The 56,749-nt window shown below is 71.7% G+C and carries 51 protein-coding genes and 1 tRNA gene (2 of these 52 only partly in view); 32 read left to right on the plus strand and 20 right to left on the minus strand.

Features of this window, described 5'->3' with window-relative positions; genetic code table 11:
* Positions 1-198 carry the end of a MarP family serine protease gene (locus ABZ016_RS11055; protein WP_356916256.1) on the plus strand. 1,002 nt of this gene lie to the left of the window's left edge, so only the last 198 of its 1,200 coding nucleotides appear in the window; its start codon lies off the left edge, out of view; the stop codon is at positions 196-198.
* A gap of 50 nt (positions 199-248) precedes the next feature.
* Here ABZ016_RS11055 and ABZ016_RS11060 read toward each other — a convergent pair whose 3' ends face one another.
* The 5 genes from ABZ016_RS11060 to acs form a co-directional block, all read right to left on the minus strand.
* Positions 249-431 carry a hypothetical protein gene (locus ABZ016_RS11060; RefSeq protein ID WP_078506886.1) on the minus strand — a complete coding sequence of 61 codons (183 nt, stop codon included), beginning with the start codon at positions 429-431 and terminating at the stop codon, positions 249-251.
* 179 nt (positions 432-610) lie between these two features.
* On the minus strand, positions 611-1,549 hold the full coding sequence (locus tag ABZ016_RS11065; protein ID WP_356916257.1) for an alpha/beta hydrolase: 939 nt from the start codon (positions 1,547-1,549) through the stop codon (positions 611-613).
* Positions 1,546-2,034 (minus strand): phage holin family protein, encoded by a 489-nt coding sequence (locus tag ABZ016_RS11070; protein ID WP_356916258.1) that lies wholly within the window; start codon positions 2,032-2,034, stop codon positions 1,546-1,548. Before ABZ016_RS11070 ends, ABZ016_RS11065 begins: the two co-directional genes overlap by 4 nt.
* 134 nt (positions 2,035-2,168) lie before the next feature.
* Positions 2,169-3,605, minus strand: a complete 1,437-nt coding sequence (nhaA, locus tag ABZ016_RS11075; protein ID WP_356916259.1) for a Na+/H+ antiporter NhaA — start codon at positions 3,603-3,605, stop codon at positions 2,169-2,171.
* Between the two features lie 205 nt (positions 3,606-3,810).
* The gene (gene acs / locus ABZ016_RS11080; protein ID WP_356916260.1) at positions 3,811-5,766 is read right to left on the minus strand and encodes an acetate--CoA ligase; all 1,956 of its coding nucleotides are present in this window, start codon (positions 5,764-5,766) and stop codon (positions 3,811-3,813) included.
* Between the two features lie 257 nt (positions 5,767-6,023).
* Between acs and ABZ016_RS11085 the strand changes: the two genes are divergently transcribed.
* Positions 6,024-6,638 carry an RNA polymerase sigma factor gene (locus tag ABZ016_RS11085; protein ID WP_356916261.1) on the plus strand — a complete coding sequence of 205 codons (615 nt, stop codon included), beginning with the start codon at positions 6,024-6,026 and terminating at the stop codon, positions 6,636-6,638.
* Positions 6,635-7,261: a hypothetical protein gene (locus ABZ016_RS11090; RefSeq protein WP_356916262.1), complete on the plus strand. Its 627-nt coding sequence runs from the start codon at positions 6,635-6,637 to the stop codon at positions 7,259-7,261. The genes ABZ016_RS11085 and ABZ016_RS11090 overlap by 4 nt, the downstream gene beginning before the upstream one ends.
* A gap of 113 nt (positions 7,262-7,374) precedes the next feature.
* Here ABZ016_RS11090 and ABZ016_RS11095 read toward each other — a convergent pair whose 3' ends face one another.
* On the minus strand, positions 7,375-9,753 hold the full coding sequence (locus tag ABZ016_RS11095) for a SulP family inorganic anion transporter (RefSeq protein ID WP_356916263.1): 2,379 nt from the start codon (positions 9,751-9,753) through the stop codon (positions 7,375-7,377).
* Positions 9,754-10,047: 294 nt separating this feature from the next.
* Between ABZ016_RS11095 and ABZ016_RS11100 the strand changes: the two genes are divergently transcribed.
* The gene (locus ABZ016_RS11100) at positions 10,048-11,310 is read left to right on the plus strand and encodes a hypothetical protein (protein ID WP_356916264.1); all 1,263 of its coding nucleotides are present in this window, start codon (positions 10,048-10,050) and stop codon (positions 11,308-11,310) included.
* 86 nt (positions 11,311-11,396) lie between these two features.
* Entirely contained in the window at positions 11,397-12,221 is an 825-nt protein-coding gene (locus tag ABZ016_RS11105; RefSeq protein ID WP_356916265.1) for an oxidoreductase, read from the plus strand.
* Positions 12,222-12,562: 341 nt separating this feature from the next.
* Here the strand turns inward: ABZ016_RS11105 and ABZ016_RS11110 are convergent, their stop codons facing one another.
* Positions 12,563-13,396: an HAD-IB family hydrolase gene (locus tag ABZ016_RS11110; RefSeq protein WP_356916266.1), complete on the minus strand. Its 834-nt coding sequence runs from the start codon at positions 13,394-13,396 to the stop codon at positions 12,563-12,565.
* Positions 13,397-13,980: 584 nt separating this feature from the next.
* On the opposite strand from ABZ016_RS11110, the gene ssd reads away from it, so the two are divergent.
* The 7 genes from ssd (at position 13,981) to ABZ016_RS11145 (ending at position 19,116) form a co-directional block, all read left to right on the plus strand.
* Positions 13,981-15,084: a septum site-determining protein Ssd gene (ssd, locus tag ABZ016_RS11115; RefSeq protein WP_356916267.1), complete on the plus strand. Its 1,104-nt coding sequence runs from the start codon at positions 13,981-13,983 to the stop codon at positions 15,082-15,084.
* Entirely contained in the window at positions 15,081-16,376 is a 1,296-nt protein-coding gene (locus ABZ016_RS11120) for a TadA family conjugal transfer-associated ATPase (RefSeq protein ID WP_356916268.1), read from the plus strand. The genes ssd and ABZ016_RS11120 overlap by 4 nt, the downstream gene beginning before the upstream one ends.
* Positions 16,376-17,248, plus strand: a complete 873-nt coding sequence (locus tag ABZ016_RS11125; RefSeq protein ID WP_356916269.1) for a type II secretion system F family protein — start codon at positions 16,376-16,378, stop codon at positions 17,246-17,248. Before ABZ016_RS11120 ends, ABZ016_RS11125 begins: the two co-directional genes overlap by 1 nt.
* Positions 17,245-18,033, plus strand: coding sequence for a type II secretion system F family protein (locus tag ABZ016_RS11130; protein ID WP_356916270.1), 789 nt, complete (start codon positions 17,245-17,247; stop codon positions 18,031-18,033). Before ABZ016_RS11125 ends, ABZ016_RS11130 begins: the two co-directional genes overlap by 4 nt.
* A 108-nt stretch (positions 18,034-18,141) precedes the next feature.
* The gene (locus tag ABZ016_RS11135) at positions 18,142-18,351 is read left to right on the plus strand and encodes a DUF4244 domain-containing protein (RefSeq protein WP_356916271.1); all 210 of its coding nucleotides are present in this window, start codon (positions 18,142-18,144) and stop codon (positions 18,349-18,351) included.
* Positions 18,338-18,703 (plus strand): TadE family type IV pilus minor pilin, encoded by a 366-nt coding sequence (locus tag ABZ016_RS11140; protein ID WP_356916272.1) that lies wholly within the window; start codon positions 18,338-18,340, stop codon positions 18,701-18,703. The genes ABZ016_RS11135 and ABZ016_RS11140 overlap by 14 nt, the downstream gene beginning before the upstream one ends.
* On the plus strand, positions 18,700-19,116 hold the full coding sequence (locus tag ABZ016_RS11145) for an Rv3654c family TadE-like protein (RefSeq protein WP_356916273.1): 417 nt from the start codon (positions 18,700-18,702) through the stop codon (positions 19,114-19,116). The genes ABZ016_RS11140 and ABZ016_RS11145 overlap by 4 nt, the downstream gene beginning before the upstream one ends.
* Here the strand turns inward: ABZ016_RS11145 and ABZ016_RS11150 are convergent.
* Complete coding sequence (locus tag ABZ016_RS11150; protein WP_356916274.1) at positions 19,058-21,586, minus strand: DEAD/DEAH box helicase; 2,529 nt, start codon at positions 21,584-21,586, stop codon at positions 19,058-19,060. The two genes, ABZ016_RS11145 and ABZ016_RS11150, sit on opposite strands and share 59 nt — an antisense overlap.
* Before the next feature lie 79 nt (positions 21,587-21,665).
* On the opposite strand from ABZ016_RS11150, the gene bldG reads away from it, so the two are divergent.
* The 12 genes from bldG to ABZ016_RS11210 all read left to right on the plus strand — a co-directional run bounded on the left by bldG (position 21,666) and on the right by ABZ016_RS11210 (position 39,822).
* Positions 21,666-22,007, plus strand: a complete 342-nt coding sequence (gene bldG, locus ABZ016_RS11155; RefSeq protein WP_003991900.1) for an anti-sigma factor antagonist BldG — start codon at positions 21,666-21,668, stop codon at positions 22,005-22,007.
* A gap of 135 nt (positions 22,008-22,142) precedes the next feature.
* Entirely contained in the window at positions 22,143-22,580 is a 438-nt protein-coding gene (locus ABZ016_RS11160) for an ATP-binding protein (RefSeq protein ID WP_356916275.1), read from the plus strand.
* 273 nt (positions 22,581-22,853) lie between these two features.
* Positions 22,854-25,259 (plus strand): sodium-translocating pyrophosphatase, encoded by a 2,406-nt coding sequence (locus tag ABZ016_RS11165; protein WP_356916276.1) that lies wholly within the window; start codon positions 22,854-22,856, stop codon positions 25,257-25,259.
* Between the two features lie 194 nt (positions 25,260-25,453).
* Complete coding sequence (locus tag ABZ016_RS11170; protein ID WP_356916277.1) at positions 25,454-26,038, plus strand: small secreted protein; 585 nt, start codon at positions 25,454-25,456, stop codon at positions 26,036-26,038.
* A 312-nt stretch (positions 26,039-26,350) separates the two neighbouring features.
* Complete coding sequence (locus tag ABZ016_RS11175; protein WP_356916278.1) at positions 26,351-27,889, plus strand: class I SAM-dependent methyltransferase; 1,539 nt, start codon at positions 26,351-26,353, stop codon at positions 27,887-27,889.
* Positions 27,890-28,111: 222 nt separating this feature from the next.
* Positions 28,112-28,309, plus strand: coding sequence for a hypothetical protein (locus ABZ016_RS11180; protein WP_356916279.1), 198 nt, complete (start codon positions 28,112-28,114; stop codon positions 28,307-28,309).
* A gap of 245 nt (positions 28,310-28,554) precedes the next feature.
* Positions 28,555-31,407 (plus strand): type I DNA topoisomerase, encoded by a 2,853-nt coding sequence (gene topA, locus ABZ016_RS11185; RefSeq protein WP_356916280.1) that lies wholly within the window; start codon positions 28,555-28,557, stop codon positions 31,405-31,407.
* A 156-nt stretch (positions 31,408-31,563) separates the two neighbouring features.
* Positions 31,564-34,698, plus strand: a complete 3,135-nt coding sequence (tmk, locus tag ABZ016_RS11190; RefSeq protein WP_356916281.1) for a dTMP kinase — start codon at positions 31,564-31,566, stop codon at positions 34,696-34,698.
* 121 nt (positions 34,699-34,819) lie between these two features.
* A complete protein-coding gene (locus ABZ016_RS11195; RefSeq protein ID WP_356916282.1) occupies positions 34,820-36,025 on the plus strand; it encodes a DNA polymerase III subunit delta' in 1,206 nt (401 codons plus the stop codon).
* A 258-nt stretch (positions 36,026-36,283) separates the two neighbouring features.
* Positions 36,284-37,894: an IS200/IS605 family accessory protein TnpB-related protein gene (locus ABZ016_RS11200; protein WP_356916283.1), complete on the plus strand. Its 1,611-nt coding sequence runs from the start codon at positions 36,284-36,286 to the stop codon at positions 37,892-37,894.
* Positions 37,895-37,975: 81 nt separating this feature from the next.
* Positions 37,976-39,637 carry an alpha/beta hydrolase gene (locus ABZ016_RS11205; protein ID WP_356916284.1) on the plus strand — a complete coding sequence of 554 codons (1,662 nt, stop codon included), beginning with the start codon at positions 37,976-37,978 and terminating at the stop codon, positions 39,635-39,637.
* A gap of 108 nt (positions 39,638-39,745) precedes the next feature.
* A tRNA-Thr gene (locus tag ABZ016_RS11210) sits at positions 39,746-39,822 on the plus strand.
* Positions 39,823-40,057: 235 nt separating this feature from the next.
* On the opposite strand, the gene ABZ016_RS11215 is transcribed toward ABZ016_RS11210, so the two are convergent.
* The 4 genes from ABZ016_RS11215 to ABZ016_RS11230 form a co-directional block, all read right to left on the minus strand.
* Entirely contained in the window at positions 40,058-42,604 is a 2,547-nt protein-coding gene (locus ABZ016_RS11215) for a tetratricopeptide repeat protein (protein WP_356916285.1), read from the minus strand.
* Positions 42,605-42,621: 17 nt separating this feature from the next.
* Positions 42,622-43,056: a hypothetical protein gene (locus ABZ016_RS11220; protein WP_356916286.1), complete on the minus strand. Its 435-nt coding sequence runs from the start codon at positions 43,054-43,056 to the stop codon at positions 42,622-42,624.
* 235 nt (positions 43,057-43,291) lie between these two features.
* Complete coding sequence (locus ABZ016_RS11225; RefSeq protein ID WP_356916287.1) at positions 43,292-43,741, minus strand: hypothetical protein; 450 nt, start codon at positions 43,739-43,741, stop codon at positions 43,292-43,294.
* A 48-nt stretch (positions 43,742-43,789) separates the two neighbouring features.
* Positions 43,790-44,671, minus strand: a complete 882-nt coding sequence (locus ABZ016_RS11230) for an AraC family transcriptional regulator (RefSeq protein WP_356916288.1) — start codon at positions 44,669-44,671, stop codon at positions 43,790-43,792.
* 208 nt (positions 44,672-44,879) lie between these two features.
* On the opposite strand from ABZ016_RS11230, the gene ABZ016_RS11235 reads away from it, so the two are divergent.
* Positions 44,880-45,773 carry a glycosyltransferase gene (locus tag ABZ016_RS11235; RefSeq protein ID WP_356916289.1) on the plus strand — a complete coding sequence of 298 codons (894 nt, stop codon included), beginning with the start codon at positions 44,880-44,882 and terminating at the stop codon, positions 45,771-45,773.
* A 126-nt stretch (positions 45,774-45,899) separates the two neighbouring features.
* Here ABZ016_RS11235 and ABZ016_RS11240 read toward each other — a convergent pair whose 3' ends face one another.
* From ABZ016_RS11240 to ABZ016_RS11250, 3 genes are read right to left on the minus strand one after another with little or no spacing between them, the layout of a single operon-like run.
* A complete protein-coding gene (locus tag ABZ016_RS11240; protein ID WP_356916290.1) occupies positions 45,900-47,591 on the minus strand; it encodes a bifunctional 3'-5' exonuclease/DNA polymerase in 1,692 nt (563 codons plus the stop codon).
* Between the two features lie 59 nt (positions 47,592-47,650).
* Entirely contained in the window at positions 47,651-48,394 is a 744-nt protein-coding gene (locus ABZ016_RS11245) for a Clp protease N-terminal domain-containing protein (RefSeq protein ID WP_356916291.1), read from the minus strand.
* A 57-nt stretch (positions 48,395-48,451) separates the two neighbouring features.
* Positions 48,452-49,114 (minus strand): LysE family translocator, encoded by a 663-nt coding sequence (locus ABZ016_RS11250; RefSeq protein WP_356916292.1) that lies wholly within the window; start codon positions 49,112-49,114, stop codon positions 48,452-48,454.
* Positions 49,115-49,245: 131 nt separating this feature from the next.
* Between ABZ016_RS11250 and ABZ016_RS11255 the strand changes: the two genes are divergently transcribed.
* Positions 49,246-50,346, plus strand: coding sequence for a DUF2786 domain-containing protein (locus tag ABZ016_RS11255; RefSeq protein WP_356916293.1), 1,101 nt, complete (start codon positions 49,246-49,248; stop codon positions 50,344-50,346).
* Positions 50,347-50,353: 7 nt separating this feature from the next.
* On the opposite strand, the gene ABZ016_RS11260 is transcribed toward ABZ016_RS11255, so the two are convergent.
* The 4 genes from ABZ016_RS11260 to rpmB all read right to left on the minus strand — a co-directional run bounded on the left by ABZ016_RS11260 (position 50,354) and on the right by rpmB (position 52,558).
* On the minus strand, positions 50,354-50,896 hold the full coding sequence (locus tag ABZ016_RS11260) for a DUF4232 domain-containing protein (RefSeq protein ID WP_356916294.1): 543 nt from the start codon (positions 50,894-50,896) through the stop codon (positions 50,354-50,356).
* 213 nt (positions 50,897-51,109) lie between these two features.
* Positions 51,110-51,649, minus strand: coding sequence for a hypothetical protein (locus ABZ016_RS11265; protein ID WP_356916295.1), 540 nt, complete (start codon positions 51,647-51,649; stop codon positions 51,110-51,112).
* Between the two features lie 367 nt (positions 51,650-52,016).
* Positions 52,017-52,322 (minus strand): 30S ribosomal protein S14, encoded by a 306-nt coding sequence (gene rpsN / locus ABZ016_RS11270; protein ID WP_356916296.1) that lies wholly within the window; start codon positions 52,320-52,322, stop codon positions 52,017-52,019.
* The gene (gene rpmB, locus ABZ016_RS11275) at positions 52,322-52,558 is read right to left on the minus strand and encodes a 50S ribosomal protein L28 (RefSeq protein WP_356916297.1); all 237 of its coding nucleotides are present in this window, start codon (positions 52,556-52,558) and stop codon (positions 52,322-52,324) included. The genes rpsN and rpmB overlap by 1 nt, the downstream gene beginning before the upstream one ends.
* Positions 52,559-52,623: 65 nt before the next feature.
* On the opposite strand from rpmB, the gene rpmG reads away from it, so the two are divergent.
* The 5 genes from rpmG to ABZ016_RS11300 all read left to right on the plus strand — a co-directional run bounded on the left by rpmG (position 52,624) and on the right by ABZ016_RS11300 (position 55,378).
* The gene (gene rpmG, locus ABZ016_RS11280) at positions 52,624-52,788 is read left to right on the plus strand and encodes a 50S ribosomal protein L33 (RefSeq protein WP_356916298.1); all 165 of its coding nucleotides are present in this window, start codon (positions 52,624-52,626) and stop codon (positions 52,786-52,788) included.
* 2 nt (positions 52,789-52,790) lie between these two features.
* On the plus strand, positions 52,791-53,048 hold the full coding sequence (locus ABZ016_RS11285; RefSeq protein WP_193483084.1) for a type B 50S ribosomal protein L31: 258 nt from the start codon (positions 52,791-52,793) through the stop codon (positions 53,046-53,048).
* A gap of 16 nt (positions 53,049-53,064) precedes the next feature.
* Positions 53,065-54,312 (plus strand): GTP-binding protein, encoded by a 1,248-nt coding sequence (locus ABZ016_RS11290; protein ID WP_356916299.1) that lies wholly within the window; start codon positions 53,065-53,067, stop codon positions 54,310-54,312.
* A 6-nt stretch (positions 54,313-54,318) separates the two neighbouring features.
* Positions 54,319-54,552, plus strand: a complete 234-nt coding sequence (gene rpsR / locus ABZ016_RS11295; protein WP_356916300.1) for a 30S ribosomal protein S18 — start codon at positions 54,319-54,321, stop codon at positions 54,550-54,552.
* 583 nt (positions 54,553-55,135) lie between these two features.
* Positions 55,136-55,378, plus strand: coding sequence for a DUF397 domain-containing protein (locus ABZ016_RS11300; RefSeq protein WP_356916301.1), 243 nt, complete (start codon positions 55,136-55,138; stop codon positions 55,376-55,378).
* Positions 55,379-55,470: 92 nt separating this feature from the next.
* Here ABZ016_RS11300 and ABZ016_RS11305 read toward each other — a convergent pair whose 3' ends face one another.
* A complete protein-coding gene (locus ABZ016_RS11305) occupies positions 55,471-55,986 on the minus strand; it encodes an ATP-binding protein (protein WP_356916302.1) in 516 nt (171 codons plus the stop codon).
* Between the two features lie 341 nt (positions 55,987-56,327).
* Here ABZ016_RS11305 and ABZ016_RS11310 point away from each other — a divergent pair, with 341 nt between their 5' ends.
* Positions 56,328-56,749, plus strand: the 5' portion of a protein-coding gene (locus ABZ016_RS11310) for a helix-turn-helix transcriptional regulator (protein ID WP_356916338.1). Its footprint extends 403 nt past the window's final position; 422 of the gene's 825 nt are visible here — the first part of the coding sequence; its start codon is at positions 56,328-56,330; its stop codon lies off the right edge, out of view.

Below are 56,749 nucleotides of genomic sequence, written 5' to 3' on the forward strand. Positions count from 1 at the left end.
CTCTTCGCCAACGTCCGCCAGGGCAACTCCGGCGGCCCGCTGCTCACGCCCGACGGCAAGGTCTACGGCGTGGTGTTCGCCAAGTCCCTCGACGACGCCCAGACGGGCTACGCGCTCACCGCGGACGAGATCCAGAACGACATCACCAAGGGGCGCACCGCCAACCAGCAGGTGGACAGCGACAGCTGCGCCCTCTAGGAGAGGTCCTGGAGAAGGAGGGCAGGGGCGTCACTCACACGAGTGGCGCCTCAGTCGCGTGTGTGGCGCAGACGTACGGAGACCCAGCGGGCCCGGCGGCGGAGGATACGCGGAATCCCCACCCTGGGATCCGCGGTCACCATCTGCGGTGCGCCGCTTCGCTGGTGGGGGTTCGCACCGCCCGCCGAGCGGCGATTGCGGCTTGCGTCACTGTAGTCGTGCGTCCAGCCCATACCCCGACGTGTGCCCCCGCCCCATGGTCGATAACCGCTCGCGGCGCGGCCAATTGGCCTATGCGCCAGGCAATTGGCCATGCGTCGGACAAGCGTTCACTGGCGGACACCGAAGGCGCTCACTCGGTCACCGACCACTCGGTAACCGATCACTGAATCACCGCTTACCGATCATCCGGTCAGCGATCCGGTTCGGGGTCTTTCAGCCAGTTGATGAGCTCCGAGGAGAACGCGACCGGGTCCTCCTCGTGCGGGTAGTGACCGAGACCGTCGAACAGGCGCCAGCGGTAAGGGGCTTCGACGTACTCGCCGGAGCCCGCCGCGCTGCGGGTGCGCATCACGGGGTCGAGCGAGCCGTGCAGATGGAGCGTCGGCACGCGCACGGGCCGCTTCATCCGGCGGTTGAACTGGATGCCGTCCGGGCGGGCCAGCGAACGCACCATCCAGCGGTACGGCTCGACCGCGCAGTGCGCCGCGGAGGGGATGCACATGGCACGGCGGTAGGTGTCCAGGGCCTCGTCCTCCGGCGGGCGCGGCCCCGACCAGTCATGGATCAGCTCGGCCACGAGCGCCCCGTCGTCGGCGGTGAGCTGCCGCTCCGGGATCCAGGGCCGCTGGAACCCCCAGATGTGTGAGCCGGCGCGGGTCTGCTTGACGTCCCGCAGCATGGCCGAGCGCCAGCGCCGCGGGTGCGGCATGGACGCGACCGCCAGCCGCCGCACCAGCTTGGGGCGCATCGCCGCCGCCGTCCACGCGAGGTAGCCGCCCAGGTCGTGGCCGACCAGCGCGGCGTCCGGCTCGCCGAGCGAGCGGATGACGCCGGTGACGTCGAGCGCGAGGTTGGCGGGGTCGTAGCCGCGCGGCGTGCGGTCGCTGCCCCCGACGCCCCGCAGGTCCATGGCGACGGCCCGGAAGCCGGCCTCGGCGAGGGCCACCAGCTGGTGCCGCCAGGTCCACCAGAACTGCGGGAAGCCGTGCAGCAGCAGGACCAGCGGCCCGTCGCCCAGCTCGGCGATGTGGAAACGCGCGCCGTTGGCGGCGACGTCGCGGTGGCTCCAGGGTCCGTCCAGGAGTACGGCCGGGGCTGGTTGTGCCGGGGGAGTGGCGGGGTCCGTCATGACGACGAGCGTGCCACAGCCTCGATGGCCTCGGGGACGCGGTCCTCGGCGAGCTCCGGACGCGGGTGCGGCTTGGCCTTCTGCAGGACGCCCGCGGTCTCCTTCATCGAGGCGGCGACCTTCTGCGGGCCCTTGCTCTTCTTGGCCTTCTTCGCGAAGACCACGCCGATCAGCGCGAGCACGACGGCGACCAGCACGTTCGCCGCGAAGGACAGCAGGAAGCAGATCGCGAGGTTCCAGTCGCTCCAGGTCCGGATGCCGTACGCCAGCGCGAAGTTCAGCATCGGCAGGGAGAAGATCAGTACCGCGCCGGCCATCGAGAAGGCGCCGCCGCTGGTCGCGCCGCGTTTGACGTCCTGCTTGAGCTGCGCCTTGGCCAGCGCGATCTCGTCGTGCACCAGCGCCGACATTTCCGCCGTCGCCGAGGCGAACAGCTGGCCGATGGTGCGTTCGGCGCCGACCGGGCTGCCGTCGGGTGCGCTCATCGCGGTCTCCCTCTTCTGCTCTTCTGCTCTGCGTACGGTCCGATTTTTCGCGTTCTGTGTCCGGCCGGCCGCAGTCGTCCGACTGCGTACGGCCTGACTGCGTACGGTCCCGTCTTTTGTACCGTCTCGTCAGATCATGCCGGACGGTGGTGGTCCTCGCCTGCCCCGCCCGGTACTTCGGCAAGCCCGTGCCGCGTCGCTGCCTTCTCCTGGGCGATCCGGCGGTGTTCGGCGGCCTTGCGGTCGTAGAGGGCGGCCAGGCGCAGGTGGTACGCCGGGTCGTCCTCCTCGTAGACGTCCGGGATGCCGTCGAGGTCCTCGTCGCGCTCCTCGGCCTCCCACAGCCGGCGGTACTTGGCGTTCCGTATCTTCAGCAGCACGGTCGCGAGTGTCGCAGCGATGATCGAGCCCAGCAGGACGGCGGCCTTGACCTCGTCCGTCATGGTCTGGTCACCCTCGAAGGCGAGTTCGCCGATGAGCAGCGAGACGGTGAAGCCGATTCCGGCGAGGCTCGCCACCGCGAAGACGTCCGCCCAGGCGAGGTCGTCGCTGAGCGAGGCCCGGGTGAAGCGGGCCGTCAGCCAGGTCCCGCCGAAGATGCCGACGGCCTTGCCGACGACGAGCCCGAGCACGACGCCGAGGGTCTCGGGCTGGGTGAACACGTCGGTGAGCGCGCCGCCGGAGACGGTGACGCCCGCGCTGAACAGCGCGAACAGCGGTACGGCCAGACCTGCCGACAGGGGCCGTACGAGGTGCTCGATGTACTCGCCGGGCGAGCGGTCCTCGCCCTCGCGGCGGTGGCAGCGCAGCATCAGGCCCATGGCGACGCCCGCGATGGTGGCGTGGACGCCGCTGTTGTACATCAGCGCCCAGACGACCAGGGCGAGCGGCACGTACACGTACCAGCCGCGTACGCCCTTGCGCAGCAGCAGCCAGAAGACGACCAGGCCCGCCACGGCGCCGCCGAGCGCGGCGAAGTTCAGGTCGGCGGTGAAGAACACCGCGATGATCAGGATCGCGAAGAGGTCGTCGACGACGGCGAGGGTGAGCAGGAAGGCCCGCAGCGCGCTCGGCAGGGAGGTGCCGATGACCGCGAGCACGGCGAGGGCGAAGGCGATGTCGGTGGCGGTCGGCACGGCCCAGCCGGCCAGGGAGCCGCCGCCGGTGAGGCCGGTGACGGTGTAGACGAGCGCCGGTACGGCCATGCCGCAGAGGGCGGCGACGACCGGGAGCGCGGCGGCCTTGGGATCACGCAGGTCGCCCGCGACGAGCTCACGCTTGAGCTCGATCCCGGCGACGAAGAAGAAGAGCGCCAGCAGCCCGTCGGCTGCCCAGTGCGCCACCGACAGATCCAGGCCCAGGGCGGCGGGCCCCAGGTGGAAGTGAGAGACGCTCTCGTAGCTGTCCTGGAGCGCCGGGATGTTCGCCCAGAGCAGTGCGGTGACCGCCGCGGCGAGCAGCAGTACTCCGCCGACGGTCTCGGTGCGCAGCGCGTCCGCCACATAGGTCCGCTCCGGCAGTGACAGCCGGGCGAGGATCTTGCGGGGGGTGCTGGGGCGGGGCGCTGTCACGGGGAGGACCTCCGGTCGGTGGGCAGGGCTGAGCGCATGCCGACCAGACTTCCCGGCGCACCATGGAGCAGTTGTTTTGCTTAGTTTAGGTAAAGACAGGGCTGAGCGCACGTGACGATCACGCGCGCGGTCATCACCACGGACGCCACAAGGGCACCCGGCGTGCTGTCCGCCGGGTGCCCTTGGCCTGGTGCGCTATGCCTGATCAGTCCTCGCTGGGCGCGGCGGGCAGCTTGCTCTGGATGAGGTCCATGACGGTGGAGTCCGTCAGCGTGGTGACGTCACCGAGCTGGCGGTTCTCGGCGACGTCCCGCAGCAGTCGGCGCATGATCTTGCCGGAGCGGGTCTTGGGCAGCTCGGCCACCGGCAGGATCCGCTTGGGCTTGGCGATCGGGCCGAGGGTGTTGCCGACGTGCGTGCGCAGCTCGGAGACCAGGTCCTCGGTCTCGGCGGCCGTACCGCGCAGGATCACGAACGCGACGATCGCCTGCCCCGTCGTCTCGTCCGCCGCGCCGACCACGGCCGCCTCGGCGACCGAGGGGTGGGACACCAGCGCGGACTCGACCTCCGTGGTGGAGATGTTGTGCCCGGAGACGAGCATGACGTCGTCGACGCGGCCCAGCAGCCAGATGTCGCCGTCGTCGTCCTTCTTGGCGCCGTCACCCGCGAAGTACTTGCCCTCGAACCGCGACCAGTAGGTGTCGATGAACCGCTGGTCGTCGCCCCAGATGGTGCGCAGCATCGACGGCCACGGCTCGGTCAGCACCAGGTAGCCGCCCCCGCCGTTCGGCACCTCGTTGGCCTCGTCGTCGACGACCGTCGCGGAGATGCCGGGCAACGGCGTCTGCGCGGAGCCGGGCTTCGTCGCGGTCACGCCCGGCAGCGGGGTGATCATCATCGAGCCGGTCTCGGTCTGCCACCAGGTGTCGACGACCGGGGTGCGGTCGCCGCCGATGTTCTTGCGGTACCAGATCCACGCCTCGGGGTTGATCGGCTCGCCCACCGAGCCCAGCACCCGCAGGCTCGACAGGTCGAACTTGGCGGGGATGTCGTCGCCCCACTTCATGAACGTGCGGATCGCGGTCGGCGCGGTGTAGAGGATCGTCACGCCGTACTTCTGCACGATCTCCCAGAAGCGGCCCTGGTGCGGGGTGTCGGGCGTGCCCTCGTACATGACCTGCGTCGCGCCGTTGGCCAGCGGGCCGTAGACGATGTACGAGTGGCCGGTGACCCAGCCGACGTCGGCGGTGCACCAGTAGACGTCGGTCTCCGGCTTGAGGTCGAAGACGGCGTGGTGGGTGTAGGCGGTCTGGGTGAGGTAGCCGCCGGAGGTGTGCAGGATGCCCTTGGGCTTACCCGTGGTGCCCGAGGTGTACAGGATGAACAGCGGGTGCTCGGCGTTGAACGCCTGCGGGGTGTGCTCCACGGACTGGCGGTCGGTGATCTCGTGCCACCACACGTCGCGGCCCTCGGCGAAGGCGACCTCCTGGCCCGTGCGGCGCACGACCAGGACGTGCTCGACGATGCCCGCCTTCTCCACGGCCTCGTCCACGGCCGGCTTCAGCGCGGACGGCTTGCCGCGCCGGTAGCCGCCGTCGGAGGTGATGACCACGCGCGCGTCGGCGTCCTTGATGCGGGTGGCGAGCGCGTCGGAGGAGAAGCCGCCGAAGACGACCGAGTGCGCGGCGCCGATGCGGGCGCAGGCCAGCATCGCGATCGCCGTCTCGGGGATCATCGGCATGTAGACGGCGACCCGGTCACCGGCCTGAACTCCCAGCTCCAGCAGCGCGTTGGCCGCCCTGGAGACCTCGTCCTTGAGCTCGGCGTAGGTGATCGCGCGGCTGTCGCCGGGCTCGCCCTCGAAGTGGATGGCGACGCGATCGCCGTGCCCGGCCTCCACATGCCGGTCGACGCAGTTGTAGGCGACGTTGAGTTCGCCGTCCTTGAACCACTTGGCGAACGGCGGGTTCGACCAGTCGAGGGTCTCGGTGGGCTCCTTGGCCCAGGTCAGCCGACGGGCCTGCTCGGCCCAGAAGCCGAGCCTGTCAGCCTTGGCCTGTTCATACGCCTCCGCCGTGACGTTGGCGCTCGCGGCCAGGTCGGCGGGGGGTTCGAACCTGCGCTCTTCCTTCAAGAGGTTGGCCAGGCTTTCGTTGCTCACGACGTCTCCCGTTCTCAGGGTTGTCCGCTGTGTCCCAGGCCACAGCTCATCAGAACCGGCGGCCCGATAGCAAGGGCCGACGACATATTGGTTTAGACCTCTTTGCGGGGTGTTTACGCAGGCCTGCCGCCCGTGGCTCGCGGCGGCCCGGTCATCCGTACCCACGGACGCCGACCGGGCAGAGTTCAGCCTCTGTAACGCCTCTCACAGTCCGGCCCAAGTACAGGTGAAGCGCACCCGCGAGAAAGGACAGGCGAGTGGACGGCATACGGGGCGGGCCCGCAGCGGCGGCCCACGACCCCCAGCTCTTCGAAGAGTTCTACCGGCGCCACGTGGACGCCGTGATGTCTTTCGTGGCCCGGCGTGTCGCCGACGTCCACACGGTGGCGGACCTGACCGCCGAGGTCTTCCTCGCGGCCCTCGACTCCGCCCACACCTACCGCCCGGGCCGGGGCGACGAACGGGCCTGGCTCTACGGCATCGCGCGCAACATCGTCTCCTCCGAGCGCCGCCGGGTCGCCCGTGAGACGGCGCGGAACCTCCGTATCTCGGGGCGGCGGCTGCTGGAGCCCGACGACATCGCGCGGCTCGAGGACAAGCTCGACGCCGAGAGCCCGGGACGCCGGGCGCTGGCCGCGCTGGAGCGGCTGCCGGACGGCGAACGGGCCGTCGTCGAACTCGTGGCCGTGGACCAGCTCACGGTCACCGAGGCCGCCGCGGCACTCGGCATCCGCCAGGTCACGGCCCGGGTGCGGCTGCACCGGGCCCGCAAGGCCCTGCGGGCGGAGGCGGACCCGGCCACGGAGACCCCGCCCCGCCCGTCCCTGTCGTACGTCACCGGCGGAGCCGGAGGAACCGGAGGAGAGGCATGACCACGAAGACCACGTTCGAGGACCGGCTGCTGGCCGAGCTGCGGCACGAGATCGAGATGCGCGAGTCCGCCGCTCCCGCCCCGGCGGTCCCTCAGCGACGCTCCATGCTCGCGGGGGTGCTCACGGGGCGGAGGCTCGCCCTGGCCGCGGGTGCCTGTGCCGTGACCGGGCTGGTGCTGGCGCTCGTGCCGGGGTCACCGGCCGAATCCCCGGCGTACGCGGTGGAGCGGCACGGCGACGGCAGCGTCACGCTCACCCTCACGAAGATCGCGATAGGTGAGAAATCCCAGCGCCGACTGGCCGAACGCCTGCGCGCCGAGGGCATTCACGTGACCATCGACAAGCTCCCCTTCGGTCACGTATGCGCGCAGCCACGCGGCACGATGCCGGCGGGCAGCGTGACACGGGGGTACATCGGCAAGCCGCCGAAGGAAGGCTCCGTCCCCGTCGGCGGGCCCACCGACCCGGACTTCCACCGCAACTGGCAGGTCACCCTGCGCCCCGGCGACTCCCTGGGCATGGAGAACGCCGGCCGCAAGGACGGCAAACCCGGGCTCAGCTCCGAGTCGTTCTACGCGGTGAAGGGCAAGATCAAGCCCTGCGTGCCGGAGTCCCACGTCTGAGGCGGCCGGCGGGCGACGTACGGGGGTCGCCGCTCGCCTTCGCCCGACCTGGCCTGTCAGGGGCCGTTGGGCAGGGGCCCCGCCCGGCCGCTGCCGTGAGCGGGGCTCCTTGCTCACACCGGCTGTTCGGCCTCCCGTACGTGGTCGAACACCAGGTCCCCGTCCACTTCGGTGAGCAGATAGGCCTGGGCCTCGCCCACGTGGAAGTACATGCCGTGCAGCTCCAGCTCGCCCTCCCGCAGGGCGCGGGCGACCGAGTCGTGGGCGCGCAGGTGCTCCAACTGCTGGACCACGTTGGTCAGGCAGAGCTGCTCGACCGAGTCGGCGGGCGGGCGTCCGCCCAGCCGGGCCGGCGGCCGGTTGCCGTCGCCCATGTGCTCCAGGCTGGGCAGCCCGTGCCGCAGCCACCGCCTGAGCGGCGTCCGCGCACCGCCGGGATCGGAGCTGAGCAGCGCCTGCATGGCCCCGCACCCCGAGTGCCCGCACACCGTGATGGACCGCACCCGGAGCACGTCCACGGCGTACTCGATCGCGGCCGCCACCGAGTCGTCGCCGCTCTCCTCGCCCGGCAGCGGGACGAGGTTGCCCACGTTGCGCACCACGAACAGGTCACCCGGACCACTGGAGGTGATCATCGACGTGACCAGTCGGGAGTCGGCGCAGGTCAGGAAGAGCTGCGAAGGCTGCTGCCCCTCGCGAGCCAGCCGGGCCAGCTCGCTGCGCACCAGGGGCGCGGTGTTGCGCTGGAACGCGCTGATGCCACGCGCCAGTTCACGCCCGCTGGTTCCGTTGGTTCCGCCGGTGCCCGTCGGGTCCGGCTCGGAGCGGTCCGTCCTGCCCGGGGCGGTCCCGGACGCGGGAGTGGACCGGGGGCGTTCGCACTGGTGGTTGCGCCAGGGCGTCCAGGGCCGGCAACGGCAGCCGGTGGAGGCCTGGGGCTCGGAGATGCGCGTGCCGGGGTGCCGGCCGGTGATCTCGACCGTGCCTCCCTGTGCGGTGTGCGTCTTCTGCCAGTCCTGCAAGGTCTCGTACGCCGCGTGGTCCATGAACGAGCCGTCCAGCTCGACGACCGTGTCGGCGCCGTGGGGCACGAGATGCAGGGCCCGGCTCAGCCGTGGCACCGCGAGGAACGTCAACTGTCCTCTGGCGTGTACGTGGTGGACTCCTTCCCTCTCCTCGTGCGTGATGCGGGTGCGGGTGAGGCGGTGCAGGGCGACACCGACCGCCATGGCGATGCCGAGCGCCACGCCCTGGAGGACGCCGAGGAAGACGACTCCGAGGGTCGTGACGGCGTAGACCCACACTTCGCGGTGGCGCGTCACCGTGCGGATGTGGTGCAGGGACACCATCTGGATGCCGACGGCCATCACCAGGGCGGCGAGCGAGGCGAGCGGGATGAGCTCCAGGATCGGGACCATCAGCAGCGCGGCGATCACTACGAGAACGCCGTGCAGCATCGTGGAGTTCCGGCTGACCGCACCCGCGTTCACATTCGCCGAACTGCGCACGGCGACACCGGCGATGGGCAGTCCGCCGAGCGAGCCGGAGACGATGTTGGCGGCGCCCTGGCCCAGCAGTTCGCGGTCGAGGTCGGAGCGTCCGACGCGGGCGGACAGGCCCGGTCGGCCGGCCACCAGTTTGTCCACGGCGACCGCGCCGAGCAGCGACTGCACACTGCACACCAGCGTGATGGTCAGCACCGCGGCGACGAGGCCGAGCCCTGGGCCCTCGGGCAGCCCGGCCAGGGCGTGGTTGCTCCAGGACGGCAGGTCTACCTTGGGCAGGCGGAGGCCGGCGAGGGAGGCGGCCGCGGTGGCTCCGGCGACGGCCACGAGGGCCGCCGGAACCTTGCGGAGCAGTCGCCCGGCGGCGCCGGGCAGTCTCGGCCAGAGCAGCAGCAGCGCCATCGTCAGCAGGCTCACCGACACGGATGCCGGGCGCATGTGGGCCAACTGGGCGGGCAGGGCCCGCAGGTTGTCGGGCACGGAGCTCTGGGGTGTGCCGCCGAGCACGATGTGCAGCTGGGCGACGGCGATGGTGACGCCGATCCCGGCGAGCATGCCGTGCACGATGGCGGGGCTGACGGCGAGGGCGCCACGCGCCACGCGCAGGCAGCCCAGGCCGAGTTGGGCGAGGCCGGCGAGGACGGTGATGGCGCAGGTCGTCCGCCAGCCGTAGCGCTGGATGAGGTCGGCGGTGACGACGGTGAGTCCGGCGGCCGGCCCGCTCACCTGGAGCGCGGAGCCGCCGATCCGTCCGGCCACGAGCCCGCCCACCGCGGCGGCGACGAGGCCGGCCTGGAGGGGCGCGCCGGTGGCGAGGGCGATGCCCAGGGACAGGGGCAGAGCGATCAGGAAGACCGCGATCGAGGCCGACACGTCGGCACCCGCGATCCGGAATCGGCGGGGGCCGCTCGGCGGCGGGCTGTGGGGTGGATGGGTGCGCTCGGTCCGGTTCGGATCGGCGGCGCGTGTGGGGACGCAGGCTGACATGGTTTCCCGTCTCCTCCGGGGCTGCGCGGTCGCGTGACTGGGGGTCCCGCTCGGGGCGGGGGTTCGGTCGCGGCCGTGGGTCACGGCGTACATCGGCGGGATGAATCAACGTTCAGTAAACGGATCGTAATGCAGAGTAAAGGCCAAGCATAGACTTTACGGGCAAATGGGTGAATAAATCACCCCCAAGAGTGAAGTGGCTATTTCATCGGCTTGTCGTACTAATTCCTTCTTCGTCTCGTGCGAATTTGGCGGCGTTGTCGCACCCGAGAGAAGGAAGAAGGTGGGCGACACATGGCCACCCACAGGATCGCCGCGGGCTCGGTGATCGCCGCGGTCTGCGCCGCATCGCTCGCCGGTTGCGCGACCGGCACGCCCCGGCAGGAGGCCCCCGCCCCGCGGAAGCCGAAGCCGGCCCAGGCCCCGAAGAGCGTGGTCCGGCTGATCGGAGACGGCTCCACCGCCTACACCGGCGCCCAGCCCCACCTGCCCAGACCCGAGCGGCTGCGGCCCGGCCAGAAGCCGCCCCAGTTCGTCGTCTTCTCCTGGGACGGCGCCGGAGAGGACAGCCAGAAGCTGTTCTCGCACTTCCGCAAGGTCGCCAAGGAGAACCGCGCGACCATGACGTACTTCCTGAGCGGTGTGTACATGCTGCCTGAGGAGAAGCGCGACCTGTACCGGCCGCCACAGCACTCGCCGGGCCGCTCCGACATCGGCTTCAACGACCGCCGCGGCATCGCGGCCACCGTGAAGCAGTTGCGCCTGGCCTGGCTGGAGGGAAACGAGATCGGCACCCACTTCAACGGCCACTTCTGCGGCAGCGGCGGCGGGGTCGGCGAGTGGTCTGTGAAGGAGTGGAAGGACGAGATCAACCAGGCCAAGCAGTTCGTGAAGACCTGGAAGACCAACACCGGCATGAAGAATGCGTCACCGCTGCCCTTCGACTACGACAAGGAACTCATCGGCGCCCGAACCCCCTGCCTGGAGGGCCGGCGGAACTTCATCAGGGCGGCCGGCGACCTGGGCTTCCGCTACGACACCAGCGGCGTCAACGACCAGGTCTGGCCCGGCAGGAAGCGCGGCCTGTGGGACCTGTCGATGCAGCTCGTGCCGTTCCCCGGCCACTCCTACGAGCAGCTGAGCATGGACTACAACTTCATGGTCAACCAGTCGGGCACCGACACCCAGGGCAACCCCGCCAAGCGCGACTTCTGGGGTGACCAGATGCGCGAGGGCCTGCTGCGGGGCTTCCACCGGGCCTACAACGGCAACCGCGCGCCCCTGATCATCGGCAACCACTTCGAGTCCTGGAACGGCGGCGTCTACATGCGGGCCGTCGAGGAGGTCATCGAGACGGTGTGCACCAAGGAGGAGGTGCGCTGTGTGTCGTTCCGCCGGCTGGCGGACTGGCTGGACGCCCAGGACCCCCGGACGGTGGCGAGGCTGCGCACGCTGAAGGTCGGCGAGGCGCCGAAGCAGGGGTGGGCGTCCTTCCTCGCGGGCCGGCCCACTCCGGCTCCGAAGGGCGCGCCGGGGGCTCCGGCGGCGAAGGGGTAGTCCGGACGGGCCGTCTCCCCGGCGGCCCGAGTGAGGAAGGCCACTCCGGCGTGGGGCGGGGCCTCGGGCTGCGTAGGGTCGTACTCATGAGTACAGCAGGCGCGACCGCCGATCCTCTCGCGGCCCTGGGGGCGCTGCCCGGTGTGGCCGAGTCCGTGGAGTCCGTACGCAAGGCCGTGGACCGGGTCTACGGGCACCGCATCATGCGGCGGCGCAGCAACGAGATCACCTCGGAGGCGGCCCTGCGCGGCGCCCGCGGCTCGGCGGCGCTGTCCGGTGCGGACTGGGCCCTGGAGGAGGTGCGCCGGCGTACGGACTTCAGCGGGGACGACGAGGCACGCGTCGTGGGGGCCGCCCTGCGTCTCACCGCGGAGGCGGGCCAGCTGCTGTCGATCTGGCGGCAGTCGCCCCTGAGGGTGCTGGCCCGGCTGCACCTGGTCGCGGCGGCCGACAAGGCGGACCAGGTGGGGCGGCCCCGGCAGGAGGGCGAGCCGGTCGACGAGCCGCTCGTCGGGCTGCCGTTGCCGGGTGCGGCCGAGGCGCACGGCCGGCTGGAGGGGCTGGGCGGGCTGGTCGTCGCCGGTAGCTCCGCGCCGGCCCTGGTGACGGCTGCCGTGGTGCACGGCGAACTGCTCGCGCTGCGTCCTTTCACGTCCCACAACGGCCTGGTGGCGCGCACGGCCGGACGTATCGTCCTGGTCGGCAGCGGTCTGGACCCGAAGTCGGTCTGCCCGGCCGAGGTCGGCCACGCCGAGCTGGGCCGCGACGCCTACCTGGAGGCCCTGGACGGGTACGTCTCGGGTACGCCGGAGGGCATGGCCGCCTGGATCGCCCACTGCGGCAGGGCGGTCGAACTGGGGGCGCGTGAGTCGACAGCCGTGTGCGAGGCGCTGCAGCGCGGAGCGGCGTGACGTTATCGGGCCATGGGGCCACATAAATGCGGCGGTACGAGAACTCGTACCGCCGCTGGCATGAGCATCGGGTTACCAAGCGTCCTCGGTATATGCCCATCAGGTCGGGAACTTTGCCCGTCACCTGGTGCGGCTGGCCCGTAATCGACGGGTCGACGTCGCGTGGGTGCCCGGTGTTCATGCGCGGTCCGTGGGGCCGAATGCGTATTGAAGGTGATCCTCTCGGATGTCCTTGGTCTCGCGGGCCGTTGAGTCCTTTGTACTCCTGCCGTGCAGTAAGCGGAAGTCCACCCTGCGCTTCTTTACTTTTGGGTTCAATCAGGACTTCGGGTCGTCGCGGGTCAAGCGGCCGTCGTCCGGCGTCGGTTGGCGTACCAGACGAGGCCGGCGGTGGCCGCCGCGGCACCTATCGCGGCGACCGCGACGAGTGCCGGACGCGGCGGTACGGAGAACGAGGGAATGCGCTGCTTGAGCCGGACCGGCCGGTGGAAGTCCAGGATCGGCCACCCGCGCGTGAGTGCCTCGCGGCGCAGGGCACGGTCCGGGTTCACGGCGTGGGGGTGGCCGACGGTCTCCAGCATGGGCACGTCGGTCGCCGAGTCGCTGTAGGCGTAGCAGCGGCTGAGGTCGTACCCCTCGGACGCGGCCAGGTCCCTGATGGCCTCGGCCTTGGTCGGGCCGTACGCGTAGTACTCCACCTCGCCGGTGAAGCAGCCGTCGTCGCCCACGACCATGCGGGTCGCCACCACGCGGTCCGCGCCGAGCAGCTCGCCGATCGGCTCGACGACCTCCGCGCCCGACGTGGACACGATCACGACGTCGCGGCCGGCGGTGTGGTGCTCCTCGATGAGGGAGGCGGCCTCGTCGTAGATGATCGGGTCGATCAGGTCGTGCAGCGTCTCGGCGACGATCTCCTTGACCTGCTGCACGTTCCAGCCGCGGCACAGCGCGGACAGATACGAGCGCATGCGCTCCATCTGGTCGTGGTCGGCGCCGCCGGCGAGGAAGACGAACTGGGCATATGCGGTTCGCAAGACGGCCCTGCGGTTGATCAGACCGCCTTGGTAGAACGACTTGCTGAACGTGAGCGTGCTCGACTTCGCAATGACCGTCTTGTCCAGGTCAAAGAAGGCCGCTGTGCGGGGCAAGGAGTGGTTTTCCACGCCCCTGAGCATAGGGGCAGCCCATTCGGCGTAAGGTGGGGCGCGTGGGTTTGCCTGAGAGGGCTCTCGGGTACACCATGGAAGTCACGGATCGTTCGCGACCGTGCTAACCCGGCCCGACTCCTCCCCCCCCGAGTCGGCCGTGGGGACGACCCCCGCTCTCCCCCCCGGCGGGGGTCGTCGCATGTCCGGGTGGGTTTTCTTCTTCCTTCAGGCGCCCGAAGCGCTGATCCCGTGGGTGTTCCGAGGGCTTTTGTCATGCTCATGATTGTTGACTGTGTGTAGCTGTCGGGCTGCTCTGCGGGAGTCGCACAGAGGGGCTGCGGGGGTCACCGGTATGGGTGAAGGCGATATTCACAACCAGCGGAACGTCCACAGTTATCCACCAAGATCCACACGATTTCCGGGATCGCTGCACCGTGATTCCAGCGCACCCCGCTCGCGGCGAGTTCGTGGCCGGTTCCGATAGCCGGGGGCGTTCGGCCGGATTGTGTCGGCCGTTCATAGGGAGGCCGTCTTGTCGGCTCTTCCCACGTTTGGGAATCGCGGGGCCGCAAGGGCCGCGCGAGTCAGGCAGCGAAGGGGGATGGACGACCGTGGCCGGAACCGTGACACACGATCCGCCGCCGGCCGCCGGAGGGCGGCAGGGCGGACCGCTGATCGTCACCGAGGACAGCGAACTCCTCGACGATCTGCTGCGCCTGTGCGCGGCGGCGGGCGCGACACCCGAGGTGCACCACGGGGTGCCGGAGCGCAGAGGAAGCTGGGAGGCCGCGCCCCTGGTCCTCGTGGGCGACGACGCGGCACTGCGGGTACGCGGGGCCGCCCGCAGAAGAGGAGTCGTCCTCGTCGGCAAGGACCAGGACGACTCCGGGGTGTGGCGGCGAGCCGTCGAGATCGGCGCCGAGCACGTCCTGATGCTCCCCGACGGCGAGCAGTGGCTGGTCGACCGCATCGCCGACGTGGCCGAGGGCGTCGGCCGGCCCGCCCTCACCGTGGGCGTCATCGGCGGCCGGGGCGGGGCCGGAGCGTCCACGCTCGCCTGCGCGCTCGCCGTCACCTCCGCGCGGGAAGGACTGCGCACCCTCCTCGTGGACGCCGATCCGCTGGGTGGCGGACTGGACGTACTCCTCGGCGGGGAAACGGCCGACGGACTGCGCTGGCCCGCGTTCGCGTCCTCCCGCGGGCGGGTCGGCGGCGGGGCCCTGGAGGAGTCGCTGCCCGAGCTGCACTCGCTGCGGGTGCTCAGCTGGGACCGGGGCGACCGGATCGCCGTGCCGCCGCATGCGGTGCGCGCGGTGCTCGCGGCGGCCCGGCGCCGGGGCGGCACGGTCGTGGTCGACCTGCCGCGCCGCATCGACGACGGCGTCGCGGAGATCCTCACCCAGCTGGACATCGGCGTGCTCGTGGTGCCGGCCGAGCTGCGGGCCGTCGCGGCCGCCGGGAGGGTGGCGTCCGCCGTCGGCATGGTGCTGCGCGACCTGCGGGTGGCGGTCCGTGGGCCGTACCCGCCGGGGCTCGACGAACGCGAGGTGGCGCGGCTGCTGGGACTCCCCCTGGTCGGCGAAGTGCCCGTCGAGCCGGGGTTGTTGCGCCCGGACGAGGGCACGGCACCTCCCGGTGCCGTCCCGCGCGGACCGCTCGCCCGGTTCTGCAGGCAGTTCTGGGAGCGGGCGCTCGTCGAGGCGGGTGCCGCGTGAGCGCGGCGGCGGGCACGGCGGCCGGACCCGAGGGTGCCGGGCTGCTCGACGGGGTGCGGCGGTGGCTCGCCGAGAGCGGCGCCGAGCCGACACCCGCGCGTGTGGCACAGGCCCTGAGGGAGCAGGGCCGGGTGCTCGGGGACGCGGAAGTCCTGGGAGCGGCATCGCAGTTGCGGTCCGAGCTGATCGGCAGCGGACCGCTGGAGCCGCTGCTGGCCGACCCGTCGGTGACGGACGTGCTGGTCTCGGCCCCGGACCGGGTCTGGGTGGACCGGGGCGGAGGCCTGGAACTGACGTCGGTGCGCTTCACCGACGCGGCGGCCGTACGACGGCTCGCCCAGCGCCTCGCGGCGGTGGCCGGGCGCCGTCTCGACGACGCCCGCCCCTGGGCCGACGCCCGGCTGCCCGACGGGACGCGGCTGCACGCGGTGCTGCCGCCGGTGGCCGTGGACTGCGCCTGCCTCTCGCTGCGGGTCGTACGGCCACGGGCCTTCACGCTCGGCGAGCTGGTCGCGGCGGGCACGGTGCCGCCGGGCGGTGACCGGGTGCTGCGCGCGCTGCTCGACGCCCGGCTGTCCTTCCTCGTCAGCGGGGGCACGGGCACCGGCAAGACGACGCTCCTGAGCGCCCTGCTGGGGCTGGTCGGACCGGAGGAACGGATCGTGCTCGCCGAGGACTCGGCGGAACTGCGGCCCGACCATCCGCATGTCGTGCGGCTGGAGACCAGACCCGCCAATCAGGAGGGAGCGGGCCTCGTCACCCTTGAGGACCTGGTGCGCCAGGCGCTGCGGATGCGGCCCGACCGGCTGGTCGTGGGAGAGGTGCGCGGACCCGAAGTGGTGCATCTGCTGGCCGCGTTGAACACCGGCCACGAGGGCGGCTGCGGCACCGTGCACGCCAATGCCGCCGCCGACGTACCGGCCCGGCTGGAGGCGCTCGGCACGGCCGCCGGGCTCGACCGGGCCGCGCTGCACAGCCAGGCGGCGGCCGCCCTCTCCGTGGTGCTTCACCTCGTGCGCGACCGGGCCGGGCGGCGGCGGATCGCCGAGGTGCACGTGCTGGAGCGGGACCCGACGGGGCTGGTGCGGACGGTGCCGGCCCTGCGGTGGGGAGCGGAAGCCTTCGTACGGGAGCGGGGGTGGGAGCGGCTGCGGGGGCTGCTCCGCGACGAAGCGAGCCGGAGCGGGGCGGAGACCGGCGCCGTGCACCGGCCGGGTGGCGGCGACGGGGGGCGCTGGATGGCGGGGGCCGAGGGGCCGCGTGGCGGAGTGAACTGTGAGGGGGCCGAGTGATGGCGGGGATGGCTGAGGTGTCGGTGGGGGCGGCCGTGGTGTGCATGGGGACGGCGGCCTGGCTGCTGGGTGAGCGGAACTCGGTGGCCCGGCGGGCGCGCTTGCTGCTCGCGGGCGGCCAGACCGTCGGGAGCGGGCCGCCCGGGTGGTGGTGGACGACCGACGGGCTGCGGCGCGTCCGTGGACGGCTGCGGGCCGAGTGGTGGGCTCCGGTGGCCGGGCTGGTGCTCGCGGTGCTCGGGGCGTCGGTGCTGCCGGCCGTCCTGGGGGCGGCCGGGCTGCCGCTGGTGCGGAGGGCCCGGTTGGCCGGCCTGGCCCGCCGGACCCGGGAGCGCCGGGCCGATGCGGTGATCGCGCTGTGCGGGGCGCTCGCCGGGGAGGTGCGGGCCGGTCGCCAGCCGGGCGAGGCTCTGCTGCGGGCCACGCGGGACTGTGGCGGACTCGCGGACGCACAGGCGACGGTGCTGGCGGCGGCCCGGTTCGGCGGCGATGTGCCGGGCGCGCTCGCGACCGCCGCACGGCAACCGGGCGCGGAAGGGCTGCGGGGACTCGCGGCCTGCTGGCGGGTGGCCGTGGACCAAGGCGCGGGCCTCGCGGCCGGACTGGACCGGCTCACCACCGCCCTGCGTGCCGAACGGGACCAACGCTCGGACCTGCGCGCCCAGTTGGCGGGCGCCCGCACGACAGCGGTGATGCTCGCCGGGCTCCCGGCCCTGGGGCTCCTCATCGGCACGGCCCTGGGCGCCGACCCCCTTCATGTCCTGCTGCACACCACGGCGGGCCTGGGCTGCCTGGTGGCCGGCGGGGCGCTGGAGGGACTCGGCCTGTGGTGGGTGCTGCGGATCGTGCGGGGCGCGGAGGAGGTGGCATGAGCGGGGAAGTTGTCCACAGGCTGGGGGTGACCGTGGGGATGCTGCTGGGCCTCGGGTGGTCGGTGCGGTGGCTGATGGCGGCCCGACGTCGTAGGAGGCTGCGACGCAGGCTGGCCGGGCTGTCGGCCCGGGAAGCAGCCGCCCCCGTCCAGCGCCTCGCGTTACGGGGTGCGGCGCGCAGGTGGCTCCCTCCCGTCGGCGTGGCGTGCGCCGGCTGGGCGTTGGTCGGCGGGCCCGCCGGTGTCGCGGTGGGACTGGCCGGTGCGGTGGGGATGTGGCGGTGGCGACTGCGGCAGGAGGCTGCCGGCACGGACGCACGGGCACCCGACCTCGCCGAGGCGGCACGGCAACTGCCCCTGGCCGCCGACCTGCTGGCGGCCTGCGTCGCCGCCGGAGCCGACCCGGTGATCGCGGCGCGAGCGGTGGGTGAGGCCCTGGGCGGCCCCGTGGGCGAGGCGCTGGTCCATGGCGCGGCGGAGGTACGGCTGGGCGGCGAACCGGGGTCCGCCTGGCGGAGGCTGGCCGCCGTCCCGGGCGCCGACGGCCTGGCCCGGCTGCTCGAACGGGCCGGTGTGTCCGGACTGCCCGCCGCCACGCCGGTCGCACGGATCGCCGCCGAGGCCCGCGCCGACCGGTGCCGCGCCGCGACGGCCAGGGCACGCCGAGCGGGCGTCATGGTCAGCGCACCGGTCGGGCTGTGCTTCCTGCCGGCGTTCATCGCGGTCGGGGTGCTGCCCGTGGTGATCGGGCTCGCGGGCGGGGTGCTCGGAGGGGGTGGTGGCTGAGGGCGGACACGGGCCGACAAGGCGACGAGGCCGACGAGGCCGACGAGGCCGACGAGACAAGTCAACGACGACCAGCAGAAGTTCGAACTCTTTCCTACGGGGGTTGAGATGTATCAGGCGGTACGGGCACGGCTGTGTGCCCAGGTGTGCGGAATGCGTGCGACGCGGAGGGACGCGGGGATGGTCACCTCCGAGTACGCGGTGGGCATCGTCGCGGCGGTGGCGTTCGCCGTGGTGCTCTACAAGGTGGTCACGAGCGGTGCCGTCGGCGCGGAGCTGCAGGGCATCGTGCAGGAAGCCCTCAATGCGCGGATGTGAGCGGGGTGCGGACCGGGGGTTCGTCACCGCGGAGTCGGCGGTCGTACTGCCCGTCCTGGTGATGTTCGCGATGGCGCTGGTCTGGGGGCTGCTGGTCGTGGCCGCCCAGATCCAGTGCGTGGACGCGGCACGGACCGGCGCCCGCGCGGCGGCCCGCCAGGACCCACCCGGCGCGGTGGTACGGCTGACCCGCGAGGCGGCACCGCGCGGCGCGAAGGTCACCGTCAGCCGGGGCGCGGAACACGTCCGGGTGGTCGTCGTGGCCGAGCCGCCGGTGCTGCACGGGCTGCCGTTCTCCGTGCGCGAGGAGGCCGTGGCGTCGGTGGAGGAGGCGGTGGGGGTGGGCACATGAGTCGGCGCGCCGAGGTGCGGGACCGGGGCATACGACGCCGAGTCAGGAGGGGCGCCGCCTCCGACCAGGGGTCGGCCACCGTCTGGAGCGTCGGGGCGATCGCCGTGCTGTGCGTGGTGTTCGGCGTCGTCCTCGCGCTCGGGCAGGCCGTCGTGGTCCGGCACCGGGCGGCGGGCGGTGCGGATCTCGCGGCGCTCGCGGCGGCGGACCACTGGGCCGAGGGTGGTCCGGCGGCCTGTGCCCGGGCCGGCCGGGTGGCCTCGGCACAGGGCGTGCGGCTGGTGCGGTGCGAGGTCGTCGGTGAGATCTCGGACGTGACGGCGGCGTCGGGCCGGGGGCCCTTCACGGCGCAGGTCAGGGCACGGGCGGGGCCTCCGACGGACCGGCCGGGTCTCCCGTCGCCCGCTCGGTAGCCTCGTCGGCTGACTCCTTCTCCTCCGGCGCCCCTTCCAGCAGCACCGTGAGCAGCCGCACCGCCCCCCTCTTGTGCAGCGGGTCGTTGCCGTTGCCGCACTTGGGGGACTGGATGCAGGACGGGCAGCCGGCGTCGCACTCACAGGAGGCGATGGCCTCGCGAGTGGCGGTCAGCCAGGTGCGGGCGGTGTGGAAGGCGCGCTCCGCGAAGCCCGCGCCGCCCGGGTGGCCGTCGTAGACGAAGACCGTGGGCAGGAGCGTGTCGGGGTGGAGCGGGATCGACACGCCGCCGATGTCCCAGCGGTCACAGGTCGCGAAGAGGGGCAGCAGGCCGATCGACGCGTGCTCGGCGGCGTGCAGGGAGCCGCCGAGGATCTCCGGGCTGATCCGCGCCCGGTCCAGCTGGTCCTCGGTGACGGTCCACCACACCGCCCGGGTGCGCAGCGTACGAGGAGGGAGGTCGAGCTTCGACTCACCCAGCACTTCACCGGTGATGAGCCGTCGGCGCAGGAAGGAGACCACCTGGTTGGTGACCTCGACGGACCCGTAGCACAGGCGTCCGTCGCCCCAGGGGATCTCCACGTCCGTCTCCAGGACGGAGATCGACGTCGTGTCGCGGGCGACCGTGGAGTAGGGCGGGGCGGCCTCCTCGACGAGGGCGACGGAGTCCTCCAGGTCCAGGGACCGCACCAGGTACGTGCGGCCCTGGTGGAGGTGGACGGCCCCCTCGTGCACCGTCGAGTGCGCGGCGCCCGCGTCGACCGTGCCGAGCAGCCGGCCCGTGCCGGTCTCGACCACCTGGACCGGGCGTCCGCCCGCGCCCCGGATGTCGGCCAGGTCGGCGGCGCGCTCGCGGCGGGTCCAGTGCCACGCCCTGGTGCGGCGGCGCAGCAGCTTCGCGGCCTCCAGCTGGGGCAGCAGGTCCTCGCAGGCCGGGCCGAACAGGTCGAGGTCCTCGTCCGTCAGGGGCAGCTCCGCCGCGGCCGCGCACAGGTGCGGGGCCAGCACGTAGGGGTTGTCGGGGTCGAGGACGGTCGACTCGACGGGCTGGTCGAACAGGGCCTCGGGGTGATGGACGAGGAAGGTGTCCAGCGGGTCGTCGCGGGCGACCAGGACGGCGAGGGCGCCCTGCCCCGAGCGTCCGGCCCGGCCCGCCTGCTGCCACAGCGAGGCGCGCGTGCCCGGGTAGCCGGCGATGACGACCGCGTCGAGGCCGGAGATGTCGATGCCGAGTTCGAGGGCGTTCGTCGCGGCGAGGCCCAGCAGTTCACCCGAATGGAGGGCGCGTTCGAGCGCGCGGCGCTCCTCCGGGAGATATCCGCCCCGGTACGCCGCGACACGCCGGACCAGCGACCGGTCGACCTCGGCCAGGCGCTCCTGGGAGATGACGGAGATCAGCTCGGCTCCGCGCCGGGACCGTACGAAGGCGACCGAGCGCACGCCCTGCACCGTGAGGTCGGTCAGCAGGTCGGCGGCCTCGGCGGTGGCCGTGCGGCGGACGGGAGCGCCCTTCTCGCCGTGCAGCTCGGTCAGCGGCGGCTCCCACAGGGCGAACACCAGTTCACCGCGGGGGGAGGCGTCGTCGGCGACCTCCACCACCGGCACGCCGGTGAGGCGGCCGGCGGCCGTCGCGGGTTCGGCGGCGGTCGCGGAAGCCAGCAGGAACACGGGCGAGGAGCCGTAGCGGGCACACAGGCGGCGCAGCCGGCGCAGCACCTGGGCGACGTGCGATCCGAAGACGCCGCGGTAGGTGTGGCACTCGTCGATGACGACGTACCGCAGTGACTTCAGGAAGGAGGACCAGCGCGGATGGGACGGCAGGATGCCGCGGTGCAGCATGTCCGGGTTGGTCAGGACGTAGTTGGCGTACTGGCGGATCCACTCGCGTTCCTCGAACGCCGTGTCGCCGTCGTACACGGCCGCGCGCACCGAATGGCCCAACGGATGTGAAAATTCCTTCACGGAGCGGCACTGATCCGCCGCAAGGGCCTTGGTCGGGGCCAGGTAGAGGGCCGTCGCGCCCCGTCCGCTGGGGGCCTCGGCGCCCTCCAGAAGAGTGGACAGGACCGGCACGAGATAGGCGAGGGACTTGCCGGAGGCCGTGCCGGTGGCCACGACGACCGATTCGCCGTCCAGGGCGTGCTCGGCCGCGCGTGCCTGGTGGGCCCAGGGATCTTCGATTCCCGCGGACCGCACGGCGGCCACCACCTCGGCGCGGATCCGGTCCGGCCAGACGGCATGCCGACCCTCGCGCGGGGGCAAGTGCTCCGTATGAGTAATGCGCGAAGCCCTGCTCGGGCCGGATGCGAGCCGGTCCAGGACCGCGCCCGGCGCGGGTCGGGAGACGGGGTCCGCCGGGCGTCGATCGGATCGGTGATTCTTGGCCATCGGCACCGAGTGTGTCACTGGAGTGACGGACAATGGAGCCAAGGCGTCGTGCACGCCTGCCGGTAAGTGATTGAATGCCATCGCGGCTGGCGAAGCGTCCAAGGGCTGAAGCCGAGATGCCCCGAGGGCGACCGCTCGATAGCAAGGTGCTGGAGGATCCGTGGACCTGTCCCTGTCGACCGAAACCATGGGCGATCGCACGATCGTCAGGGTCGGTGGCGAAATCGACGTATATACCGCGCCCAAGCTGCGCGAGCAGTTGGTCGAGCTGGTGAACGACGGCAGTTTCCACCTTGTCGTCGACATGGAGGGCGTGGACTTCCTCGACTCCACCGGACTCGGCGTACTGGTCGGCGGCCTGAAGCGCGTGCGGGCCCATGAGGGCTCCCTGCGCCTGGTCTGCAACCAGGAGCGCATTCTGAAGATCTTCCGCATCACCGGCCTCACCAAGGTGTTCCCGATTCACACCTCGGTCGAGGAAGCGGTGGCGGCGACCGACTGACCACCGGACCCGGGCCCTCGCGCCCGGGTCGGCCGATGTGCGGCAAGAGTTCGGCAGAAGTGAAGACCGAGGGGGCCCGGGCTTTCGGCGGCCCGGAGCCCCTCGACAGCACGCCCGTAGTTGCGAGGGGGATGCATGGCCACCGTTGAGCTCCGCTTCAGCGCGCTGCCCGAGCACGTCAGGACCGCCCGGCTGGTGGCGGCAGCGGTGGCGCGCAGGGCCGGAGTGGACGAGGCCGTCCTCGACGAGGTCAGGCTCGCCGTCGGCGAGGCCTGCACCCGGGCCGTCGGACTGCATCAGACCGGCGGGATCTCGGCACCGGTGAAGGTGCTGCTGATCGAGGAGGAGAAGCAGTTCTCCATCGAGGTCGGCGACGAGGCGCCGCACGCGGTCCCGGGAGAGCGCGCCGACGGCGCCGGGCCCGGCGACCCCGACAGTGAAGCCGAGGAGGACGAGATGGGCCTCGCGGTCATCAGCGGGCTCGTCGACGACGTCGAGGTCAGTGCGGGAGAACACGGCGGTTCGATCAAGATGACCTGGCCGACCACACCGCCGCCGACCATCCTGGTCTGACCGGCCACCACCCACAGCGTTTCCGACGAAGGGCCCCACCCGTGGGGCCCTTCGTCATGTGCGGTTGTCGGTGCCCGCCTTTACAGTGGGTGCTGTGCTGTTCATCGCGTGAATTCGTTCACGATCATTCGTGTGCTCCACGGCCGATCGAGAATGCTTTCAGGGCATTACTTCAGCAGGCTAATTCCGTTTATCGCGCTCTGTTTTGATCAGGTTCCGGTACCTAGAATCCCGTCCACATCTTGAGCTCAGCCCAAGCGTCAAGGAGGACGAATGGCGGGGCTTTCCATCTCACAACAGTCGGGCCATCCCACAGACCTCGCAGCCGCCGTACTGACCGATGGCAACCGCGTACTCATCGCGGTCATCGCGGTCGTCGCCCTGGCGGCGCTCGTGGTCGCGGGCGTCCTGGTACGCCAGGTACTCGCGGCCGGCGAGGGCACCGACAGCATGAAGAAGATCGCGGCGGCGGTCCAGGAAGGCGCGAACGCCTATCTGGCACGTCAGCTGCGCACGCTCGGCGTATTCGCCGTGGTCGTCTTCTTCCTGCTCCTGCTGCTTCCCGCGGACGACTGGAATCAGCGGGCCGGACGTTCGGTGTTCTTCCTGATCGGAGCGGCGTTCTCGGCGGCCACGGGCTATATCGGCATGTGGCTCGCCGTACGCAGTAATGTGCGTGTCGCCGCGGCGGCGCGTGAAGCCACCCCGGCGGAAGGCGAGCCGGAAAAGGACCTGACCGCCGTCTCGCACAAAGCGATGAAGATCGCGTTTCGCACGGGCGGTGTGGTCGGCATGTTCACCGTGGGCCTCGGCCTGCTGGGTGCCTCCTGTGTGGTGCTGGTGTACGCGGCCGACGCGCCGAAGGTGCTCGAGGGCTTCGGCCTCGGAGCCGCGCTGATCGCGATGTTCATGCGTGTCGGCGGCGGCATCTTCACCAAGGCCGCCGACGTCGGCGCCGACCTGGTCGGCAAGGTCGAACAGGGCATTCCGGAGGACGATCCGCGCAATGCCGCGACCATCGCCGACAATGTGGGCGACAACGTCGGCGACTGCGCGGGCATGGCGGCCGACCTCTTCGAGTCCTACGCCGTGACCCTGGTCGCGGCGCTGATCCTGGGCTCGGCGGCCTTCGGCGACGCCGGGCTCGGCTTCCCGCTGCTCGTGCCGGCGATCGGTGTGATCACGGCGATGATCGGCATCTTCGCCGTGGCGCCCAGGTACACCGACCGCAGTGGCATGAGCGCCATCAACCGCGGGTTCTTCATCTCAGCGGCGATCTCGCTGGTGCTGGTGGCGGTGGCGGTCTTCGTCTACCTGCCGGGGAAGTACTCCGAGCTCGACGGTGTCACCGACGCCGCGATCCAGGGCAAGGACGGCGACCCGCGGATCCTCGCCCTCGTCGCGGTCGCCATCGGCATCGTGCTCGCCGCGTTGATCCAGCAACTGACCGGCTACTTCACCGAGACCACCCGACGGCCGGTCAGGGACATCGGCAAGACCTCGCTGACCGGTCCGGCCACCGTCGTCCTCGCCGGTATCTCCGTCGGCCTGGAATCCGCCGTCTACACCGCCCTGTTGATCGGCCTCGGCGTGTACGGGGCGTTCCTGCTCGGCGGTACGTCGATCATGCTGGCGCTGTTCGCGGTGGCACTGGCCGGCACCGGTCTGCTCACCACGGTCGGGGTGATCGTCGCGATGGACACCTTCGGGCCGGTCTCCGACAACGCGCAGGGCATCGCGGAGATGTCCGGCGACGTCCAGGGCGCGGGCGCGCAGGTGCTCACCAACCTGGACGCGGTCGGCAACACCACCAAGGCGATCACCAAGGGCATCGCGATCGCCACGGCCGTGCTCGCGGCGGCGGCGCTGTTCGGGTCGTACCGCGACGCGATCTTCACCGGCGCGCGGGACGTCGGCGAGAAGCTCAGCGGGGACGGTGCCCCGATGAGCCTGATGATGGACATCTCGCAGCCCAACAACCTCGTGGGCCTCGTCGCGGGCGCGGCGGTCGTCTTCCTCTTCTCGGGGCTGGCGATCAACGCCGTGTCGCGGTCCGCGGGTTCCGTGGTCTTCGAGGTGCGGCGGCAGTTCCGCGAGAAACCCGGGATCATGGACTACAGCGAGACCCCGGAGTACGGCAAGGTCGTCGACATCTGCACCAAGGACGCGTTGCGGGAGCTCGCCACGCCGGGTCTGCTCGCCGTGATGGCGCCCATCTTCATCGGGTTCACGCTCGGTGTCGGTCCGCTCGGCGCGTTCCTGGCGGGCGCGATCGGTGCGGGCACGCTGATGGCGGTGTTCCTGGCCAACTCCGGTGGCGCCTGGGACAACGCCAAGAAGCTCGTCGAGGACGGCCACCACGGAGGCAAGGGCAGTGAGGCCCACGCGGCGACCGTGATCGGCGACACCGTCGGCGACCCCTTCAAGGACACCGCCGGTCCCGCGATCAACCCGCTGCTGAAGGTCATGAACCTGGTGTCGCTGCTCATCGCGCCCGCGGTGATCAAGTTCTCCTACGGCGCCGACAAGAGCGTCGGGGTGCGGATCCTGATCGCGGCGCTCGCGTTCGTCGTGATCGCCGGCGCGGTGTACGTGTCAAAGCGGCGCGGAATCGCGATGGGTGACGAAGACAACGCCGAGTCGGAGCCCAAGTCGGCCGATCCGGCGGTGGTTTCGTAGGGAGGTCTCCGAGCCCCAGCTCAAGGTGCGGGCGGGCGGCGCGCGTTGGCGTGTCGCCCGCCCGCTCTGTGCCGTCACGCGATCAACACCGTGAGCCTTCTCTCGCTTGGTGCAAAAGGTTACGAAAAGGTCTTAATGGACTCCCGGCGTGGGGCTGTCGTGCATCTGGCGTGTATGTTCCGGGGCCGAGAGCCATGGAAGGGACCAAACCGGTGAACAAGAAGCTCGCGGCCGCACTGTCCGGCGGTGCGGTACTGGTACTGGCGCTGTCGGGGTGTGGCGGCGACGACAACGAGAAGCTGGACTCCTGGGCCAAGGAGGTCTGCGACGCGGTGCAGCCGCAGGCCAAGAAGATCGAGTCGGCCAATGCCTCGATCCAGAAGGAGACCTCGGACAACAGCAAGCCGGACGACGTCCAGAAGACCGACGCGAAGGCCTTCCAGGACATGTCCGACGCCTACAAGGCCATCGGGTCCGCGGTGACCAAGGCCGGGCCGCCGGACGTCGAGAACGGCGAGAAGAAGCAGCAGGACGCGGTCAAGGAACTCAACTCGATCTCCGCCGCGTACGCCTCCCTGAAGAAGCAGGTCGACGACCTCGACACCAAGGACCAGGGCAAGTTCGCCGACGGCCTCAAGGACATCGCCACCGAGCTCGACAAGCTGGGCAAGAGCGGGAACGACGCGCTCCGGACCCTGGAGGAGGGCGAGGTCGGCCAGGCGATGTCCCGCCAGTCCAGCTGCAAGGCGGCGACAGCTCCGGCCTCCACGCAGGGCTGAACGGGGGCGGCGGCCGCGCCGGCTCGGTGAAGGCCCGGCTGGTTTCGGCTGGTGCCGGCTGTGACTGCTGGGCTGTGGGGTTGCTGCTGTGGGTCGGGTTGCTGCCGTGAGCCGCAGGTAACTGCCGTGAGCCGCAGGCGCCTGTCTTGGGCCGAGGGCGGCCGCCGTGTGCCGAGTGCGGCCGCCGTGAGCCGGGAGTGGCCGCCGTGAGCCGCGAGTGGCGCTGTGAGTCGAGGTGGGCTGCTGGGCCCGGCAGGCAGGCGTGCACGCGACCGGGCACGGCCACGTGCGATACCCGCACCGGCGGCCACAATGGGGGGCGTGAGTAACGCCAGCCAGTCACCCCTGCCCCCGCTGCCCTCCTCCGACCGCCCCGAAGTCGCCGCCCGGCTGAGGGACGCCCTGCTCGGGGCCTCCTTCACCGCCGACGGACTGCTCGAACTGCTCGGCGCCCCCGCGTACGCGGCGCTGGCCCGGAGCGAGACCGTGCCCGCGCTCCGGGCGACCCGCGGGGACACTCCGCTGGAGCTGCTCGTCCGGCTGTTCCTCCTCCAGCAACCCGTGCCGCACGCACGCCTGGCGGACGTGCTGCCCGTCGACGCCTGCCTGGAGAGCGGCTGGCTGACGCGTGGCGGCGGGGACGATCTCGCCGCCACGGTCGACGTCCGGCCCTACGGCGGGCCCGACGGCGAGGACTGGTTCATCGTGTCCGACCTGGGCTGCGCGGTCGGCGGCGCCGGTGGGATCGGCCGACGGGACGAGGGAGTCGTCCTGGGAGTCGGCGGTGCCTCGACGACACTCGCCGGCATCACCGTCCGCAGGCCCGTCGCCGCCGCGCTCGACCTCGGCACCGGCTCCGGTGTCCAGGCGCTGCACGCCGCCCGGCACGCCACGCGCGTGACGGCCACCGACCTCAACCCGCGTGCGCTGCACATCACCGCCCTCACACTGGCGCTGTCCGGTGCCCCGGCCGCCGATCTGCGCGAGGGCTCCCTCTTCGATCCGGTCCGGGACGACGAGACGTACGACCTGATCGTCTCCAACCCGCCGTTCGTGATCTCGCCCGGTGCCCGGCTCACCTACCGCGACGGCGGCATGGGCGGGGACGATCTGTGCCGCACGCTCGTTCAGGAGGCGGGGGAGCGGCTGAACGAGGGCGGGTTCGCGCAGTTCCTCGCCAACTGGCAGCACGTGGAAGGGGAGGACTGGCAGGAGCGGCTCCGGTCATGGGTGCCGCGCGGCTGCGACGCCTGGATCGTGCAGCGCGAGGTGCAGGACATCAACCAGTACGCCGAGCTGTGGCTGCGCGACGCGGGTGACCACCGCGAGGACGCGGCGGAGTACCAGGCGCGGTACGACGCATGGCTCGACGAGTTCGAGGCGCGCAAGGTGAAGGCCGTCGGCTTCGGCTGGATCACCCTGCGCAGGACGGGCGCTGCCGTGCCCTCCGTCACGGTGGAGGAGTGGCCGCATCCGGTGGAGCAGCCGCTCGGCGACACCATCCGGGCCCACTTCGACCGGCTCGACTACCTGCGCGAGCACGACGACGCCGCCCTGCTCGCGGGACGCTTCCGGCTCGCCGCCGAGGTCGTGCAGGAGCAGGTCGGGCTGCCCGGCGCGGAGGACCCCGAGCATGTCGTGCTGCGCCAGAACCGGGGCATGCGCCGGGCCACCCGGGTGGACACCGTCGCCGCGGGCTTCGCGGGTGTGTGCGACGGCACCATGAGCGCCGGCGTCATCCTGGACGCCATCGCCCAGCTCGTCGGCGAGGACCCGGTCCTGCTGCGCGACCGCACACCGGCGCAGATCCGGCTTCTGGTCGAGCAGGGGTTCCTGGAGGCGGCCCGCTGAGGGGCTCATGAGGGGGCGGCCGGGGCGTCTCCGAGGAAGCTCGCCAACAAATTCGAGTCGATTTGAACACCTCGTCCAGAACGGTCCGTGAGGGGCCGGACGTCCCCGGTCCGCGATCGTGTCGCCCGGTCGTTCACCTCCGGTTCGCCTGCCCGCCGCCCGCACGTGGCAGCCTCCCGAAGCCGGGGAGACGCCCACGGCGGAAAAGGGGCACGGCGGGTCATGGAGAGCGAACCGGCGATCTTCGCAGGGACGGTGTTCTCCCTGTTCGGAGGCGGGCTGCTGGCGTGGACCGTGTCGTGCGTGCGCCGGCACCGGCCGGTCGCCGTGGGGGTCCGGCCCGTCGCTTCGGCGACCCTCGCGAGCGTCGCCGGAGTGCTCGCCCTGGCGGCCGCGACATGGTGCTTCACACGCCTCTGAAGCCCGCGTCGGCGACGTCCCGGCCGGTAACCGGGGGGTCGCGCTCCGCACAGGGCCGGGCCTGCTCCCGGTACTCCGGGCGGCAGGAATGGTGGTAGTCGGGTTACCGTTCGAGTGGCCGTTGCGGGCTTTTCCCGTTTGACACGGGGGCGGGCTGTACCGTCACACTCCGCAGCGTCACCACGACCCAGCCCCGGGACGAACCCCTGGGGAGGCCCCAGCGTCGACCGGAGAGAAGAGCGAAGTTGTCCCCGACCAGCGAGACCGCGAAGGGCGGCCGCCGACTCGTGATCGTCGAGTCGCCTGCCAAGGCGAAGACGATCAAGGGCTATCTCGGCCCCGGATACACCGTCGAGGCGAGCGTCGGGCACATCCGCGACCTTCCCAACGGCGCCGCCGAGGTGCCGGAGAAGTACACCGGCGAGGTACGCCGCCTCGGTGTGGACGTCGAACACGACTTCCAGCCGATCTATGTGGTGAACGCCGATAAGAAGGCCCAGGTCAAGAAGCTCAAGGACCTGCTGAAGGAATCCGACGAGCTCTTCCTCGCCACCGATGAGGACCGCGAGGGCGAGGCCATCGCCTGGCACCTCCAGGAGGTGCTCAAGCCCAAGGTCCCGGTCAAGCGGATGGTCTTCCACGAGATCACCGAGGCCGCGATCCAGGCCGCCGTGGCCAACCCGCGCCAGCTCAACCAGAAGCTCGTCGACGCCCAGGAGACCCGCCGCATCCTCGACCGCCTCTACGGCTACGAGGTCTCGCCGGTCCTGTGGAAGAAGGTCATGCCGCGGCTGTCCGCGGGCCGTGTCCAGTCGGTCGCCACACGTCTTGTCGTGGAGCGGGAACGCGAGCGCATCGCCTTTCGTTCGGCTGAGTACTGGGACCTGACGGGTACCTTCGCGACCGGCCGCGCGGGAGACCCGTCGGACCCGTCGTCGCTGGTCGCGCGCCTGCAGACCGTCGACGGCAGGCGGGTCGCGCAGGGGCGCGACTTCGACTCCCTGGGACAACTGAAGAGCGCGAACACCCTCCACCTCGACGAGGCGAACGCCCGTGCCCTGGCCGCCGCCCTGGAGCAGACGCGGTTCGCCGTCCGGTCCGTCGAGTCCAAGCCCTACCGCCGCTCGCCGTACGCCCCGTTCCGTACGACGACGCTGCAGCAGGAGGCCAGCCGCAAGCTCGGCTTCGGCGCGAAGGCCACGATGCAGATCGCGCAGAAGCTGTACGAGAACGGCTACATCACGTACATGCGTACGGACTCCACGACCCTGAGCGACACGGCGGTCGCCGCCGCCCGCGCCCAGGTCACGCAGCTGTACGGCGCCGACTACCTGCCGCCGCAGCCGAGGACGTACGCCGGGAAGGTCAAGAACGCGCAGGAGGCCCACGAGGCGATCCGCCCCTCGGGTGATCGTTTCCGCACTCCCGCCGAGACCGGACTGACCGGTGACCAGTTCAAGCTGTACGAGCTGATCTGGAAGCGGACCGTCGCCTCCCAGATGAAGGACGCGACCGGCAACAGCGTCACGGTGAAGATCGGCGGCACGGCGGCCGACGGCCGGGACGTCGAGTTCAGCGCGTCCGGCAAGACGATCACCTTCCACGGCTTCCTCAAGGCCTACGTCGAAGGCGCCGACGACCCGAACGCCGAGCTCGACGACCGCGAGCGCCGGCTGCCCCAGGTCTCCGAGGGCGACGCCCTGAGCGCCGAGGAGATCACGGTCGACGGGCACGCCACCAAGCCCCCGGCCCGCTACACCGAGGCCTCCCTGGTCAAGGAGCTGGAAGAGCGCGAGATCGGCCGCCCGTCGACGTACGCGTCGATCATCGGCACGATCCTCGACCGCGGCTACGTGTTCAAGAAGGGCACGGCCCTGGTGCCGTCCTTCCTGTCCTTCGCCGTGGTCAACCTCCTGGAGAAGCACTTCGGGCGGCTCGTCGACTACGACTTCACCGCCAAGATGGAGGACGACCTCGACCGCATCGCCCGCGGTGAGGCGCAGTCCGTGCCGTGGCTGAAGCGGTTCTACTTCGGCGAAACAGGGCCTGACAGCGGCTTCGCCGCGGGGGTCAGCAGCGCCGCGGCCGACGCCGGCAACGGCGACGGGGACCACCTCGGCGGCCTCAAGGAGCTGGTGACCGACCTGGGCGCGATCGACGCGCGTGAGGTGTCCTCGTTCCCGGTGGCCAACGACATCGTGCTGCGGGTCGGCCGCTACGGGCCGTACATCGAGCGCGGCGAGAAGGACACCGAGCAGCACCAGCGCGCCGACATCCCGGCCGACCTGGCGCCCGACGAGCTGACCGTCGACCTCGCGGAGGAACTGCTCGCCAAGCCGAGCGGCGACTACGAGCTGGGCACCGACCCCGCCACCGGCCACACCATCGTCGCCAAGGACGGCCGCTACGGCCCGTACGTGACGGAGGTCCTCCCCGAGGGCACCCCGAAGACGGGCAAGAACGCGGTCAAGCCGCGCACGGCGTCCCTCTTCAAGACCATGTCCCTGGACACGGTCACCCTCGACGACGCCCTGAAGCTGATGTCGCTGCCCCGTGTGGTCGGCGCCGACGCCGAGGGCCAGGAGATCACCGCGCAGAACGGCCGCTACGGCCCGTACCTGAAGAAGGGCACGGACTCGCGCTCCCTCCAGGCCGAGGAACAGCTCTTCACGATCACGCTGGAGGAGGCGCTGGCGATCTACGCCCAGCCCAAGCAGCGTGGCCGGGCCGCCGCCAAGCCGCCGCTGAAGGAGCTCGGCACCGACCCGGTGAGCGAGAAGCCGGTCGTCGTCAAGGACGGCCGCTTCGGGCCGTACGTCACCGACGGCGAGACCAACGCGACCCTGCGCTCCGGCGACAGCGTCGAGGAGATCACCCCGGAGCGCGGCTTCGAACTGCTCGCCGAGAAGCGGGCGAAGGGGCCGGCGAAGAAGACCGCGAAGAAGGCGGCCAAGAAGGCGCCCGCGAAGAAGACGACGGCCAAGAAGACCGCGGCGAAGAAGACCACCGCCGCGAAGAAGACGACCGCGAAGAAGACCACGACGGCGAAGAAGACGGCCGCCAAGACGGCGACCGCCTCGAAGTCGACGGAGGACTGAGGTCCGTTCAGAACCTGGTCGGAACCCGGGCCGCCAAGGCCCGGGTCTTCGCCCAGGGTTCGGAAAGCGAACGCCCCGGCAACACTTCGATGTCGGAGCGTGGACATGCCAGGCCGTGCTCCCCAGTGTGTCGGTGGCTCCCGATAGGCTGAATGCATGACGCGAGCCGAGCACCCTACGGCCCCTCAGCCGGCCCCCGACGACGCCCTGGTCGCGGACTCCCGCGAGCGTGCCGTCCGCGCCCTGCTGCGCCGTCCGCAGTTGAAGCGGTTGTGGAGCGCACAGCTCGTGGGCGGCGTGGGCGACACCCTGTCCCTTCTCGTGCTGGTCCTCCTCGCTCTCCAGGCGTCCGTCGCCGAGGGCTCCTTCGGGGGCGGCTACCGGGGCGTGGCATTCGCAGTGGCGACCGTTTTCGGAGTGCGCATCCTGGCGACGCTCCTCTTCGGCGCCGTGCTCCTCGGCCCGCTCACGGCGCTCACCTCGCAGGACGGCCCGCTCGACCGCCGCTGGACCATGGTCGGCGCGGACGGACTGCGCGCGGCGCTGCTGATCGTCGCGCCGCTGTGGATCGACTGGACGCCTGAGAACGCGCTGGCCGTCCTCCTCGTCACGGCCTTCGTCACCGGCGTCGCCGAGCGGTTCTGGACGGTGTGCCGCGAGAGCGCGGCCCCCGCCCTGCTGCCCGCTCCGCCGCCGGAGGGCGCGACGGTCCGGCCGCTGCCCGACCACATGGACGCCCTGCGCCGCCTGTCGCTGCGCACCGGCTTCGTCGCGATCCCGCTCGCGGCCGCCGTCCTCGTCATCGCCTCCCTGTTCAACAACCTCCTGGGCGCCGGCATCGACTGGTTCGGCCAGCACCAGGCGGCCCTCGCCTCGTACGTCGCCGCGGGACTGTTCGCCGCGTCCCTGTCCGTACTGACCTTCCTGGAACTGCCCGGCACGCGCACCCCGCGCGCCCGGTCGCCGCTCGAGGGACTGCGCCGCCCGAAGACCACCACCGGCGCCGAGAAGGGCCGCACCGGCGCGATGCCGCTGCTGGTGCTGGCGTGCGCGGCCGTCGCCGCGGCGGTGTCGGCCGCCGTCGCCGTGGCCGTGCTGCACGCCAAGGACCTGGGCGGTGGCCCGGTGCTGTACGGGCTGTTCGTGGGCGCGCTGACCGGCGGTGTCGTCATCGGCATCCGTACGGCGCCCGCCCTGCTGCCCGCCTTCTCGCGCCGCCGGCTGCTCGCGCTGACGATCGCCTTCACCGGCGTCGCGCTGCTGGCCGGCGGGCTCGTCCCGGACGTCACCACCGTGCTGCTGATCCTCGCGCTGGCCGGCGTCGGCGCGGGCACAGCCGCCAACATCGGGCACACCCTGCTCGACCAGGAGACCGAGGAGTACCGGCGGTCCCGTACGACCGAGCACCTGCACGCGGTCGTCCGGGTCAGCGTGGCGCTCGGCGCGGTGATCGCCCCGCTGGTCGCGGCGGGGATCGGGCCGCACCGGCTGGAGAGCGGCAAGTTCGTCTTCGCGCACGGCGGCGCGGCCTTCACGCTGATGCTGGCCGGCGCCCTGCTGCTGCCGGTGGCCGCACTGGTGCTGGCCAAGGTCGACGACCGTTCCGGCGTGCCGCTGCGCCAGGACCTGCGGGACGCGCTGCTGCGCGGCGACGACCCGGACCAGGCGCCCGCGAGCACCGGCTTCTTCATCGCCCTGGAGGGCGGCGACGGGGCCGGGAAGTCCACGCAGGCCGAGGCGCTCGCCGAGTGGATCCGCGGCAAGGGCCACGAGGTCGTGCTGACGCGCGAGCCGGGGGCCACACCGGTGGGCAAGCGACTGCGGTCGATCCTGCTGGACGTGTCGAGCGCGGGGCTGTCGCACCGCGCGGAGGCGCTGCTGTACGCGGCCGACCGGGCCGAGCACATCGACACCGTCGTACGGCCCGCCCTGGAGCGCGGCGCGGTCGTCATCTCCGACCGGTACATCGACTCGTCCGTCGCCTACCAGGGCGCGGGCCGTGACCTGTCGCCGACCGAGATCGCCCGCATCAACCGCTGGGCCACCAACGGGCTCGTGCCGCACCTGACCGTCCTGCTGGACGTCGCGCCGGAGACCGCGCGCGAACGGTTCACGGAGGCGCCGGACCGGCTGGAGTCGGAGCCCGCCGAGTTCCACGCGCGCGTCCGGGCCGGTTTCCTGACCCTGGCCGCGGCCGACGCCGGGCGGTACCTCGTGGTGGACGCCGGCCAGGAGCCCGAGGCCGTCACGACCGTCATCCGGCACCGGCTCGACCAGGTGCTGCCGCTCTCCGAGGCCGAGATCAAGGCCCAGGAAGAGGCGCGGAAGAAGGCCGAGGAGGAGGCCCGCCGCAAGGCCGAGGAAGAGGCCGCCCGCAAGGCCGAGGAGGAGCGCCTGGAGCGCGAGCGCCAGGAGCAGCTGGCGAAGCTGCGCGCCGAGGAGAAGGAGCGCAAGCGGCGCGAGCTGGAGGAGGCGCAGCGGCGCGAGGCCGAACGGCAGGCGGAGGAGGCCCGGCTGCGGGCCGAGGCCGAGGCGCTCCGCCTGGAGAAGCAGCGAAAGGCCGAGGACGCCCTGCTGCGGGCCGAGGAGGCGCGGCGTCTGGCGGAGGCGGCGGCCGCGGCGGCGGAGGCCGGGCCGAAGAGCACCACTCCGGAATCCGGTGCGCGGCGTTCGTCCCGCCCGTCGGCCACTCCGGACGCGGCGACCGTCCCGACACCGGTGGTGTCGCCGGAGGACGCCCCGGGCCGGTCCTCGGGCACCTCCGAGGCCGAGCGGACCGCCGAGCTGCCGAAGCCGCCGGTCCCGCCGGGTGCGGGGGAGGAGACGGCGGTTCTGCCGCCGGTCCGCCCTGACGCGGACGACGCGGGCGACGTGACCGATGCGGACGACAGGACCGAGGTGCTGCCCGCGTTTCCGCCCGGGGCGGCGGACGAGACGGCCGTGCTGCCTCCGGTCCGGCCGGGGGACGCCGAGGAAACGGCCGTCCTGCCGCCGGTGCGCGGGGGCGACGGCCGCGGGGACGAGGGCCGCGGTGACGAACCGGCGGACCGCTTCCCGCCCGGCTACTTCCGCGACGACGCCCCGGCCGCCCGCCCCGACGGGACCGAGGACCGGACGCGTGAGCTGCCCCAGGTGGACGCCGAGGGGAGGCCCCGCCGGCGGTCCGACTGGGCCGAGGAGACGCCGCTGGACGACCTGCCCTCCCTGGCGGACGAACTGCTCGGCCCGCACGAGGACGAGCCGGACGAGGGGCGTGGCCGCGGGGGCCGGGGCAGGGGCCGGGGCCGCTGAGGCCTCAGCGGCCCCGGCCCCCCGGCCACTGGCCCGATTGTCAGTGGTCGCCCCCACAATGGATCTCGCAGCGGCAGTGCGGTCCGCAAGACGCGGACCTGAGGAAAGGGCGGCGTGACCCATGACCGTGTGGGACGACCTCGTCGGGCAGGAGCGGGTGAGCGAGCAGCTGGACGCCGCCGCTCGGGACGCCGACGCCCTGGTCACCGCGGCCGCCGCCGACACCCCGCCGCCCGAGGCGTCGAAGATGACGCACGCGTGGCTGTTCACGGGCCCGCCCGGCGCCGGGCGGAACCAGGCGGCGCGGGCGTTCGCGGCGGCCCTGCAGTGCGTCAGCCCCGACCGGGCCCTCGGCGGGGCCCCGGGCTGCGGCTTCTGCGACGGCTGCCACACCGCCCTGGTCGGCACACACGCCGACGTCACCACCGTCGCCGCGGTCGGCACGCAGATCCTCGCCGACGACATGCGCGACACCGTCCGCAAGTCGTTCACCTCACCGGCGAACGGCCGCTGGCAGATCATCCTCGTCGAGGACGCCGAGCGGCTGAACGAGAAGTCGGCCAACGCCGTCCTCAAGGCCGTGGAGGAACCGGCCCCACGCACGGTCTGGCTGCTGTGCGCCCCCTCCATCGAGGACGTCCTGCCGACCATCCGCTCCCGCTGCCGCCACCTGAACCTGAGCACGCCGCGGGTCGACGCGGTCGCCGACATGCTCGTACGCCGTGAGGGCGTCGAGCCGGACGTCGCCGCCGCGGCGGCCCGCGCCACGCAGGGCCATGTCGACCGGGCACGCCGGCTGGCCACCGACCCGGCCGCGCGCGAGCGCCGCGCCGCCGTGCTGAGGCTGCCCCAGCGGGTCGGGGACATCGGCGGAGCGCTCAAGGCGGCCCAGGAGCTCGTCGACGCGGCCGCCGAGGACGCCAAGCAGCTCGCGGAGGAGACGGACGCCAAGGAGACCGAGGAGCTGAAGGCCGCCCTCGGCGCCGCCCAGGGCGGTCGCATGCCGCGCGGCACCGCAGGCGTGATGAAGGACCTGGAGGACAAGCAGAAGCGCCGCAGAACGCGCACGCAGCGCGACAGCCTCGACCTCGCCCTGACCGACCTCACCGCCTTCTACCGGGACGTCCTCGCCCTCCAGCTCGGCTCACGCGTGGCCATCGCCAACGCGGACGCCGAGGACGCCCTGGAGCGACTCGCCCGCGACAGCTCCCCGGAGGCCACCCTCCGCCGCATCGAGGCGATCGCCGCCTGCCGCGACGCCCTCGACCGCAATGTGGCACCGCTGCTGGCGGTGGAGGCGATGACCATGGCCCTCAGAGCGGGCTGAGGCGCCCCGATCCACCTCTGCGAGCCCCGTCCGACTGGCGCACAGGGGTTGTGAACTGCTGGCGGTTGGCTGCGCACATGTGTGTTCCAGCGCGTGTGAGTGAGTGTCCGTGTCTGCGGCACGCGTGGCTCCATGGATGTGAACGAAGGTTCCTTTGTCGAATGTGTGACCTTTGCTGGTGGTGGTCGTTGAGACGTGCTGAGGGATTGGTCGGCTGGCGCATGGCGAGCGGTGAGAGGATTGAGCGGGCTGCGGAAGATGGGGGCACCGTTCGTGGTGCCCGGTCCCTCCGGAGTCGCGGTCCGGGACCGGCTCAAGCACCTGACCGCCGAGGACGAACGAGTGCTGCGCCTGGTCGGTGACCATCTGGGCGCGCTCGCTTCCCGGTATCTGAAGGCGCGGTGCGCGGCCGGGCTAGCCCATGACGCTGAGCTGTGGGCCGGGCGTAAGCGGGCTCTGACGGTGGAGTCGTCCTCCCGCTGGGCCGGGTCGATCACCAAGGCCTCCCATGATCAGTGGGCGCTGGCCCGGCGTAGTCAGCTGGCGCACATCCAGAGCCTGGATGCCGGGGTGCGTACGATCGCGCACCGGTTGTCACTGCCGGTGGGTGAGGCGGGCAGCAAGCGGGCTCCGGGCGGTTACCGAAGCAAGCGGGAGTGGTTCGCCAAGACGCGCCGCCTGCACATGCTCACTGACCGGCTCCAGGCAGCGCGGGCGGACTGGGAAGCCGGGCGCGTGGGTGTAGTGCGCGGTGGGAAGCGGCTGCTGAACACCCGCCACCACCTTCATGCCGCCGGGCTCACACCGGAGCAGTGGCGTGTGCGGTGGCGGGCCGGGCGCCGGTTCCTCCAGGCCGACGGCGAGTCGGGTAAGCGGTTCGGCAACGAGACCATCCGCGTCTCCCCCGGCGGGGAGGTTTCGCTCAAGCTCCCCGCCCCGTTGGCGTATCTGGCGAACGCCCCGCACGGCCGGTATGTGCTCGCCGCGACGGTGGCGTTCTCGCACCGGGGTGAGCAGTGGGCCGACCGGGTCACCGCCAACCGGGCGGTCGCCTACCGCATCCACGAAGACACGAGCCGCGGGCGCTGGTACCTGACCGCGTCCTGGACGATCCCCCCGGTCAAGACCGTGCCCCTGGCCACGGTCCGCGCAGGAGGGCTGATGGGGGTGGACACCAACGCCGACCACCTGGCCGCCTGGCGCCTGGACACCCACGGCAACCCCGTCGGCGAGCCGATCCGCTTCGACTACGACCTCACGGGCACCGCACAGCACCGCGACGCCCAGATCCGCCACGCCCTGATCCGCCTGCTGCACTTCGCCCAGCGCCGCCACCTCGCCGTCGCTGTCGAAGACCTCGACTTCACTGCCGAGAAGACCCGCGAGAAGCACGGCCGCCGAAGGAAGTTCCGCAAGCTGATCTCCGGCATGCCGGTGGCCCGGCTGCGGGCCCGGCTGGTGTCGATGGCGGCCGAACTCGGCATCACCATCGTCGCCGTCGACCCCGCCTACACCTCCCGGTGGGGCGCACAGCACTGGCAGAAGCCCCTCACGAGCACCACCAGAAAACCCACTCGCCACGACGCAGCCGCCGTGGCGATCGGCAGACGCGCCCTGGGACACCCGGTCCGGCGACGGACGGCACCGCCCCCTGCTCACCGGAGTGATGAGCAGGGGCATCGGACCGTCCAGGCCGGAACGGAGGCCCCGGGGCGTGAGGAACCCCGCCCCCGCATCCCCGGACCACGGACACGATCCGTGCGCGCCGGACGCGGAGCGAAAGCGGGCAACCAGGACACCCAACACCGTTCGGGGCGTCCGGCTGAGCATGAGCCCTGGCACCAGGACTCACTCCCCCTCAGTCTCTAGGAATGGTTGACCTGGTAACCCGTACGAGGCGCGACACGCACGCAGGGCACCTAACCCATCGCTGAGAGTTACGCTCGCTGGATGGACACAAGGCGCACCCACAGCACCGCCTCCGGCGCGGTCCCCGGTCCCGTTCCCCGCCGCGTAGGCTCCGGCGGCGCCCACCGCAGGAACCGTGGCGGAGCCAGGACCGCGGCCGGCCTCCTCGCCACGGCCGCGGTGCTCGTCTCCGCGTGCTCCTCCGGGAGCCCGTCGACGTCCGCCACTGCGGCGGCCGCGGCGGAGGCGGCGGTACTGGTCGCGTTGCCGCCGTCCACACCGGCGGCGCTCAAGCCGTACTACAGCCAGAAGCCGGCCTGGCGCGGCTGCGGCGTCCCCGGCTTCGAGTGCACCACCGTCAAGGCACCGCTCGACTACACCAAGCCGTCCGCGGGCGACGTCCGGCTCGCCGTCGCCCGCAAGAAGGCCACCGGCCCCGGGAAGCGGCTGGGCTCGTTGCTGGTGAACCCCGGCGGGCCGGGCGGCTCGGCGATCGGCTACGTGCAGTCGTACGCCGGCATCGGCTACCCGGCCGAGGTCCGTGCCCGCTACGACATGGTGGCGGTCGACCCGCGCGGCGTGGCCGGCAGCGAGCCCGTCAAGTGTCTGGACGGTCCGGCCATGGACAGGTACACGCGGACGGACATCACGCCCGACAACGGGAAGGAGACCTCCGGGCTGGTCACGGCGTACCGGACGTTCGCGGAGGGCTGCGGCGCCGGCTCGCCCAGGCTGCTGCGCCATGTGTCCACGGTGGAAGCGGCCCGGGACATGGACATCGTGCGGGCGGCGCTCGGCGACCGGAAGCTGAACTACGTCGGGGCCTCCTACGGCACCTTCCTCGGGGCGACGTACGCCGGGCTCTTCCCGGGCCGGGCGGGCCGGCTGGTGCTGGACGGCGCGATGGACCCGTCACTGCCCGCGCGGCGGCTGAACCTCGAACAGACCGCGGGGTTCGACACGGCGTTCCGGTCGTTCGCGAAGGACTGCGTGCGGCGGACCGACTGCCCGCTGGGCAAGGCGGGCACCTCGCCCGAGCAGGTCGGCCGGAACCTCAAGGCGTTCTTCGGCAGGCTGGACGCACGGCCGGTGCGCACGGGCGACCCCGACGGCCGCCGCCTCACCGAGTCGCTCGCCACCACCGGCGTGATCGCGGCCATGTACGACGAGGACGCGTGGCAGCAGCTGCGCGCGGCGCTGGCCTCCGCGATGAAGGAGAACGACGGCTCCGGGCTTCTCGTCCTCTCGGACAGCTACTACGAGCGGGACGCCGACGGCCGCTACAGCAACCTCATGTTCGCCAACGCGGCGGTGAACTGCCTGGACCTGCCGGCCGCCTTCGACACCCCGGACGAGGTGCGCAGGGCGCTCCCCGCGTTCGAGAAGGCGTCCCCGGTCTTCGGTGAGGGTCTCGCCTGGGCCGCCCTGAACTGCGCGTACTGGCCCGTGCAGGCCACGGGTGAGCCGCACCGCATCGAGGCGAAGGGCGCGGCGCCCATCGTGGTGGTCGGCACCACCCGCGACCCTGCGACGCCGTACCGCTGGGCCCGGTCCCTGGCCGGCCAGCTCTCCTCGGCCCGCCTCCTCACCTACGAGGGCGACGGCCACACGGCGTACGGCCGCGGCAGCTCCTGCATCGACCGCACGATCAACGCCTACCTCCTCCGCGGCACCCCTCCCCAGGACGGAAAGCGCTGCTCATAGCCCCTGCTCCCAGCCCCGGAGGGCCCGCCTCCGGGGCTGGTACGGAGCACCCTTCGAAACTGTGTAGACTTACCGTCGTTGCTGATCGCACCATAGTGCGGACAGCGCGCCGCCTTAGCTCAGATGGCCAGAGCAACGCACTCGTAATGCGTAGGTCTCGGGTTCGAATCCCGAAGGCGGCTCCACTGAAGCTCAGCTCAGACATGGTCTGAGCTGAGCTTTTTCGTTCAGCGGATGCGGCGACGCGGCGGGCGCGTGCCGCGCGGCTGTCCGTGGTGTCCCTTCTGGTCTCAATAGCGGGTTACCCGTCTCGTGCCGCGCGCTGCGGTAGAGCCTGCCTCGACGCGGCGACGAGATCCCGCCCGCTCACGCTGATGTCCTCTCTGGGCACGGTGAATAGGTTCAGGCAGGCGCCTGTCGTCAGGTGCCTGGTGGTGGGTTCTCGGCATTCGCGCGCGATGTGGCTGCTGCTTCGTCGTCGCCGGCGCGGACGTACGCGGTGGCGGACTGTTCCCATGCCTTCGAAACTCGGGACGGTTCGGCACCGGATGCGTTCAGGGTGGCGGCCAACTCCGCCCATGCTTCTCCGGTACGCACCCAGTCTTCTTCTTGGGTCAGCATGGCAATCGCACTTTCCCCAGCTGCGATCGCCTCTGCGTATCGCTCCAGGCCTCGACAGGCGGTGCCGATGTTGTTCCAGGCGACGGCTTGGCCGTGGGTGTCGTCGGTCTGCTGGTGCAGGTCGAGTGCGGTTCGGTGTGCGTCGTGTGCTTCGGTGTAGCGCTGGAGCTCCTGGAGCGCGGTGCCGATGGCGTTCCAGGATCTGGCCTGGCGGTGGGTGTCGCCGGTCTGCTGGTAAAGGTCGAGTGCGGTTCGGTGTGCGTCGTGTGCTTCGGTGTAGCGCTGGAGCTCCTGGAGCGCGGTGCCGATGTTGTTCCACGCGCTTGCTTGGCCGTGGGTGTCGCCGGTCTGCTGAAACAGGTCGAGTGCGGTTCGGTAGGCGTCGTGTGCTTCGGTGTAGCGCTCTAGCTCCTTGTGCGCGGTGCCGATGTTGTTCCACGCGCTTGCTTGGCCGTGGGTGTCGCCGGTCTGCTGAAACAGGTCGAGTCCGGTTCGGTAGGCGTCGTGTGCTTCGGTGTAGCGCTGGAGCGCCTTGAGCGCAGAGCCGAGGTTGATCCAGGTGCCGGCTTGGCCGTGGGTGTCGCCGGCCTGCTGAAACAGGTCGAGTGCGGTTCGCTGTGCGTCGTGTGCTTCGGTGTAGCGCTTCAGCTCCTGGAGCGTGGAGCCGAGGTTGGTCCAGGTGCCGGCTTCGCCCTCGGTGTCGCCGGCCTGCTGAGACAGGTCGAGTGCGGTTCGGTAGGCGTCGTGCGATTCGCTGTAGCGCCGGAGGTCCTGAAGGGCGCCGCCAAGGTTGTTCCAGGCGCCAGCTAGATTCTTAGCGTCACCGAGTGCCTGGCAGGCTTCGAGTGCCTGGGAGCGGACGGTCACTAGATCCTGGAGTCGCCGTCGCCACTTCAGGTAGCGGCCGAGAGCGAACCCGAGGTCCAGGGCTGTCTGGGTGCGGGCGTAGGAGTGCGTGGTGGCGAGGAGGTTCTCGCGTTCGGCGTCGAACCACGCCAGCGCCTGATCCCGTCCGGCGAACAGCGTTGACACGGCGTCGCCGGGCGGCGCGAGGTTGGTGTCGGCTGCTTCGGCGTGACGGACGTAGTGGTCGGTGAGTCGGGTCCGGGCCTGTTCGTAACGTCGGCGGGGGGCACGGTCACGGTCCATGGTGGTGCGGGCCTGTTCCTGGGCGTGGACGCGCAGGAGGTCGTGCATGAACCAGCGGTCGCGTGCCTGGCTGTTCTGGGTGAGCAGGCGTGCTCGGACGAGCTGTCGCAGCACCGGGGTGATCTTGTCGGCGGGCTGGCCGGTGAGGGCTGCAACGGCGGGGGTGGAGATGTCCGGGCCGGGGTGGAGCCCCAGGAGGCGGTAGAGGTCGGCCTCCTGATGGGAGAGGCGGGTGAGGCATTCGTCGAAGACGGCGCGCAGGTTGCGTTCGCCGTCGTCGAGGCCCCCAAGGCGGGTGCCTGCGTCGGTGAGCAAGCGCACCCGCTCGGACAGCGGTTGGTCGGGGTCGTCGGCTAGGAGAGCGGCGGCGATCTGCAGCGCCAGGGGAAGGTAGCCGCAGAGCGCGGCGAGTTCCTCCGCGGCCGCGGGCTCGTCCTCCACCCGCCGGTCGTCGGGGTCGGCGACCTCCAGCCGCTGGTGCAGGAGGTCGACGGCGGCATCCGGCTGGAGAGGGTGGAGGTTGAACAGGCGGGCGCCGAGTCCGGGCAGGGTGTGCCGGGAGGTCACCAGCACTGCGTGGTGACTGGCCGGAAGCAGCGGGTGGATCTGGTTCGAGGTCGAGGCGTTGTCCGCCAGGATCAGAACTCGATCCTCCTCCCGCCTCACAGCATCGAGTTGGGACCGGTAGAGCCCTTCCCGCTCGTCCAGCGTGGGCGGAATGTGTTCCGCCGGGACACCAAGGGCTCGCAGCAGAGCCTCCAGTGCGTCCTCCGGTGGGACGGGGGTCGGGTCGTAGCCGCGCAAGTTCACCATCTGCACTTTGGTGAACCAGCCCTTGTCGAGCGCGGCATGTCCCACGGCATGGGCGAGGGTGGTCTTGCCCACACCCGGCAGCCCCGCTACCGACCCGACCGCCGCACCCGAACCGCTCCCCGGGTCGAGCATGGAAAGGATCTTGGCGATCTCGTCGTCGCGGCCGGTGAACTCCTGCGGCAACCCCGGCAGAGAGTTCAACGCCGTCGGCACCGCCGCATACGCGTGCACGTTGATTTTCGTGGTCTGCGTCCCGCTACCAAGCACCTGACTGCGCTCGAACGACGCCCCAGCAAAACTGCTACCGGTGCGTTGTCCCAGCCCGGGACGCTTGTTCTTCTTCCCGCCGCTCTTGCCCTTGCCGGACGATTTCCGTGCCCCCATGCCTGCCGCCCGTACCGCTAACGGTTGATCGTGTTGTTCTGCGTGCCACTGCCCAGAACTTGGCTGTCGGTAAACGTCGCGTTGCTGAAGTCGTTGTGTGTGCTCTGCACCGGTGACTGGGCGTGCGCCTGCTGGACCAGAGCCTGCAGCTCAGCTGCCACTTGGTGCCGCTCCTCCTCCGGGAGCTGTTCGAGGAGAATCTCCAGACGAGTCTGCCAGCGGGTCGCCAAGACGGTCTGCACCCGCTCCGACCCGCCTCCGTCGCCCGCCGACTGCAGCTCGGCGCGGGTCTGATCAAGTCGCTCCAGCTCGGCCTGCTCCCGCCCTGCCTCGCCACGACCGAGGATCCGCGCGACACCGCTGCGGATCCCGGCCCACGCATCCGTCCCCGCCGCCTGCACGATCGCCCCGCCACCAGCCGCCGCCACCGCGATCAGTCCCTCGACCAACACGACAACACCCCCACGCATCAATGGACAAGAAATTCAGCATAGGGAGGAACCCGTCAGTCAACGAGCCGAACCACCAACTCGCGCCCGCTTTCCCCTGCGTCGGCTGTCGAGGGACCACTGAGCCGCGCGGTGGTTCGAATCCCGAAGGCGGCTCACACTGGAGCCCCAGGTCAGAACAGTCTGACCTGGGGCTTTTCCAGAAGCCGCGTTCCAAGGCCGGTCGTTGTGCGGCTCCTCAGTCAGTACTGGGCCACATCTGGACGACCCAGACCTCAAGGGGATCCTCGTGCGGTCCTTCTGGAGGGAAGGGATCGAGAGCCAGCAGAGCCTCGACATGTTCTCGCCCTCGGCAGAGCAAGCGCAGGTGGTAGCGGCCCGGGCGCAGCTCGATCTCGCCGTAGCGGACGCCGTTCAAGTCGTACACCGCGAGGCGATCTGCCATCGGGGAATGGAAGGCCCGTTCGTACTCCCAAGATCCTGAGGGCCGGGGAGTGGGGCCGTCCCACACCTCCAGGCGGACCAGAGGGTAGAAATCGTTGTCGCTTGAGGTGAGGCTCCAGCCTTCTCCGGGGATCTGAACGATCTCGTCCTCCGCCGGTGGTTGCTCGAAGAGGATGGGGCCGATCTGGATGGTCCTGTAGTACACGCGCGGGCGGACATCAACAGCGTTGATCAGAGTGGTCACTTACTCTCCTCCCCCTCGAGCGAGCAGGCCTTCGGTCAGCTCGCCCGGTCAGCGACTCGTCTCGCGTTCCACCGGCAGCCACAGCTCCGCGTCCGCCTCGGACCCGTCCGCCGACAGGTCCGTCCTCAGGATCTCCGGGCCGGGGCGGCTGCGGTACGGGTTGGACGGGAACCACTCCGTGAAGACGTCCCGCCAGAGCTCCTGGACGGCCTGGGGAGCCGGGCCGGAGGTGGTGAAGACCGCCCAGGTGCCGGGTGGGACCGGGAGGGTCGTGGTGCCTTCGAGGTCCGGGGTGGGGGCGGGAGCTGAGGTGATCACGCCCTGGTAGTAGTCGAGTTCGGTGCCCTCCGTCCGGCTCGGGTCCAGGTCGTCGCAGACCGCGACGATGCCGTGCGGCTCCTGGTCGGACAGGTTCCTCAGGTGCTCCAGGGCCTGTTTGTCGAGCCCCCGGACGAAGTCGGTGATCGCCTGGTTCGGGCCTGAGTGGATCAGTGGGATCCGGGCCTTGAAGCCCGTGACGGTGAAAGCCGGGCGGTCCACCACTCGGTAGTGCATGCTGCTGCTCCCTTCGACGGTGAGGCGGAAGGTCAGCCGGGGCTGGGAGACGAGCGCGGCGCCGGTGCGCCGGGCCTCGCCCGGACCTACTCCGTGCATCGCGCGGAACGCCCGGGCGAACGCCTCGCCCGAGCCGTAGCCGTAGCGCACCGCGATCTCCAGCAGGGTCTCGTCCCCCGCGAGCACCTCCGCGCCCGCCACCGTCAACCGCCGGCGCCGGATGTACTCCGACAGGGGCATGCCTGCGAGGGCGGAGAACATGCGGCGCAGGTGGTACTCCGAGGTGCACGCCGTGCGGGCCAGGTCCGCCCCGTCGAGGGTTTCGTCGAGACGGCTTTCGATGTGCGCCATGGCCTGGTTGAGGCGATCCAGCACGTTCGGCCTTTCTTCCCGTTCGTGTCCGCACGCTAGGCGGCGCGTGCGCTCCCGCACCCGACATCCTGTGCCCGATCCGGTCGGGTGCCGCGTCCGCCGAACGGCGTAGGCGAACCGCCGTCCGCCAGGAGTACTTAAAGGGTTTTTAACGTGAACGGATAGCATCGCCCGTCAACCCGTCAGTTGCCGACCGGGACGAGGTGAGGACATGGGGGCGCCCAGGATCGCCGTCGCCGTGGTGACCATGGGCAACCGGCCGGAGGAGGTCGACGCCCTGCTGCGGTCCGTGGCCAAGCAGGACGTGGCGCCCGAGCGGATCGTGATCGTCGGCAACGGCTGCCCGCTGCCCGAGTTCGCCGAGCGGCTGTCCCTGCCCGGCGAGGTCACCCCGATCGAGCTCGACGAGAATCTGGGGTGCCCCGGCGGGCGCAACGCGGCCCTCGCGCGGCTGCGGGAGTTCGGCGACGTCGACGTCGTCGTCGATCTGGACGACGACGGTCTGCTCGTGGACGCCGATGTGCTGCGCCGCGTGCGCGAGCTGTACACCGCCGACGACCGGCTCGGCATCGTCGGCTTCCGCATCGCCGACGAGCTCGGCGAGACGCAGCAGCGGCACGTGCCACGGCTCGGCAAGTCGGACCCCCTGCGGGGCGGGTACGTCACCGGGTTCCTCGGCGGCGGGCACGCGCTGCGGATGGCGATGCTCGACGAAGTCGGCGACTGGCCCGCCGAGTTCTTCTTCGCGCACGAGGAGACCGACCTCGCGTGGCGCGCCGCGGATGCCGGGTGGCGCATCCTGTACGCGCCCGAACTGCTGCTCCAGCACCCGAAGACCTCGCCCGCCCGGCACGCCATCTACTTCCGCGTGAACGCCCGCAACCGGGTCTGGCTGGCACGCCGCCGGCTGCCGGTGGCGCTGGTGCCCGTCCACCTTGGTGTGTGGGTGCTGCTCACCCTCCTGCGGAACCGGTCGGGTGCCGGACTGCGGGCATGGTTCGGCGGGTTCGCGGAAGGGGTGCGGGAGCCGGCCGGGGAGCGGCGGCCCATGCGCTGGCGCACGGTGTGGCGGCTCACCCGGCTGGGGCGGCCGCCCGTCATCTGATCCGCCGCGGCGTCATCCGATCCGTCGCAGTGTCCGGTGATCCGTTGTGGCGACCAGTGACCAGCGACCGGCGTGCGGTGCTGCGTCCGGCGCTCGGGCAGTAACGAGGGTTCGGGGCAGCTCCCCTCATTTGGCGTCCGCGTAGCACTCCACCACCGCCGTCGTGAACGGGAACCGCACGGGCGTCTCTCCGAAGGTGAGCCGCCCCGCCAGGGCCGCCGCCTCGTGGATCGCCGTCACGACCGCTGCCGTCTCCTCCTCGGGGCAGTGCACGATCACCTCGTCGTGCTGGAAGAAGACCAGCTCGGCCGACAGCTCCGCGCAGGTCCTCCGCAGCGCGGCGAGCAGGAGCAGCGCCCAGTCCGCGGCGCTGCCCTGGACGACGAAGTTGCGGGCGAAGCGGCCCCGGGCGCGGGCGTTGGTGGAGGCGTACCCGGGCACCCATTGTTGAGCGTCCTGCCGAGTGTCGTCCTCCGAGAGCGGGATGCCCGCTTCCTCCGCGGCGTCGTCCGTCGCCCGGGCCGCGGGGGGACAGGTGCGCCCCAGCCAGGTCCGCACCAACCGCCCCTCCTCGCCGGCGCGGGCCGCCTCGTCGACGTACGCCACCGCCCTGGGGAAGCGGCGTCTGAGCGCGGCGAGGTTCTTCAGGCCGTCGCCGGAGGTCTGGCCGTAGACCGCGCCGAGCACGGCGAGTTTGGCCTGGGCGCGGTCGCCGGAGAAGGCGCGGTCGGAGACGGACTGGTACAGGTCGCTCTCCCGGCCGGCCACCTCCATCAGGCCGGGGTCGCGGGAGATCGCGGCGAGGACGCGTGGCTCCATCTGGTCGGCGTCGGCGACGACGAGCCGCCAGCCGGGGTCGGCGACGACGGCCCGCCGGATCACCTTGGGGATCTGGAGCCCGCCCCCGCCGTTGGTCACCCAGCGCCCGGTCACCGTCCCGCCCGCGAGGAACTCGGGCCGGAACCTCCCCTCGCGCACCCAGTCCTGGAGCCAGGACCAGCCGTGGGCGACCCAGATGCGGTACAGCTTCTTGTACTCGAGCAGCGGTTTCACGGCCGGGTGGTCGACGGACTCGATCTCCCACTTGCGGGTCGAGGAGACCTTGATGCCGGCCTGTGCGAAGGCCTTGACCACGTCGGCGGGCAGGTCGGGGCGGACCCGGCGGCCGAAGGCTGCGGACACCTCGTCGGCGAGTTCGGCCAGGCGGCGTGGCTCGCCACGGCCCGCGTACCGCTCGCCCAGCAGGTCGTGCAGCAGTGCGCGGTGCACCTCGGCGCGCCAGGGCAGGCCGGCCCGGTTCATCTCGGCGGCCACCAGCATGCCCGCCGACTCGGCGGCCGTCAGCAGGCGCATGCGGTCGGGGTGCTCGGCTCTCTCGTGCCGCCGCTGCTGCTCGGCGTAGACCGCGAGGAGGTCCGCCAGGGGGAGGTGGGCGCCCTGGGGTTCGAAGAGGGAGGACTGCGAGCCCGGTTCGGCGGACCGCTGCGGCGGATCGGGCGGTACGGGGCCGCCGCGCAGCCGGGCCAGGGCGGCCGCGGCCGAGCGGGGTTCCCCGTACCGGCCCTCGTGGCCGAGGAGGAGTGTCTCGGCGGCCTCGATGTCGTAGCACCGCTCGACCCGCACGCTCGTGGCGAGCAGGCGGGGGTAGACCTCGGCGGTGGACCGCCACACCCACCGCGTGACGCCGGGTCGGCTCCGCACGGCCTCGGCGGCATCCGTCTCCCGTGTCACCGGCCCGGCGGGCAGCCCGTCCGGGCCGAGGGGGGCGACGTCCACGCCACCGTCCTCGGCCGGGGCGAGCGCCCACCGGTCGGTCATGTCGCGAGTGTGGCAGGGGGGTCTGACAACGCCCCCCTGCCGGCGCCCACGTGGGGGAGTCAGGACTCGTCCAGCACGTCCTTCTGGGCCTGCGCGATCTTCTCCAGCACCTTGGCGAGGTACCGCTCGGTCTGCTCCTTGCCTACGCCCAGGCCGCTGAGCACGCCCTCGCCGTTCTCGTGCTCCAGCAGGGCGAGCAGGATGTGCTCGGTGCCGACGTAGTTGTGGCCGAGGCGCAGGGCCTCGCGGAACGTGAGTTCCAGGACCTTCTTGGCGGCCTGGCCGTAGGGCACGAGCTCCGGGGCGTCCTCGACGGCCGGCGGGAGTGCCGCCGTGGCCGCTTCGCGCACCGCGTCGAGGGAGACGCCCTGTTCGACGATCGCCTTCGCGGCGAGGCCCTCGGGTTCGGCCAGCAGACCGAGGACGAGGTGCTCGGGCAGGCCCTCGGCGTTGTGCGCGGCTTTGGCGGCGTTGTGCGAGGCCATCACCGTGTTGCGGGCGCGGGGTGTGTAGCGGTTGAAGCCCTGGCTCGGGTCGAGGTCGGCCGACTCCTTGGGCACGAAGCGCTTCTGAGCAGCCTGCCGGGTGACCCCCATGCTCTTGCCGATGTCCGTCCAGGAGGCGCCGGAGCGCCGGGCCTGGTCCACGAAGTGGCCGATCAGGTGGTCGGCCACCTCGCCGAGGTGATCGGCGGCGATCACCGCGTCCTGGAGCTGTTCGAGGGGCTCCTGGTGAACCTTCTTGATCGCCGCGATCAGGTCGTCGAGGCGTACGGATGACGTGATGTTGGGGTTCGTCGTCATGGTGTCAACCGTAGGTTGCGCCCTTGCGGGTGTCAACCGCGAGTTGACAGTTCCCGTCTACTTCGGCGAGGTCGCCACCAGACGCACCGCCAGCCCGGTGAAGACCGTCCCGGAGACGATGTTCAGCCAGCGGTTGACCCGCGCGCTGCGCCTGAGGAGCGAGGCCAGTCGCCCCGAGAGCAGACCGACGCTGCCGTCCCACAGGAAGCCCATCACCACGATCGTGGCGCCGAGCAGCAGCAACTGCCCCGGGACATGGCCGAGCGACGGGTCGACGAACTGCGGCAGGAACGCCACGTTGAAGAGGATCACCTTCGGGTTGAGCAGGTTGGTGATCGCGCCCTGCCAGAACGCCCGCCGCATCCTGGACCGCCCCTTCCCCGAATGCCGCTTCCCCGGCCCCTCGGCGTCCGCCCCGTCCTCGCCCGGCACCGACTTGTCGCGGAACGCCTTCACCGCCAGGTAGAGCAGATACGCCGCACCCGCCCAGCGCAGCACGTGATACAGCGTCGGCAGTGCCGTGAACAGGGCCGACAGGCCGAGGGCCGCCGCGATCGCGTGCACGAGCATCGCGCAGGCCACGCCGAACGCGGCCATCACCCCGGCGGTGGGTCCGCCCCGGCCGCCCATCGCCACGATGAACATCATGTCGGGGCCGGGCGTGATGCAGAGCGCGAAGGCGGCGACGAGGAACGCCGCGTACAGAGACATGTCCACCATGAGGGCCATGCTCGAATCCCCGCCGCGCCCGGACGACCCAATTCCGGGGAGTGAGACGGACGAGGTCACGGGCCCGGTGGGTGGTGGGCGGGACCCGGCGCGGCGGTGCGGCGGCGTGGCACCATCGGCCCGTGAGTACCTCCAGCGCCGTCGACCGCGCGTTCGAGGCGGCCCTGTACGAGACCGGCGAGACGGCCCTCGACGCCGGCGCGTCCCTGCTCGCGTCCGATCCGGCGGCGGACGCCGAACTCACCCGGCGCGGCGAGGAGTTCGTGGCCACCGCCTGGCGGCGTGGCTGGCAGCCGGCCGACCTCGTGCGGATCGTCCGGCGCGAGCTGGACGACGTCCACATACGCCTGGCGGCGGCGCTGATCCGCGCGCAGTCCGGGCACGACCGGCCCCGTGGCCGCCGCTGGAGCGCGCAACTCGTCGAACTCCCCGCCGACGCCCCGCCCCGCACCGACCGCTTCTCGTACGCCACCGCCGCACTGGAGCTCTACCGCCTGCTGCTGCGCCTGCCCACGCTCGAGGCCCTCGACGAGTCGCCCGGGGAACCGAGGACCGAGTCCCGCATGCTCACCCGCATCCGCGCGCTGCTCGCCAAGGCGGAGGCCACCGGGTTCCCGGAGGAGGCCGAGGCGCTCAGCGCCAAGGCGCAGGAGCTGATGGCACGGCACAGCGTCGACGAGGCCCTGCTCGCGTCCCGCGCACCGTCGCCCGGCACACCCGGCGCCTGCCGGGTCGGTGTCGAACCGCCCTACGAGCAGGCCAAGGCGGTGCTGCTGGACGCCGTCGCCACCGCCAACCACTGCCGGGCGGTGTGGAACGAGCCCCTCGGTTTCACCACGGTCGTCGGCTTCGAGACGGACCTGGAAGCGGTCGAGCTCCTCTACGCCTCACTCCTCGTGCAGGCCACGACGGCCATGACGAAGGCGGAGGCCGCGCAGCGCGCCGGCGGCCGCAAGCGCACCAAGACGTTCCGGCAGTCCTTCCTCGCGGCCTACGCCCACCGCATCGGCACGAGGCTGACCGAAGCCGCCGAGAGCCAGGTCTCCGACGACCTGCTGCCGGTTCTCGCCTCCCGCGACGTCGCCGTCACCGGCCGCCTGGACCGGATGTTCCCGGAGACGACCACCACCCGGCTGCGCGGCGTGCACGACGCGGCGGGCTGGACCGAGGGAGCGCAGGCGGCGGACCGCGCCCAGGTCGGGCACCGGCCGCCGCTGCGCTGACGTCCCGTCAGTCGCCCGAGGACTCGAAGCCGCTCACCGAGGCCTGTGCCGCGCCGCTCTCCCCGTCCCTCCGGGCGACCTCGCCGTACGACCACGTCAGGGTGTGCGCGTCCCTGGTGGCGCCGGGCAGGGTGAAGGACGCCTTCCGCACGGGGAGGCTCTTCGGGGAGTTCGCCTCGCCCCGGACATAGGTGATGGTGAAGGACGTGGTGCCGCCCTTCCCGAGCGTGAGCGACTGGGCCTTCGCGCCCTCGTCCGGAGACACGGACGTCGTGCTGTCGTCGGCCATAAGGTCCACGCCGGGGAAGCCCTTCAGCGTGCACTGCGCGCCCTTGTTGGTGAGCGTCACGGTGACGGTGCCGGTGTCCCCGGCGGCCGGGGCGGCGCCGGCCCCGACCTCCACGTCCATGTCGCCGATCGCGCACGCCGAGCCGGCCGGCCGGTCGGCGTTCTTGGTGTCGCCGCCGGCGGTCTTGCCGTCGTCGCAGGCGGTGAGCAGGAGCGTCGCGGTGAGGGCGGCGGCCAGCGTGAGGGGAGAAAGGGTGCGCATGGGGACCTCTGGTGCGTGATGGCGAAGAGCGGTTCCGATGCGTGGATCATCTCCGACGCGAGGGCCGTCACGCACCCGGGCAGGCCGAGACGCCCTGAACGTGAGGCTGCCCGCACGAACGCCCCGCACGAACGCCCCGCACGAACGCCCCGCACGAACGCCCCGCAGGGCGGCCCGCGGGGGCGGCTCGAAGGACGGCCTCGAAGGCGGGGCCTAGCCGAGGCCTCCCGTCGGCAGTCCGGTCGGCAGCTTGCCGCCCTCGGCCTTGGTGTAGGTCTCCTCGCCCCGGCCGCCTTCCCAGGTGACCTTCAGGGTGCTTCCGGTCACCGAGTCGACCATGCCGGTCGTCCGGTCCTTGCTGCCGTCGGTGCACTTCAGGCGGATCATCTGCATCCCGGACTGCTCGCCCGCGGTGCCGGTGCACACGCTGCCGCCGGTGGCGAAGAGCGCCGCCTGCTTGCCGGTGACGACCAGGGCGACGGCCTTGCCGTCGGTCGTCGCGAGCCAGCTGCCCGCGAGCTTGCCGGCGGCCGATCCGTCAGATCCGGAACCTGAGCCGGAGTCGGCCGAGCCGCCGCCGTTTGCGGCGGACGACGCGGCCGAGGGGGACGGACTGGCCGCCGTGTCGTCCCCGGAGCCGCCGTCGCCGCTGTCACCGCTGCACGCGGTCAGCGCGAGCGCGCCCGCGAGGCCGGCGGCCGCTGCCGCTACCCGCAGCCGCCGACGGGCTCCCGGGCGGTGCGAGAAGATCACCGAAGTCACTGCAAGCCCCCAAGCTGTAGCCGGCCGACCGGCCCGGATCGGACCCACCGACCCTTGCCGGAACGATCGCAGCAAGCTACCAGGACCGGTCAAGGCCCCCTGGGGGCGAGGTCCCCGGGGGGCCTCCGCCCGGGGACCTCGCCCCCGGCGTCACCGAGCCCGCAGGGGATCAGCCCCGGCTTCCCACCGACGTGACCGGCTTGCCGCGGCGGCCACGGGACGGCCGGCTCTCAAGGGGCAGCCTCGGTCCCTCCACCGGAGGGGAACGATTCCCCTCCGCTCAGCACCGAGGCGCCGCCCCGCAGCAGATCAACCCCGGCTTCCCATCAGGACGCCCGGGGCAATCACCCAAGCCCCCTCACCAGGACGCCTTCCGCACCCCGGGCAGATACCCCGCATGCGCCTGCCCCCGCAGACCCACCCGGGACAGTCCGAACGCCCGGAAGTACCCCCGCGGTCGGCCGTCCACCTGGTCCCGGTTGCGTACGCGCGTGGCGCTCGCGTCGCGCGGTTGCCTGCGTAGTTCGGTTTGGGCGGCGAGCCGCTCCGCCTCCGTCGAGGACGGCCGCCGGACGATCTCCTTCAGCTCGGCCCGCCGGGCGGCGTACCGGGCGACGATCTCCTGCCGCTTCTCGTTCTTCGCGATCTTGCTCTTCTTCGCCATCAGATCCTCACTCCCCGGGCGCGGATCCGGGCGACGGCCGCCTCGACCCCGATCGCGTCGACGGTCTTGACCCCCCTGGCACTCAGCCGGAGGCGTACGTACCGGCCCTCGCTCGGCAGCCAGTAGCGCTTGGACTGGATGTTGGGGTCGAACCGGCGGGACGTGCGCCGGTGGGAGTGGGAGACGCGGTTGCCGAAGCCCGGCCGGGTGCCGGTCAGCATGCAGTGCGCGGACATGGGTGGTGACGTACCTCTCTGCCTCAGGTGATGTAAATGGAATTCATTTTCAGTAGCATAGCGGCATGGCACGCAACGAACTCCGGCCGGTCATCAAGCTCCGGTCCACCGCCGGGACCGGCTTCACCTACGTGACCCGCAAGAACCGCCGCAACGACCCGGACCGACTGACCCTGCGCAGGTTCGACCCGGTCGCCGGCCGCCACGTCGACTTCCGAGAGGAGCGCTGACCATGCGCGAGGGAATCCACCCGGAGTACGGCCCCGTCGTCTTCCGCGACCGTGCCGCGGACTACGCCTTCCTCACCCGCTCGACTCTGTCGGCCACGACGAGCGAGAAGACGATCGAGTGGGAGGACGGCCACACCTACCCCGTCGTCGACGTCGAGATCTCCGACGTCAGCCACCCCTTCTACACCGGCACCGCCCGCGTCCTGGACACCGCGGGCCGCGTGGAGCGCTTCGAGCGCCGGTACGGAAAGAAGGGCTGACCCCGTGGCTGACCCCATGGCTGCCCCTCCTGGGCTCCCCGTCGTGATCGTCGGCGGGCTGCACGCCGACGCCCGCCGGACGGCCGTGGCGCGGCTCCTCGCCGACGTGCCCGGCAGCGTCGTGCTCCACCACGACCTGGCCACCGCCGCGGCTGGCACCGTCGTACGGACCGTCCAGGACGCCACCGGCGTCCTGGACGCGGATGAGGCGCCGCTCGTCAACGACTGTGCCTGCTGTGCCCTGCGCGAGGACCTGGTGCCGGAGCTGGAGCGGCTCGCGGGGGCCGGGCGGACGCCGCTGGCCGTCGTCGAGCTGTGGGACTCCGTCGAGCCCAAGGCCATGGCCGAGGTCGTCACGGCCGGCGGGTTCACCGTCACCGGGGTGATCACCGCCGTCGACCCGGCCCTGGTACTGCCGTACCTCGGCAACGGCGACGATCTCGCCGACGGCGGTCTCGCCGCCGCCGCCACCGACCAGCGCACGGTCGCCGACACCTTCGCCCGCCAGCTGGAGTACGCCCCCGTCCTCGCGGTCGCCGAGTCCCCGGAGGCCGACGACGAGGACCGCGCACTCCTCGCACAGCTCCACCCGACGGCCCGCCAGGTCCCGATCGGCCCCGACGGCCCGGCGGGCGCGGAGGGCGCGGCGGACGTGCCCGGCGTGTCCGACGCGGTGGAAGCGGCGGCCGACGGCCTGACCGTGCCGCCCCCTCGCCGGCGTCGGCTCCCGCCCCTCGCGCAAGCGGCCCTGGCCGGCTTCGACGTCGAGGCGGCCGCCGCCGCCCAGCACCCGGCCTGCGCCCTGCTGCCCGTGGAGGCCGACGCGCACGGGGTCTCGACGCTGGTCTGGCAGCGGCGCCGCCCCTTCCACCCGGAACGGCTCTACGCCGCCCTGGAGGACCTGACCTGCGCGGCGGCCCGCAGCCGGGGCCGGTTCTGGCTCGCCGACAAGTCCGACACGCTGTTCCACTGGGACGCGGCGGGCGGTGCCCTGTGCGTGGAGAGCGCGGGGCCCTGGCTGGCCTCCCTGCCGGACGCGGCCTGGGAGATGGTCCCGCCGGTGCGCCGCGCCGCCGCCGCGCTGGACTGGCACCCCGAGCACGGGGACCGCGGCCAGCACCTGGTCTTCACCTCGCCCGGCCTCGACCGGGACGGCCTGGAACGGCTGCTGGAGTCCTGCCTGCTGACCGACGCCGAGTACGCCGCCGGGCCGGACGCCTGGCAGCGCCTGCCGCACGCCTTCGACACCCTCCTGGAGGTCTGACCCGCCATGCCCCGCAAGCCCGACCGCAAGCCCGCCAAGGACCGGCCCAACCCCCTGGACCAGGCCGGGATCACCTACGTCGACTACAAGGACACCGACCTGCTGCGGAAGTTCATCTCCGACCGGGGCAAGATCCGCAGCCGCCGTGTCACCCGGGTGTCGTCCCAGCAGCAGCGGCAGCTGGCCCGGGCGATCAAGAACGCGCGCGAGATGGCGCTGCTGCCGTACGCCGCCCGTTGAGCGCGCCTCGTCCGGGTGAGGTTCCCCACGCTTGACGGGTGGGGAACCTCATGCGCGTCGTCCGGTCGGCCGAAGGGCCCTGCCGACCTGCCGTTCAGTCGAGTTGACGGCCCGTCAGGGGCGGGACGGCCGACCCGCCGTCGGGTGATGGTGCGACCCGGGTCCCGTACTCGGGGACGACCTGGCCCTCCACCCTCTGCACCATTTCTCCCTGCTCCCGCCCGTCGCCGCGAGCTTCCGTATAGGTGCAGGCCGGCCCGGCAGCGGACCCGCACCGGCCCACCCTCAGCTCCCGCTTCTCCGGCGCGCTCACCCGCCGTCGCCGCCTTGCGGATGCTCCGCCTCCATCGGACCTCCCCCGAACCCGCCGACTTCGGCGCCGCGCCCCGGGAACGCGAGGCGGCACGGCTCCGTCAAACAGGCAAGAGCTTCGGTAAAGCGGTCGTCAAAGCTGTAACCGCAGGACCACCCCGCGTGCACGTGCATCTGCCCATGCATCTGCACATGAACAGGGCTATGATCCGGGTCAGTTGACCACTGCATCAATGGCCACACCAGCCAGTGCACCACCGGGGAGCGACCTGTGGACCACGACGCGTACAACGGGATGGCTGCCACCAGGCTGCACGATGTGGCCTGGCAGAAGAGCCGGCACAGCAACTCGCAGGGCTCGTGCGTGGAGTTCGCCCGGCTGCCGGGCGGGGACGTGGCCGTACGCAACTCGCGCTTCCCCGACGGCCCCGCGCTGGTCTACACCCGTGCGGAGATCGAGGCCATGCTGCTGGGGGTGAAGGACGGCGAGTTCGACCACCTGGTGGGTGGCTGAAGGCCCGGAGATCCCCGGACAACCGGGGCAATCAGGGACTCAACGTGCTGTAACGCGCGTAGAACCGCGACGCGAGGAAGCGTCGCGGTTTCTCATTCCGCGTGCGGGTCCGAGCCGGTCCGCGGCAGCCGGAACAGCGCCCAGACCACCTTGCCGCTCAGCGCGCCGGCGAGCGGATGCCAGCCCCAGCTGTCGCTGAAGGAGTCGACGAGGAACAGCCCGCGGCCCGACTCGGAGGAGAAGTCGTCGGTCTCCCGGGCGACGGGACTGTCGTGACTGGGATCGCGCACCGCACACACCAGTCGCTCGGTCCACCGCATCAGATGCAGCCGCACGGCGGGCTCGTGACCGTTGCCACCCGGAGCGCTGCCCGGCAGACCGTGCCGCAGGGCGTTGGTGACGAGTTCCGAGACCACGAGGCAGACGTCGTCGAAGCTGTCGCCCATGTCCCACTGGTCGAGGGTTCCGCGGGTGAACCGCCGCGCCTCGCGCACCGCTTCGTAGCGGGCGGGCAGGGCGCAGGAGGCGGCGTCGGACACGGCCGCGGGATCCAGCGGCGGAAGGCCCTGCCGTAACGGCTCGAGCATGGTCGATCCATTCGTCCCCATGCGAGGCACTCCCGGGAATTCGCGGTCGGTGCGATGCGGCGGTGGTGCGAGACCATGGTTTCGGATGCGTACAGCAGATGCAAGGGCAGATGCACGTGCACGTGACCGGAATGAGATGTCCCGTACCGCTTGTTGGCCAATTTTTCCCCGTCTTCGCGCTCAACTCCGGCCGTTTGCCCGCCCCTTTCTTCCTTCCGCGCGCGAGCGTCCGCGGGCCCGATTCCGTTTCCGTAACCGGACGAGTACTGCTCGGAGTGATTTAGTGGCAGACTTCGGCCCCTAAGACGTTGGGGAGGCTGGCGAACGTGAGCGCGGGAGAGCCGGGATCGGTGGTGCGGCGCATGCTGCTCGGATCACAACTCAGGCGTCTGCGTGAGGCGCGGGGCATCACGCGCGAGGCGGCGGGCTACTCGATCCGCGCCTCCGAGTCGAAGATCAGCCGGATGGAGTTGGGCCGGGTGAGCTTCAAGACCAGGGACGTCGAGGATCTGCTGACGCTGTACGGCATCACGGACGAGCAGGAGCGCGCCTCCCTGCTGTCGCTGGCCAAGGAGGCCAACGTCGCGGGCTGGTGGCACAGTTACTCCGACGTGCTGCCCAGCTGGTTCCCGACCTACGTCGGCCTGGAGGGCGCCGCCTCGCTGATCCGGGCCTACGAGGTGCAGTTCGTGCACGGCCTGCTGCAGACCGAGGCGTACGCCCACGCGGTGGTCCGGCGGGGCATGCAGGGCGCGAGCGAGGCCGACGTCGAACGGCGGGTGGC

It is taken from the genome of Streptomyces sp. NPDC006372 (assembly GCF_040612515.1).
Lineage (GTDB): Bacteria > Actinomycetota > Actinomycetes > Streptomycetales > Streptomycetaceae > Streptomyces.

Bases quoted from the DNA above. Each gene is read 5' to 3' on its own strand.
- ABZ016_RS11060 (WP_078506886.1), bottom strand. From the start codon at position 431: ATGGGCTGGACGCACGACTACAGTGACGCAAGCCGCAATCGCCGCTCG.
- ABZ016_RS11065 (WP_356916257.1), bottom strand. From the start codon at position 1,549: ATGACGGACCCCGCCACTCCCCCGGCACAACCAGCCCCGGCCGTACTC.
- ABZ016_RS11070 (WP_356916258.1), bottom strand. From the start codon at position 2,034: ATGAGCGCACCCGACGGCAGCCCGGTCGGCGCCGAACGCACCATCGGC.
- ABZ016_RS11090 (WP_356916262.1), top strand. From the start codon at position 6,635: ATGACCACGAAGACCACGTTCGAGGACCGGCTGCTGGCCGAGCTGCGG.
- ABZ016_RS11095 (WP_356916263.1), bottom strand. From the start codon at position 9,753: ATGTCAGCCTGCGTCCCCACACGCGCCGCCGATCCGAACCGGACCGAG.
- ABZ016_RS11100 (WP_356916264.1), top strand. From the start codon at position 10,048: ATGGCCACCCACAGGATCGCCGCGGGCTCGGTGATCGCCGCGGTCTGC.
- ABZ016_RS11105 (WP_356916265.1), top strand. From the start codon at position 11,397: ATGAGTACAGCAGGCGCGACCGCCGATCCTCTCGCGGCCCTGGGGGCG.
- ABZ016_RS11110 (WP_356916266.1), bottom strand. From the start codon at position 13,396: ATGCTCAGGGGCGTGGAAAACCACTCCTTGCCCCGCACAGCGGCCTTC.
- ABZ016_RS11125 (WP_356916269.1), top strand. From the start codon at position 16,376: ATGGCGGGGATGGCTGAGGTGTCGGTGGGGGCGGCCGTGGTGTGCATG.
- ABZ016_RS11130 (WP_356916270.1), top strand. From the start codon at position 17,245: ATGAGCGGGGAAGTTGTCCACAGGCTGGGGGTGACCGTGGGGATGCTG.
- ABZ016_RS11135 (WP_356916271.1), top strand. From the start codon at position 18,142: ATGTATCAGGCGGTACGGGCACGGCTGTGTGCCCAGGTGTGCGGAATG.
- ABZ016_RS11140 (WP_356916272.1), top strand. From the start codon at position 18,338: ATGCGCGGATGTGAGCGGGGTGCGGACCGGGGGTTCGTCACCGCGGAG.
- ABZ016_RS11145 (WP_356916273.1), top strand. From the start codon at position 18,700: ATGAGTCGGCGCGCCGAGGTGCGGGACCGGGGCATACGACGCCGAGTC.
- ABZ016_RS11150 (WP_356916274.1), bottom strand. From the start codon at position 21,586: ATGGCATTCAATCACTTACCGGCAGGCGTGCACGACGCCTTGGCTCCA.
- ABZ016_RS11160 (WP_356916275.1), top strand. From the start codon at position 22,143: ATGGCCACCGTTGAGCTCCGCTTCAGCGCGCTGCCCGAGCACGTCAGG.
- ABZ016_RS11165 (WP_356916276.1), top strand. From the start codon at position 22,854: ATGGCGGGGCTTTCCATCTCACAACAGTCGGGCCATCCCACAGACCTC.
- ABZ016_RS11170 (WP_356916277.1), top strand. From the start codon at position 25,454: ATGGAAGGGACCAAACCGGTGAACAAGAAGCTCGCGGCCGCACTGTCC.
- ABZ016_RS11175 (WP_356916278.1), top strand. From the start codon at position 26,351: ATGGGGGGCGTGAGTAACGCCAGCCAGTCACCCCTGCCCCCGCTGCCC.
- ABZ016_RS11180 (WP_356916279.1), top strand. From the start codon at position 28,112: ATGGAGAGCGAACCGGCGATCTTCGCAGGGACGGTGTTCTCCCTGTTC.
- tmk (WP_356916281.1), top strand. From the start codon at position 31,564: ATGACGCGAGCCGAGCACCCTACGGCCCCTCAGCCGGCCCCCGACGAC.
- ABZ016_RS11195 (WP_356916282.1), top strand. From the start codon at position 34,820: ATGACCGTGTGGGACGACCTCGTCGGGCAGGAGCGGGTGAGCGAGCAG.
- ABZ016_RS11200 (WP_356916283.1), top strand. From the start codon at position 36,284: ATGGGGGCACCGTTCGTGGTGCCCGGTCCCTCCGGAGTCGCGGTCCGG.
- ABZ016_RS11205 (WP_356916284.1), top strand. From the start codon at position 37,976: ATGGACACAAGGCGCACCCACAGCACCGCCTCCGGCGCGGTCCCCGGT.
- ABZ016_RS11215 (WP_356916285.1), bottom strand. From the start codon at position 42,604: ATGGGGGCACGGAAATCGTCCGGCAAGGGCAAGAGCGGCGGGAAGAAG.
- ABZ016_RS11235 (WP_356916289.1), top strand. From the start codon at position 44,880: ATGGGGGCGCCCAGGATCGCCGTCGCCGTGGTGACCATGGGCAACCGG.
- ABZ016_RS11240 (WP_356916290.1), bottom strand. From the start codon at position 47,591: ATGACCGACCGGTGGGCGCTCGCCCCGGCCGAGGACGGTGGCGTGGAC.
- ABZ016_RS11245 (WP_356916291.1), bottom strand. From the start codon at position 48,394: ATGACGACGAACCCCAACATCACGTCATCCGTACGCCTCGACGACCTG.
- ABZ016_RS11250 (WP_356916292.1), bottom strand. From the start codon at position 49,114: ATGGTGGACATGTCTCTGTACGCGGCGTTCCTCGTCGCCGCCTTCGCG.
- ABZ016_RS11260 (WP_356916294.1), bottom strand. From the start codon at position 50,896: ATGCGCACCCTTTCTCCCCTCACGCTGGCCGCCGCCCTCACCGCGACG.
- rpsN (WP_356916296.1), bottom strand. From the start codon at position 52,322: ATGGCGAAGAAGAGCAAGATCGCGAAGAACGAGAAGCGGCAGGAGATC.
- rpmB (WP_356916297.1), bottom strand. From the start codon at position 52,558: ATGTCCGCGCACTGCATGCTGACCGGCACCCGGCCGGGCTTCGGCAAC.
- rpmG (WP_356916298.1), top strand. From the start codon at position 52,624: ATGGCACGCAACGAACTCCGGCCGGTCATCAAGCTCCGGTCCACCGCC.
- ABZ016_RS11285 (WP_193483084.1), top strand. From the start codon at position 52,791: ATGCGCGAGGGAATCCACCCGGAGTACGGCCCCGTCGTCTTCCGCGAC.
- ABZ016_RS11290 (WP_356916299.1), top strand. From the start codon at position 53,065: ATGGCTGCCCCTCCTGGGCTCCCCGTCGTGATCGTCGGCGGGCTGCAC.
- rpsR (WP_356916300.1), top strand. From the start codon at position 54,319: ATGCCCCGCAAGCCCGACCGCAAGCCCGCCAAGGACCGGCCCAACCCC.
- ABZ016_RS11305 (WP_356916302.1), bottom strand. From the start codon at position 55,986: ATGGGGACGAATGGATCGACCATGCTCGAGCCGTTACGGCAGGGCCTT.